Genomic DNA, 57,671 nt, shown 5'->3' with positions numbered 1-57,671 from the left:
AGATGTTAAACAAGGGCTTATCGCTTATAAAATTGCAGCTCATGCTGCCGATGTGGCTAAAGGTCACCCTGGTGCGCAAATTCGTGATAATGCCTTATCAAAAGCAAGGTTCGAATTTCGCTGGGAAGATCAATATAACTTAGGCTTAGACCCAGATACCGCTCGTGCTTATCACGATGAATCGCTCCCCCAAGAGTCTGCCAAAGTTGCGCATTTTTGTTCTATGTGTGGGCCAAAGTTTTGCTCAATGAAAATCACTCAAGAAGTGCGTGAATACGCTGCAAAGCAAGCGCGTGATCAGTTACAAAAGTTGAACGTGCTTGACGCTAGCGAATTTAAACACCTGCAGGCACACTCTAATCACAATGTTAATTCCGTAGACGCAAGTGCAGATATAAGCGTTAGTAGCGGTGTAGATATTCAATCAGCCATGGCACAAAAGTCAGCTGAATTTAAAGCCACAGGCTATGCAATTTATCATCCGTTACCTTCTAAGCCAGACACAGCAACAAGCGCAGATTTAGCTGTTAAGACCACTGCTGAATTAGAGGCTTAACCATGAATGTTTCACAACCACATAGCTTAGAAACCATGTCGCCCATTGTCTGGACTATTGCCGGTTCAGATAGTGGTGGCGGCGCCGGCATACAGGCAGATTTAGCAACTATAAATGACTTACAGTGTTTTGGCTGCAGCACAATTACCACTGTTACTGCGCAAAATTCGGTGGCTGTAACACTAGTCGAGGCTGTGTCAGAATCCATCTTATTGGCTCAGCTAAATACACTTGCTAGCGATTTAGCGCCAGCAGCCATAAAAATTGGCTTAATTGCCAATCAACAACAATTGGTACTCATTGCTCATTGGTTAAAGACATTTAAAAGTCAGAGTTTAGCTAACCAGCTGATCCCGATTATTTTAGATCCTGTCATGGTTGCCAGTAGTGGTGATAGCTTAAATGAGCGCGCAAAAAAGCCGTTAGATTTTAGCCCTTTTAAAGGTCTAATTAGCTTAATTACCCCTAATGTTAGGGAGTTACACACGCTGACTGATACTAACAGCGTGGAATTTGAACCTCAGTGCACAATTAAAAGCCAAAGCCTAGACTCAAGTGATGGTTTTTATAGTGCGGCAGCGCAACTGGTTAAACAGCTTCATTGTCATGTACTCGCCAAAGGCGGTGATGCAGTGTGGCAACAAACCAATGCCAATGATTTGTTCATTTGCCGCAAAGTTCACGGTGTGAGTGACGCTCATCAATATCAAGCTTATTGGCTTAATAGCGAGCGAGTTAATACTGGTAATAATCATGGCACAGGTTGCACCTTATCCACTGCGATCGCGTGTTTTTTAGCACATGAATACGTACTCCATGATGCCGTTGTGATGGCTAAAGCTTATGTATTAAAGGGACTAGTGTGCAGTGAATCTTTTGGTAAAGGCGCAGGGCCTGTGGCAAAAACTGCTTGGCCTGATGAAATACAATACTATCCTGAAATTAGTGCAGTTAGTGGCGCTAAAATTAACAATCTAGGCAAAACACAGCCAGAATCAGCTGCTGGTGGAAAGTTTAACGATGGGTTAATAAATACAGCACAGGGCTACCTAGATTGCCGCTTTCCTGCGCTGCATAAGGGCATTGGTGTTTATCCGGTTGTGGATGACGTGACTATGCTGCAAAGTTTGTTAGAAGCCAATTGCACCACAGTGCAGTTGCGGATTAAAAATAAAGGTTTTAATCAGGTCTCCAATGATGCTCATCAAACCACGTTAGTACAAGATATTAGCCGCGCCATAGCTCTGGGTAAGCAATATAACGCCCAAGTGTTTATTAACGATCATTGGCAATTGGCAATACAACTTGGCGCATTCGGGGTTCATTTAGGTCAAGAAGACCTTGAGTTAGCCGACTTAAATGAAATTTCAGCGGCAGGGTTAGCCCTAGGGTTATCTAGCCATAGCGTATTTGAAATTCTATTAGCTCATCAACTAAGCCCATCCTATATCGCTTTAGGGCATATATTTCCAACGACTACTAAGGTGATGCCGTCAAAGCCTCAAGGCTTAGCAAAATTAGCACGCTACAGTGCATTACTTAACAACGTATGCCCAACCGTGGCCATCGGTGGTATTGATGCAAGTGTTATAACGGATATCAAAGCCACTGGGGTTGATAGTGTTGCCGTGGTAAGAGCCATTACTGAAGCAGAAAACCCTGCCAAGGCTTATTCATTGTTAGAGCAGCAATGGCATCTAGCGGCTGCACAACAACCTCAGCAACAACCTCAGCAACAACCTCAGCAACAGCCAAGGCAATCACATGTAAAATCCCACAAGCCATCAGTGAAACAGCTGCAGTGTGAGCCAGTGTCATGACGATTACACAACAGCGTCAAGCTAATAAGAGTGGGCTCACTTCCAAGCAGTTTATCAAGTATGCCAGTCATATTTTACTGACTGATATGGGTGAGCTTGGTCAGCTTAAATTACTTAATAGCCGGCTACTGATCATCGGAATCGGTGGTTTAGGTCACAGTGTTGCCCAGCAATTGGCCGCCGCGGGAGTTGGAGAACTGATATTGATGGATCATGACAAGGTAGAGCTTTCAAATCTGTCGCGGCAATTACTTTTTAACGAACAAGATATTGGTTTAAGCAAAGCGCTACTTGCCAAAGATAAGTTAGCAGCAGCCTATGAAGACGTAAATATCATGGCAATTGAGCAGGCCTTTGGCGCTGATACAGATGGTGCAAAATTAGTTGAATCTGTCGATCTGGTGTTTGATTGCACTGACAACTTTACTAGCCGCTTAATGATTAATGAAGTTTGTGTTCGTCACGCTACAGGGCTAATTAGCGCAGCGATTTCCGCTAATGATGGGCAATTATTTTGCAGCTCAACTGACTATCCGCAAAGGGGCTGTTATCAATGCCTGTACCCACAAGATACTCATGTTTCACAAACATGTGTATCAATGGGGGTTAACACTGCTGCTGTTCAAACGGTTGCATCAATGCAAAGTTTATTGGGGCTAAATTGGTTAACAGCCGATGACTTAGGCAAAGGCCTGCTAGCGGGTAAGTTACATGTGTTTAATGCTAAAAGCTTGCAATGGCAGATTATACAAATGAATCAAGACCCTAAATGTAGTTGTTGTAGCGCAGCTATTACAGCGTCAACAAATGACGTCAACTCATGCAGATAACTTTACCGCAAAAGGATTAAACATGATTGAAATTGAATTTAATGGCCAACCAGAGCAGTTGCAACAAGCGCCAAGCTTATTAGCGCTAATAGAGTCTAAACAACTTAATCCCAAAGCACTGGCATTAGTGCTCAATCAACAAGTTGTACCAAGAAGTCGCTGGCAGGCCATTCAATGCCAGCCTAATGATAAAGTAGACGTCTTTTCAGCTGTAGCAGGGGGGTGATTATGTTAACCATAGCCGGACATCAATTTGAGTCTCGTTTATTTACAGGTACAGGAAAGTTTAGCGATGCTAACACTATGCTAGCTGCCATTGAGGCCTCTAACTCACAATTAGTGACCCTCGCAATGAAGCGTATTGATCATACTAAAGACTATGATGACTTGTTGACGCCATTACAGCAAATGGGAGTTAAGTTATTACCCAATACTGCAGGGGCAAGAACCGCTAAAGAAGCTATTTTTGCAGCAGAACTTGCCAGTGAAATGCTTGGCACAAAGTGGATCAAACTTGAAATCCATCCAGATCCGAAATACTTGATGCCAGATGCTATTGAAACCCTTAAAGCTGCCGAAGTCTTGTGTAAAAAAGGCTTTATTGTGTTGCCTTATGTTCATGCAGATCCTGTGCTGTGTTACCGGCTAGAGGAAGTGGGCTGCGCCGCTGTGATGCCGTTAGGCAGTCCTATCGGCAGTAATCAAGGTTTAGCCACTGAGCCTTTTTTAGAGATGATCATTGAGCAAGCTAATGTGCCGGTGGTTGTTGATGCTGGGATTGGCGCACCTTCGCAAGCTAGCCGAGCAATGGAGCTGGGCGCAGATGCCGTGCTAGTCAATACTGCGATTGCCAGTAGTCAATCTCCCATAGTGATGGCGCGGTGTTTTGATTTTGCGGTTAGAACCGGTCGTGATGCCTATACCGCCGGACTTGGCAGTGTTACCAAACAGGCAGAACATACTAGCCCGCTGACGCAATTTTTACATCTGTAAGCCAGATTATTCCCTTACAGGTGAATGATTTGGTTTGAGTAATTTAACTTTGAATGCGGTTGGTTCAACAAATTAAGTTAATAGAGTGGCGCACCATGAGTTTTGTCGAGCAATTTAAACAGCTAGATTTAATCGATTTATCAATGCGGATTAATAGCAGCACTGAAGCTGATGTGCAACAAGCATTACAGCGCCCCCAAGGTCATATTGACAGTTTAATCGCGCTTTTATCGCCTGCTGCATTACCTTTTTTAGAAACGATGGCGCAGCGGGCATATCAGATAACCCGGCAACGCTTTGGGGCTAATATTGGTTTATACCTGCCATTGTATTTATCTAACTTGTGCGCAAATGAGTGTGACTATTGCGGTTTTTCTATGAGTAATAAACTCAAACGAAAAACCTTAACAGAGACCGAATTATTAGCTGAAATTCAAATCATTAAACAGCGAGGTTTTGATTCAATATTACTGGTTTCTGGAGAACATGAAACCAAAGTAGGCATTGAATACTTTAAAACCATCTTGCCACTGGTAAAACAGCATTTCAGTTATGTAGCAATCGAAGTACAGCCTTTGGCGCAAGATGAATACGCCCAGCTGGTGGGGTTAGGGCTCGATGCTGTGATGGTATATCAAGAAACTTATCATCGCCAAACCTATGCCAAGCATCATACCAGAGGTAAAAAACAAGACTTTACTTATCGGCTCACTACACCAGAAAGGGTCGCGGCGGCTGGGGTTGATAAAGTGGGATTAGGGGTATTGCTCGGATTAGACAGTTGGCGCGTAGATGCGTTATTAATGGGCTATCATTTGGCCTATTTAGAAAAACATCACTGGCGCAGTCGTTACAGTATTTCTTTACCGAGATTAAGACCGTGTACCGGTGGAATTAGTCCTAAAGTCGAATTAACTGATGTGGGCTTAGTGCAATTGATCTGTGCGTTTCGATTGTTTAACCCCCAGCTTGAAATTAGTTTATCTACCAGAGAAACCCAGCAGTTACGTAACAACTTATTGCCTTTAGGGGTGACTCATATCAGCGCTGGGAGCTCAACCCAACCTGGTGGTTATCAAAATCCCAACACCCAGTTGGATCAATTTGAAATCTCAGATGAGCGCAGCGCGGTGCAAATGGTGCAGCAAATACAAAAGTCAGGGCTTAACCCAGTATGGAAAGATTGGGAGACAAACTGGTATTAGTTTTTAAATTGGTATGCATTTTATCACGACTATTCAATGTGATATAACTTGCTATTAGGTTGTTTCAAAAGGAGTTGTATCATGGAAATAGCATCAAGTTTTACCCTCGGTGTTCAAGGACTGCAACAGGCGCACAATGATTTAGCGCAGGCGACCACGGCGGTAGCCATCCCAGAAACGCTAAGTTCTGCCTCAGTACTAATAACTGCAGATAGCGTCACGCTTAGCTCGCAAACAGCGGCCCTGATTGATGCTCAGCAAGCTATTTCTCACGCCGAGGTTGCAGTAGATGTGATAAATGTCTGGTCTGAAAACATTGGCACCATAATCGATGTCTCAGTGTAGAACTCAATGTAACTTGAGCTGGCATTAATGACTTTGAGTATCATTAAAGCTAAATAAATCAGATATCTATCAAGGCTTGTTTTGGTCAATATCGTGCTGTAATAAAATTAAAGATTCTAACAATTTACTGGCAGGCCCCTGATTATCTCGGTTAGGGATAACCAAAGTTAATGCAATTTTACGACTTTTACTGCCTTTAAGAATAAGCCTGGCGAGCTTACCTTGGCGAATATCATCCTCGACCAAATAAGCGGGCGCCCAACAAAAGCCAATGCCACTTTGTAACACGTTTCTTGCTTCGTGAAAGTTTGATACTGTCCAGCGCTGCTCTGACTTTAACCAACCAGTATCTACTGATTTTTCAGTTGCAGTGTCTTTAATGACCACTTGTAAGTGCTGCGCCAGCTCTGTTTCATCGGCAACAATACCGCACTGGGTTAATGGATGAGTCGGACTGCATACAAGGTATAAGTCTGACTCACACAGGAACTCGGCAATATGGCCTTTTGCAGGAATACCGCAAATAGCGATATCGGCGATGTTATTGTCAATTAATTCTTGTGTGCCTGTGATCACCGAGTCAATGACAGTCACTCGGGTCCCACGGCTATCGGGCCAAAAGGCTTTTAAGGCGTCCACAAGAAATTGCATTGGATAGATGATTTCGCGGGCAATGGTCAAGTTGGGCTCCCAGCCTTGTCCTAAATTGCTCGCAAGTTGCTCAAGTTCATCAACGGTTTGGGTTAAGTGACGTGAGCGCCTGAGTAGTACTTCACCTTGCTGCGTTAGGTAAGCTTTGCGTCCCTTTACTTCAAGTAATTGAATCCCAAGTTGGTTTTGTAGTTTAGCCACAGCGTGATTGAGCGAAGATTGGCTTTTATTCAGCTTTTCTGCTGCTTGGGCGTAACCACCAAAGTCCACTACAGATTGAATAATTCGCCATTGCTCAAGTGTGGATTTTGCTCTATTCATACAAAACTCATTAGTTTACAGGTCAATATTAAAAAGAGCGTATCACACAGTGATACGCTCTTGAAGGCAATCGAGAACGCGCTTAATTACTTAGCGCTAGGTTTCTCTTTTGTATTGCTGTTAGTTTTAGTGAGATCTTTAGGCGTCACTTGCACCGGCAAATACTTCTTCGTCGCTTTTATTTCAGCAAGGTAAGGGCCTTTATGCAGCTTCTCTGGCCAATCAAGAAGCATCATCGCCAATACATTGCGGTGTTCGCCTGACACCATATTGGGATTACCACGAGGTGACGGGATCAGTTGATACTCAGGGATAAATGACGCCGCAATATGGTTTTGAGTCTTTTTAACCACAGGATGGTTTGGCTGACCCGCTAATAAAAAGCTAATGCCGACTTCTGAAATAATGTCATCGGTTGCATCAGTTAAGATCCGATCAATGTTGTTATTAAAGTAATCTAAAATCCATTGATAATCTTTGGCGTTAACTTGCTCTTGATAATAACCACTAGAGGCAAAAATAAAGTGTGTCATACCATATAGCTTGTTTCGGTACTGCTTTTTATCAAGATTGTTGTCTTTATCGTCAGGATAAGTCTCGATGAACGCTTGTTTATATACCTCGACATAATCCCCCACATTTAGCTGTTTAGCCCAGTAAACATAATTCACTAACTGCGCGGCCCATGATGTGATCATTTTAGGATCAGTCAAAGCTGGGGTTAAATCATAGGCTTTTAAGCCTTTAATCATTTGCTCATGACATGGCCCCATGAAACCCAGTTCATCGGTGCGACTGGCATAGCGCAATAAAATATCGCTATAGAAAATAAACTCTGGAAACGGCTTAAGGGCTTTTTTACGCGCTTTAGCACGAGGACCTTTACCTAACACGCTAATAGCTTGTTCGGCTTCATCTTCAATAAAATTAGGTTTATCCATATTACAGGCAAAGTAGTTTTGTCTTTCTGTAATGGTGATCAAATCAATTAAAGCGGCATTAGCGTACTTTTCATCACCAGTCATGCGATACATACGTAAACCATAATGCCCTTGAATTCGAGGTGGCAAGGAATACATATTTTGTTCAAGGTTAAGCTGAATTGCGCTTCGAACTTGCTGGTGAGTTAATTGATGGTTATCTCTGGTTTCAGCAAAGCTGCTGGCACAAGTAAGTAGCAACGAAAAGCTGATTAAACTGGTTAAGGATTTAAATTTTCGAATTGCCAACATTAAAGGCTCTCCTGATGATTGATGATGGATCAGTCGGTGGATTAAGTATAATGCTCATTTGTTGGATTAGGGATAAATTATCTTCATTAACTACCAAAATATCAAAAACTTGGCGATTTGTTATTGAAGCGTTAGTGTCTGTATTAATCAAATTAACTAAATTTTGTTGCCAAAGTGGGTGATAGTAATCGAGCCCTTCATTAGCTATGCCGTTAAAGCTATAGGCCATATTTTTTGCATCCGGCCATTGTTGATTAAAACTCGCCTGAAAAGCCTGATTGATGGCGCTATTTAGTTGTTGATTATTTATATCATCCCCTTGCTGCTCAGAGTTTAAATAATACCAAGCGACTTTGCTGCGAAATACCCTAAGTTGCTGTCGATAAGACTCAGCAAATTGCTCTCTCGCTGAAGGGGTTAAATAGGCTAATTGGTGTTGTAGATGACTGCTTAACCAATAATAACCTAATAAATAATTATCTGTTGATACTCCAAGCTTATTTACCAAATAGAATTGGCTGCCTCGAGTCATAGCAGTAATGGCCTCGCTGAGGCTTTTCACCAGTTGCATTGCTTGGCGCCGATTAGATAAATATTTTGGAAAAACCACGCTCGCTTGGGCAAATTGCTGACCGATCACCGGATACCTAATGATATTCGCCATCGAATGCTTACTTGTATGGATATAGAGTTCACCAACTAAACGCTGCTGATGCCACAAGCGATAAGTTGTAATTGGTTCTGATGGTTCATTGACCGTTGCAGTGCCATTGCCAGTACTCGCGGTGGTATTGGTTTCATTAGTGGACGACATATCAGCTTGCACTTGGAGGGGAATCGCTTCGAATTCAAGCCCCAGAGGCGTTAATACATCGACAACTTGCTGAAATAAATCACTACTGTTTTTGGGGCCAAGATAAGGGGTATTTTTTATCTGACTAAGGGTTTTACCGATATTCCAAGGCGCTGTATTAATATTATTGGTTTGGCTTTCTAAGAAGGATAATAACAGCTGATTTGTTAATAACGGCTTTGTTGATAATGATTGGGTTGCCTGTAATGGCGCGCTTTGGGCTTCAGCTGAAGCAATGCTGGGCTCAGGCGCTGAAACTTGCTGCTTAATGGTTTTAATTGTCGCTAATAACTGCTTATTTTTACTTTTTGCCCGTGCTTGATAGGCCTGCCAAGTGGTTTTTCGGCATTGCTCATCTGGTTGTAAAAGTAAGTATTTGGCTAAACTGATCTCAAAAGCAGAGTTTGTATCATCGCGGTTGGTATCTAACTGGCATTGTGCGTTATTAAATACCAATTTCAAATTACTATTACTAAGGTTTCGTCTTATCGTTGCCTGTGCATTGTGTAACTGTGATTTGGTATCGATATCAAGTTGGGCTAGTGTAATCGCGTTAATTTTATTGGCTAATAAAGAGTAGGGCATGTGGCTATCTTCAAGCTCAGCGATAAAACTGGATAATTGAGGCGCTGTTAACAATGCTGATAATTCATCAGCTAAATGTAATTGGCACATTAATAGCCCTTCACGCTGGTTATGAGTGGCTAAGTGGCGGTAGTAATTTAAACGGTCGTTAAAATTGTTAAAGCCTAAGGTTAATTGCTCAAACTGTAATGTTTGGTAAGGGGTTGTTTGCTTTAAATCTAGGGATGCTAAAGACGGTTTGTATTGCAAACATTGTTGCACAAACAGCTGAAGAGGATTGGCAACTGCTTGCGCAGTTGCCAATAAACTAAAAGTTAGGATTACTACAGAAATGCTTTTTGGCATAAGCCACACGTTCTTCCACTGAAACGGCAGGGCCTTTGATAGACTCAACATGTTGCAAGCGTTGTAAAATCCCTCTACCGTTTGCGGTTTGAATTGCAAGTCCTGGTCGAGCATTTAGCTCCAGTAGTAATGGACCTCGCTGCTTATCCAAAACCATATCGGTTCCTAAATAACCCAGTTCACACATTTCATAGGCACTGGATGCGGTATGAAGCAGGGTGTCCCAGTTTGGGACTTGAATTTGTGACAATTCAAATTGAGTATCAGGATGCTTTAAAACAGGTTCATCAAATTGAACAGCAAACAAACTTTTGCCTGTAGCAATATCTAAACCGACACCGACAGCGCCTTGGTGCAAATTAGCTTTGCCATCTGAAGCAGCTGTTGAGCAGCGTAGCATGCCCATTACTGGATAGCCTTTAAACACGATTAAGCGGATATCAGGCACGCCTTCGTAACTAAAACCATCAAAAACCGGATCGAACTCAATCAAGCCTTCAACAATGGCGACATCAGGGGTGCCGCCTAAAGAAAACAACCCACTTAAGATGTTGGAGACATGGCGATAAACTTCAGTCGGCGTCACTTCATCGCCATTAGGTTTATAATAGCGACCGCCTTCCACTTTAGTGATCACCAAAATCCCTTTACCGCCAGAACCTTTTGCTGGCTTTATCACAAAGCCAGTACGGTCGATGACCATTTGCGGAATATCATTGATTTTGTGCTGCTCTTCAACAACACCAATCAAGTCAGGTACGGCAATACCATTGGCTAAAGCTAATTGCTTGGTAATCAGCTTGTCATCCACGCGTTTGTAATATTTACGAGGATTATATTTTCCAATGTAATCGATATTACGCTTATTCATATTTAATACGCCTTTGCGGCGCAGCTCCCAAGGCCAGGCAAAGTTCATTACTGATCTCCAGCCAAAGGTTTAAAGCGTTTAAGCTCTGTGAGACGGTAGCCAGTGTATTGGCCCATCACTAACACCATTGCTAAAATCACTAAGTGAATACCTAAGAAGTTAAATACCCAATATTGGATCCAACTGTTACTCATAGCAAGGTAGGCTAAGGTGGCGACAAACAAGCTACCACCGCCGGCCATCACTACCGCTTTAGGGCCTTCTTCTTCCCATAAAATTGACATACGTTCAATGGTCCATGCCAAAATGATCATCGGGAAGAAGGTAATGGTTAAGCCTTCACTTAATCCCACTTTATAGGAAATAAGCGTAAACAAGCCAATAATAAATATCACTACAATAATGACCGCGGATATTCGGGATATGAGCAATAAGTTAAGTTGTGATAAATAGGAGCGGATCATCAAACCAAAGGCGACAATTAACAAGAAGCCAATTAAGCCGGTCAATAATGTGGTTTGAATAAAGGCTAATGCAATCAGTACCGGCATAAAGGTACCTGATGTCTTGATACCGATAATCACTCTTAAGAACACCACCACAAGCACGCCAATTGGGATCAATAAAATCCCTTTGAAGGTACTTTGTTCTTCTAGTGGTAATTGGTACAAAGAAAAATCCAGTGCATCTGAGTTTTTCATCATATCGATAGAGGTTGCCAGTGCTGAGCGTGTTTCTTGCAACATTGAAAAGTTAACTTGCGAGTTACTGCCACCAACAACATCTAACACCGATTGGTTATTGTGTTGCCATAAAACCAAGTTATCAGGACGGCCTTGTTTGTTGCCTTCAACATCAAATAAAACCCATTCACCATTATGATAAACCTGCACATAAGGATTGAGTTGCTGACGACGACGTTGGTCTTCTAGCATTAGACCACTCACTTGTTTTGCAGGAACGCCTTTAGAGTGCAGCATTTGCAAAAACAACTGGGTACGAGTGTTAACTGATAATAACAGTGCTAAATTCTGCGATTGATTAGTGTCGTTAATCACTGACATTAACTGCTGTGCGTAAGAAAGGTTATTAGCACTGCGCTGCCATACATCGTTCATGATTTGGTCAGCGGCGCCTTTTTCAGTGACTTGCCATAAAAAGGGTTCTGGTGTTTCAGGTACTTCATCTTGGGTGACGTCAAGTTGACCTGTCGGTACCAGTGTTACACGGTAATATAAGGATTGACGTCCAGAGGATTCACGAATTGACCAAACTGCTCTTCTGTCAGCCCCTTCTGAGATATTTAGACCATATCCCGGTGAGGTAGCATTTTCTGAAAGTACATCAAATGCAGGATCTTGTGGCAAAGAGAGTGATACTTCGGTTGGGTTATTATTACCATTAAACATCACTTTTGCTTCCACTGACCAGCTTTGAACCTGCTGACCAGGAAGGAAAGGGACGTTGTGTTCAACGCTGCGATAAATACTGGCTGCAGTACCGAATATAAATAATAACGCGACGAAGATAAAAAACGGTTTACGTGAATGCATTAGAAGTCCTATTTAACTTTTGTCGTTATTTGTTTGTCTTTTTTTCCATGAATATAGCTCTGGCCGACATCGACTACAGCAATATCTTTCATAAATTTACGACCAAGTAGTAAGGGATAATCTAAATGGCTACGATCGGTTAAGTTTAAGTCAGTTTCAGCGGCGTATTTACCAATTTGCAGGTGGGCATGAATAACGGGGCGGCGATCATCAGGTTGTTCTGCATCTTGTTTAATGCGCACAAAACGTTCAACTTTATGTTCAAAAGTATCCCCAGGTTGATCCTCTCCATTGATCATTACATCGAAGCGAACCCATTGAACGCCATTACGTTCAAATAACACAATATTGCGGGCATCTAATGATGACGATTCAGCGCCAGTATCAATACGCGTTGCAAAAGCGGCTTTTAATTCGTCAATAAAAACACTTTCTACTTCACCCAGAACAAACTTATCGGTTATTGCTGACTCAGGACACTGAGGTGGTTCATTTAATTGCGCTAATGCAACGGCATCAGCATCCATTTTTTCAGATTGTTTGGTAAGAGTATCGGTGATTTGTAACCTTAATTGTTGTACTTCTTCGTTTAAGGCAACAATTTCAGGTGTGGCGCTAATACATTGGCTATTAATCGCTTCAATAATAGCGGCCTGAGAACTGGCTAAATTTGAAGTAAACTCTTCACTACCAACCGGAGTTACTTTTTCTGTTGAAGCACAGCCGGTGATTAACGCGGCTGTACAAGATAAAATAAATACCTGCTTTAACATGATAATTCCTGTTATTTTAATAATCTAGGTTAAATTAAGTCGTGATTAGGTTGGTTCTTTATTGCAATAATCGTTGCACGTTTGGGTGCAGGGTAACCTTCTACCGTTAAACTAACATCATTTGGATCAAGATAATCCACTAACGACTCGTTTTTCATCCATTTAGTTGAGCGCTGTTCTGCCATAGAGGTGACATCAACATCGACACAACGGATATCGGTAAAATCGCATTTTTTAAGCCATAACATTAACGCATCAACGGAGGGTAAAAACCATACGTTGTTCATTTTGCCGTATCTGTCTTCTGGCACTAAAACCGCATTTTCAGCACCATCGATAACTAAAGTTTCTAATACCAATTCGCCGCCCATACGCAGTTGATCACGTAACTGCATTAGATGGTCGATAGGTGAGCGGCGGTGATATAACACTCCCATAGAAAACACTGTATCAAACGCATCAAGTGCTGGCAGTTCTTCAATTCCTAATGGCAATAAATGAACAGGATGCTGATTACCCGCTAAACGCTTAACGGCTTCAAATTGGCATAAAAATAACGGCGAAGGGTCAATACCCACGACACGTTTTGCGCCAGCCCCTAGCATGCGCCACATGTGGTAGCCGCTACCACAACCTACATCTAGCACGGTGCGATTCTCTAACGGTGAAATATGTGGTTTTACTCGATCCCATTTCCAGTCACTGCGCCATTCGGTATCGATATCAATACCATGAATATTAAAAGGACCTTTACGCCAAGGTTGAAACAAGCCTAAAAGGTTTTCAAGTTTTTCAGTTTGACCTGCAGTAAATTGGCTGCCATCGCCAATTTTGACACCATTGAATAAATCGATGCTTGTTGGAGTAGGGTAATTAAGTTTGTTAAGGACTTTTTCCCATTTAGGTAAATTGCCGTGTTTATGTTCACGTTGCCACTTTCCTAAAATAGCCGGTAATTCTTCCAACCAGTGTTGTAACGATGAGTCGGCAATTTGTTGATAAAAAGAGCTGAAACTAATCACTTGATAGCCACCATAGATGCGAAATTAAAACATTGGAACCATACAGTTGAATGACTAAAGCCATTATCAGTAAAGCGTTGTTGGTGGATTGTTAAACTGTCTGGGCGCATCACATTTTCAAGTGCGCTGCGTTTTTGGCTGATTTCTAACTCACTGTAGCCATTAGCACGTTTAAAATCGAGGTGTTGTTCATACAGCAATGATTGAATCACATCATCTTCAAAGCAGAGCTTTTCTGAGATCACTAAAATGCCGCCAGGCAATAAGCCTTGAAATATTTTTTTGATCAGGCTATCTCTATCTTGCACCGGTAAAAACTGTAAGGTGAAATTTAACACCACCATCGATGCATTGGTGATTTCTACATCTCTAATGTCACCACAAATTAACTCAACCTCAGTATCACTGACATAAGCCGCGAGATTTTCCTGACATCGAGAAACCATAGACTCGCTATTATCTACTGCGATAATACGGCATTGGCGTTGTTCAATTTGACGACGAATACTTAAGGTAGCAGAGCCTAAGGAGCTGCCTAAATCATAAATATTAGAATTTGGCGTTACATACCTATCAGCAAAATCACCTATCGTATTAATGATTTGTGCATAACCAGGTACAGAACGTCTGATCATATCGTTGAACACACCAGCGACGCGATTATCAAATTGAAAATCTGATATTTTGTCAGTTGCTGTGGCGTAAATTGTGTCTTGTTGAGAGTTCATCTGCAGTAACTTAGGAGTATTATATTGTCATTCTAGCTAATCCTAACAAATAGCAGCAAGTATCCCATTGGAATTTTTGTAAATTATTTTGTTTATTGGCTATTTTCTCGGTAAATTATTCATCTTGTTAGACAATTAGTCGATATAAAACGGTATGATGTACAGTAATTAAAAATAACCAACAAACACATAACCTTTTTCTTCAGAGAAAATACATCTTGCACAAGGGATAGCGCTTGAAGTTCACTCAATTTATATTTGTCATCATAGTCAGTTTAGTGCTCACCACTGCTACTTGGGCTAATACCTCCTCAGATGAGATACTAGTAAGCTCACTACCGAAAACAATATCTATTTCAATGAGTGAAGACGCTTACCCTTATCAATTTGTTGATCAAAATGGTAACCCTTCGGGTTTGATGGTCGATTTATGGCACGAATGGTCAGTTAAGAGTGGCATTAAAGTGATTTTTAAGCCCATGCCATGGAAGGAGTCACTCTCTGCTGTTGAAGAAGGTAAGGTCGATGCCCATATAGGAATGGTAGTAAACGCGAAAAGAAAGACAAAATTTGCTTATGCCAATCAAATAACAACATTAAATAATTACGTTTACCTTCATAATGATATCGCCACTAAGAAAAGCATCACAGATTTAAAACCTTTTAAAATAGGGGTTATCGAAGGCACATCTCATCTCGATGATTTATTAGCCATTGAACCTAGTCTCACATTTAAAACCTTCAAAACTAAACGTGAACTCGTGGACGCGGTAATTGATGGCGAGCTATATGCTTTTGCTGCTATTCAAGGTTATTATCAAGGGATTCCGGTTAATTTTGATTTGGCCAATAAGTATCAAACTTCCGCTAGGATCTCAGTTAATACAGTTAATTTAGCGCCAGCGGTTGCCAAACGGCACAGTTATTGGGTTGCTGAAATTAACCAAGGTTTTGCGCAAATATCAGCGAAGGTGGTTGATGATATTGAGAAACGCTGGTTTGGCCTGAGACGTGAATCAGGCGGCTTAATGATCGCTATGCAAGTTGAAATTGAGCCGTTTGTTGATATTAACCCTGAAGGTCAACCCCATGGTTTGTTTGTTGATATTTGGCAGCTATGGTCAGAAAAAACGGGCATCAATATTAATTTCATTTCTAGCGATATGAACGGTAGCATTAACATGGTTAAGAAAGGGCTTGCCGATGTTCATATTGGTTATCCTGAAAGTGACACGATGAACACTGGGTTAAATCGAGCAAATCATTTATACACGGTTAAAAGTCGTTTTTTTAGTTACCAAAAAGAATTAACCAATATTAGTCAAGTTGATGGTAAACGCATTGGTATTTTTGCCACATCTCCTTATATTGTTGAACTGAGAACATTATTGCCTAATGCGCAGCTGCGGTATTACGATTCTATGGCTCAAATGGTCAAAGCGAGCCAAGACGGCGATATTGTCGGCTTTGTTGCATCGAGTGCGACTACGTCACATTACTTACTTAATAATAAAAAATGGGCAGATTTCAATCAGCTCACTTCAACTGAATTTAGCACCCAGATTTATAACCTCACCAATGTTGAAAACACAGAGCTTGCTGAGCGTATCACCAATGGTTTCAAGCTGATTAGTTTGCATGAACTAAATAAAATAGAGCGTAAATGGCTGGTTAATAATGACGACCGCACTTTTATTAGCCGTGATAAGCAAATATTTTTAAGTCATAACGAGCAAAAATATTTGGACTCCTTAGGTGCATTAAAATTGGGCTATTTAGACGACTGGGCACCAATGGAATATCAAAATGAACAGGGTGAGTTTTCTGGCGTTAACAGTGACGTCACTGACATTATCTCTAATCAATTAGGAATCGATATTATTCCAGTTGCTTATCAAGATTGGGATAGCCTTAACAATGATATTAAATCAGGAACCATACACATGGTCGCTAGTATGGCCAAGAGTAAATTGCAGCAGCCTACGCTCGAATTTACCGATGGTTACTGGCCATCTCCTTGGGCCATTGCCACCTCACTCACTGAGCAACCACTATTTAATTTAAGTCAATACACAAGTAAACGGATTGCTGTGGTCAAAGGGTACAGCATCAATAATCAATTAAGGCAACAATTTCCAGGCTTAAAGATCATGCCTGTGGCAGATGTCAAAAGTGGTTTAAAAGCCGTATCTACAGGTCAAGCTGATTTATTTATTGAGCAAGTGGTTACCTTGGCTTATGCACTTAATGAAGGTGGTTTCCCTGATTTAAAAATAGCACTGGTAGCGGATTTAGCAGAGCAAAAAAGTCATATTGGCGTCTATTCAGAACTTAAAAATCTCATCCCACTAATTAATCGTGCCTTAGAAACTATTGATGAAACAAAGCAGCAGCAAATGTATCAGCAATGGGTGGCCATTGACTTAAGTAGCGAAGCGGATAAATATCAACATTGGTTTAAGATGCTGTTGATAGGGTTAGTTATTGTTAGCGCTATTACATTGTTGGTTATTTGGGGTAACAGGCGGCTGAAGGCAGAAGTGGAGCTTCGTAAACAAGCACAATTAGAAAGTAAATTTGCAGCTGAGCATGATCTTGTGACTCATTTACCTAATCGGTGTTTACTTGATGATAGATTAGCTTGCGCCGTCACTGCTCATCTAAGAGAACAACATAAATTTGCCATTTTATTTATTGATATCGATAAGTTTAAAGCAGTTAATGACACCTATGGCCATCATGTTGGTGATCAAGCATTAGTTGCTATAGCAAATAGCTTGAAAAAAGCGGTTAGAAAATCAGATACAGTTTCTCGATTTGGTGGTGATGAATTTGTCATACTACTGAATAATATCGATAACGCAGAAAGTGCAATTAAGGTGGCTGAAACCATTACTGCTAACCTAACAGAGCCTTTGAGGATTGATGGTATCAGTCTAACGCTTACTGCCAGTATCGGTATGGCGATTTATCCTGATGATGGTGATAACGCCATTGCATTGTTAAAGTGTGCTGATAAAAATATGTACCGCAACAAGAAAAGCGCTAACAACTTAGGTTACCAATAAGCTGAATAGTCTTGATTAATTTCTAACAAATAAACTTAAGGCTTGGCAGCGGTTAACCAAAAATGCAGCAGATCCACAAAAAAAGCATTGGATGATGCTTTTTTGCACGTTTATTGTGCTAACTTTTTCCTAAAGCCGCGTTAATTGCAGTAAACTATTTCAAAGCTTGTAGTAAAATAATGTTCGGATTTATTTATCACGTCATTGACGTTGTTTAAGTACTATAGTTGCTAGCATTATTTATCTAATGTTTAACAGAATTATTTTTTAGAACCTATTACCGAATTAAGGGTAGAGTTAAATGCGCAGTCAATATTGTGGAGACGTCAATAAGTCTCATCTTGGTCAAGAAGTCACCTTAGTAGGTTGGGTAAACCGTAGCCGTGATTTAGGTGGCGTGATTTTTTTAGATCTTCGTGACAGAGAAGGGATTGTACAAGTTGTTTATGATCCGGATTTAGAAGATGTTTTCAAGGTTGCCAGTAGTTTACGTGGTGAATTTTGTGTACAAGTAAAAGGCGTGGTGCGTGCAAGACCAGAAAGCCAAATTAATGCACAAATGAAAACCGGTGAAATTGAAGTATTAGGTAAAGACTTAGTTATTATCAATGCTTCTGCGCCGTTACCACTAAGCATGGATAACTACCAAAACAATAGTGAAGAGCAGCGTTTAAAATACCGCTACTTAGATTTACGTCGCCCAGAAATGGCTGACAGAATCGTATTTCGCTCTAAAGTGACTAGTGCTGTGCGTCGTTTCCTTGATGACAGCGGTTTTTTAGATATTGAAACGCCAATCTTAACCAAAGCTACACCAGAAGGCGCTCGTGATTATCTAGTTCCAAGCCGGACCTATAAAGGTCAATTCTTTGCCTTACCTCAGTCACCACAGTTGTTTAAGCAATTGTTAATGATGTCTGGTTTTGACCGTTATTACCAGATCGTAAAGTGTTTCCGTGATGAAGATTTACGTGCAGATCGCCAACCAGAATTTACTCAAATAGATATCGAAACTTCTTTCATGTCGTCAGATCAAGTGATGGCGAAAACTGAAGAAATGGTTCGTGGTTTATTTAACGACTTATTAAATGTCGATTTAGGTGAATTTCCACGTATGCCATATGCAGAAGCCATGGCACGTTTTGGTTCAGACAAGCCTGATTTACGTAACCCACTAGAGTTAGTGGACATCGCTGATTTGGTTAAAGACGTAGAATTTGCAGTATTCAGTGGTCCAGCTAACGATGTCGAAGGTCGTGTTGCGGCATTACGCATTCCAGCAGGCGCATCTTTGTCTCGCAAACAAATTGACAACTACACTAAGTACGCTGGCATCTATGGTGCTAAAGGCCTAGCGTGGATGAAGATTAACGACTTATCTGCTGGCATTGAAGGTATTCAATCACCAGTACTTAAATTCTTAAACGAAGAAATCGTTAACGAAATTATCAGTCGCACAGGTGCGCAAACTGGTGACATCGTGTTATTTGGCGCTGATAAAGCCAATGTTGTTGCTGAAGCAATGGGAGCACTACGTCTTAAAGCCGGTGAAGATTTTGACCTACTTGAAGGTGAATGGCGTCCATTGTGGGTTGTTGACTTCCCAATGTTTGAGAAAATTAATGGTGGTTTCCACGCTGTTCACCATCCGTTTACCGCAGCATGTGATGTTACCCCGGAGCAATTAGAAGCGGATCCAGCCGCTGCGATTTCAGATGCATACGATATGGTATTAAATGGCTGTGAATTAGGCGGCGGTTCAGTGCGTATTCATAATGCAGAGATGCAAAGCGCGGTATTCCGTATCTTAGGTATTTCAGATGAAGAAGCCAACGAGAAGTTTGGCTTCTTACTTGAAGCATTACGTTATGGTACACCACCTCATGCAGGTTTAGCCTTTGGTTTAGATCGCATTATCATGTTAATGACAGGTGCAAGCTCAATACGTGATGTAATGGCATTCCCTAAAACAACCACTGCGGCATGTCCGTTAACTAATGCCCCAGGTTTTGCTAACCCGCAGCAGTTAGTTGAATTAGGTATCAATGTTATTCCGCAAGAGAAGCCCGCTACTGAAGAGTAATCTAAAGTTTGGCTACATTGATAAAATAACAAACCGAGGCATATGCCTCGGTCTGTTTTTATAATACCTAAGTGTGTAATCTAACAGGTATTGAGACCGGAAATTTAAAGGACTTACCATGGCTGGACACAGTAAATGGGACAATATTAAGCATCGTAAAGCGGCCCAAGATGCCAAGCGTGGCAAATTATTCAGTAAATTTATTCGTGAGTTAACCGTTTCAGCACGAGAAGGCGGATCAGATCCAGATGCTAACCCGCGTCTACGCGCCGCAATAGACAAAGCTTTATCAAATAATATGACCCGAGACACGGTAGAGCGCGCAGTAAAACGTGGTGCCGGCGAGCTTGATGGTCAGCAGCTTGATACCATTATTTATGAAGGGTACGGCCCAGGTGGCACCGCAGTGATGGTTGAAACCATGACCGACAATAAAAACCGAACTGTCTCTGGCGTACGCAATGCATTCAGTAAGTCAGGTGGTAACCTAGGCACCGATGGTTCTGTCGCTTATATGTTTACAAAATCTGGGGTCATTTCATATCCAAATACTGTCGATGAAGATCTACTGATGGACGCTGCCTTAGAAGCGGGTGCAGATGATGTGGTTTCCCATGATAATGGTGCATTTGATGTACTCACCACGCCTGATGCATTTGGCAGTGTTAAAGATGCCCTAGATGCTGCTGGTTTTGAAGCAGTAAATGCCGAAGTCACCATGATTGCCGGTACTAAAGCCGATTTAGATGCTGATACCGCAGCTAAATTTATGCGCTTGATCGATAATTTAGAAGATCATGATGATGTTCAAGAGGTTTATCATAACGCTGAAATATCAGACGAAGTAATGGAAAGTCTAGGTTAAGGAAACCTTAAAACCGTGACAACAATATTAGGCATTGATCCTGGTTCACGAATTACCGGATACGGCGTCATCAAGTGCCAAGGCAGACAACAACTGTATTTAGGCAGTGGCTGTATTCGAACCTCAGCAGATGATTTGCCGACTCGATTAAAACAAGTTTTTGATGGCATTACAGAAATCATCAAGCAATACCAGCCGGATCAATTTGCCATTGAACGGGTTTTTATGGCAAAAAATGCCGATTCGGCTCTAAAGCTTGGGCAAGCACGCGGCGCCGCCATTGTGGCGGCCATGAATGCTAATTTGCCGGTTGCTGAATACAGTGCAACCCAAATTAAAAGTGCTGTTGTGGGGACGGGGCGCGCGCAAAAAGCGCAAGTTCAGCATATGATCCAGCAAATTTTTAAATTGCCTGCTGCGCCTCAAGCTGATGCTGCTGATGCACTTGGCGTTGCTATTTGTCACTACCACACTTATCAAAGTTTAATTGCGCTGGGTGGAAAAGCTCAAAGCCGCACATATGGAAGATACAAATGATTGGAAGATTATGCGGATTGGTGGTTGAGAAACAGGCCCCAGAAATTGTACTTGATGTTAATGGCGTTGGTTACGAGTTACAGGTACCAATGACCAGTTTTTACGAGTTACCGGAATTAAACCATACCGCAATGCTATACACCCACTTTGTGGTACGTGAGGATGCGCAATTACTTTATGGTTTTATTACTAAGCAAGAGCGGGCGTTATTTCGCTTATTAATAAAAACCAATGGTGTCGGCCCTAAACTGGCGCTTACCATTTTGTCAGGTATGACCGCTGGCGAGTTTGTTAATTGTGTTGAGCGTGATGATATCGTGACCTTAGTAAAACTTCCCGGTGTCGGTAAAAAAACTGCAGAACGCTTAGTTATTGAAATGCGCGATAAACTGAAAAGTTTACTCGAAGCTTCCGTTGGCTCCGAGCGTGAGTTTGCATTGCAAACTAACTATCAACCTGCAGTGGTTGAAAACAATGCCGAAGAAGATGCTATTGCCGCACTAGTATCATTAGGCTACAAACCCGCGCAAGCGAGTAAAGCGGTTATAACAGCTTATTCAGACGGCATGACCAGCGAAGTATTAATTAAAGCCGCGCTAAAATCGATGCTTTAACTCCGGTATTTAATTGCTTAATTAAAGAGATATAAATGATAGAAGCAGATCGCTTAATACAACCACAAGAATTTGAGCAAGAAGTACATATTGATAGGGCGATGCGCCCTAAAATGCTTGAAGACTATACAGGTCAAGATGATACTCGCGCCCAGCTTAAAGTGTTTATAGAGGCAGCGCTTAAACGTGAAGAGGCCTTAGATCATATGTTGATTTTTGGCCCTCCAGGTTTAGGTAAAACTACGCTGGCGATGATTGTTGCCAATGAAATGGGTGTAAATATTAAGTCTACTTCAGGACCTGTACTTGAAAAAGCGGGCGATCTCGCTGCACTACTGACAAACCTTGAACATGGTGATGTGCTATTTATCGATGAAATACACCGCTTAAGCCCAGTAGTGGAAGAAATTCTCTATCCTGCAATGGAAGATTATCAATTAGATATTATGATTGGTGAAGGACCTGCAGCACGTTCCATTAAACTGGATTTACCACCCTTTACTCTAATTGGCGCCACCACCCGAGCAGGGGCGTTAACGTCGCCTTTGCGCGCCCGTTTTGGTATTCCACTGCGTCTTGAGTTTTATAACGTAAAAGATCTTTGTACCATTGTGACTCGCTCAGCCAAAGTCATGGAATTACCCATCGATGAGCAGGGCGCCTTTGAAATTGCAAAACGCTCAAGGGGAACACCTCGTATCGCTAATCGTTTGTTAAGACGTGTTCGCGATTACGCTGAAGTAAAGCATGATGGCTTTGTAACTGCAGAGGTCGCACAAAAAGCGCTGGATTTACTTGATGTTGATTTAGAAGGCTTTGATTATCTAGACAGAAAATTATTATTAGCCATCATTGATAAGTTCATGGGCGGGCCAGTGGGTTTAGATAACCTTGCCGCAGCTATTGGTGAGGACAGAGAAACCATTGAGGATGTATTAGAGCCATTTTTAATCCAACAAGGCTTTATACAAAGAACACCACGTGGCCGAATTGCAACAGATAGAGCATATCTGCACTTTGATATCATAAAACCAGCAGTTTAGTTTGTTGTAATAAAAAATGGAAAGCTAAGGCTTTCCTTTTTTTTTACTTATAAATAATGGTGCAGTATTGAATAAATATTCATTATTAACTTATCGACGAATTGTAACATTTATAAATGATTAAAAATAAAACATACCGGATGGCATAATACTCAATTGTTAAATTGTAATAACCTAACACCTGCTTGTGTTGTACTTGTTAAAACCTAATGCTATTTAATTGAGCCATACAAACAATCCTACAGATAAAATTACCTTTCATTGTTATAAATATACTTGTTTAAATAATAACCACAGTTAATAATTCTATAAAGACCCAGTACTGGTGCGGGTTACAGTGTTTTAGATCCTAAACAGATCTTAAACTGAATAAAAACTGACTAAATAAATTTTATATGGCGCAAGCTTCAATAATATTGTGTGATCATTGTCACATATATTCGTTTTGATAAGTATTAAAAATGTTATTTTTGCACTAGATGATAACACTTTATTTGATGGTTATTGGCAGTGTTATTCACTGCTAAGTAAAATAAATTCTATTTTAGCGCGATAGCCACTTATTAGTGTTAACACTTGCACTTGTAAGTTATTAACAAGATAACGGTCAAAAGTTAAAGGTTAGTGGTTTGACGAAATATCTCTGGTTATACAGTATCTAGTTCAACGCAAATTTAAATACTTATTTAATTGCGTACATAGAATAAGAAAAGATATCACCAGGGAGCTACAAATGCTTAAAAGATCTAAATTATCAAACAGCGTAAACGTCGCGTTATTAGCGTCAGTTTCAGCTGCTTCAGCCGTTTCGGTAAGTGCTTACGCAGCAGAAGAATCTGCTAACGTAGAAAGAATTGCAGTAACGGGCTCCCGTATTCAACGTCAAGATATGGAAACAGCATCGCCTGTCACCACGATTGACGCCAGTGCTATCAAAGCGGAAGGTTATAACTCTGTAGATGAAATTCTACAATCTCAACCTGCTATGGCCGGTATGGCTGCAGGTGCGACCACCAACAACGGATCTGATGGTGTAGCGCAAGTTGATTTACGTGGTATGGGTTCAAACAGAACATTAGTACTGTTAAATGGTCGTCGTATGGTGAACTCAGGATCTGGCGCAGACAGTGCAGTCGATTTGAACACTATTCCAGTTGCAATGATTGCTCGTGTTGAAATCTTAAAAGATGGCGCATCAGCAGTATATGGTTCAGATGCTATTGCTGGTGTTGTTAACATCATTACTAAAAAAGACTTTGAAGGTTTCCAGTTTGATATCAATGGCGGTGCAACTGACAAAGGTGATGGCGAGAACCTAGAGCTAAGTGCATTATATGGTTTTGATACCGGCAAAGGTAACGTGACTTTTGGTTTAGCTTACTCAGAGCGTAAAGGTGTAATGCAGGGCGATCGTGATTGGGTTGCTAAGGGTGATAGCTCTTTTATTCCTGAAGGCACTTTAGGTGGCAAACAAATTAACCCTGAGACTGGCGAATGGGGCGATCGTGAATACGGATACGATTTCACCCAAGATAGCTGGTTACAAACGCCAAATAAACGTTACAGTTTTTTTGCTAATGGTAATCACGAATTCTCAAATGACATGATTTTAAGCGGTGATATCCTCTACACTAAACGTAAATCTAATCAAATGATGGCAGCTCAACCAGCTAACTTAGATTTAAAAGTTTGTGAAGGCAATATTAAGCAAGATGACTGTATTACATTAGACGATGCAATGATTGCTGGTGGCGTTGCTGCTGATGAAGACGGCATGATCAACTACCGTAAACGTATGAATGATGTTGGTAATCGTGTTTATGAACAAGAAACAGATACCCTACGTGTATCTGCTGGTCTAGCCGGTTATTTAGATATTAATACCGGTATGGACTGGGATGTGTCTTATACCTACGGCAGTAACAAAGCTGATACTTGGGTACATAATTCAATTCACCAAGGCAACATGATAAAATCAATCAATGCGAATCAAGATGCATGGTTTGGTGGCGATCCTATGAGCCAAGAGATGATTGATGCCGTTAGCTACACAGAGCAAACTGATGGCGGTAACGATCAACATGTTATTGCTGGTGTGATCAGCGGTGAAGCATTTGATTTAGATGCTGGTGCAGTGGCTTTCGCAATCGGTGTAGAGTACCGTCATGAAAGTGGTTATTACAATCCAGATCCAGTAATTATTGCTGGTGAAGGTACTGCAGCGCAGCAAGATCCAACTGATGGCAGCTTTGATGTATTCTCTGTTTACCAAGAAGTCAGTGTTCCTTTCACTGAAAAATTAACTGGTGAGTTTGCACTTCGTTATGATGATTACTCTACTTTTGGTAGTGCTGCAACTTGGAAAGTGGGCTTAACTTATGAGGCGACCGATGATTTAATGCTTCGTACAGTAGCTGCTACTGGTTTCCGTGCGCCAAGTGTCAGCGAATTATTTGGTGGTAACTCAGGTTCATTCGACTACCTAGATGATCCTTGGGGTAATGAGTTAGATGACCAAATTTTAGTTAACTACACCTCAGATGAAAACTTAGATGCTGAGTCGTCAGAATCCTATACTGCTGGTTTAGTTTACTCACCAAGCTATGTTGATGGTCTATCTATCACACTTGACTGGTGGAGATTTAAGATTGATAACGCGATTTCTCGTTTAGACGTTCAAGCAGGTCTAAATAACTGTTTTGCTGGTGATGTAAGTGCTTGTGAAACTTTTAATATTGGCGCTAATGGTGATTTATCTGACCTAAGTAACCCACTAACGAACGTTGGTTATCAAGATACATCAGGTATTGATTTTAACTTAGCATACAGCTTTGAAGCATTTGGTTTGGATTGGAAAATCAATAACGATCTGACTCACTTGATTAAGTTTGAGCAAGATGGCCAAAATTACACTGGTACAATTGGTGGTATGTTCGGTGGTTACGCTGAATACAAAAACAACTTCAACATAAGTGCTAGACAAGGTGATTGGAGTGTAATGTATTCGAACCGTTATATTGGCGAAATGAATGACATCAACACGGATGCTCCGATTGATTCAATTCTTTACCACAATGTTTCGGCAACGTATTTCTTCAGCGACGCAGTCTCAGCTAACATTGGTGTGAAAAACTTAACCGATGAAGAGCCACTGATGATCCCAAGTGAAAACGATGCAGGTACAGTTCCTGAAGTGTATGACACCATTGGTCGTCAAATCTACGCAGGTGTATCATTTAAGTTCTAAGCAATTAAAACTTATATGAATCCAATAAAAAGCCAGCTAACGCTGGCTTTTTTGTATTGTCACCAAGTGACAATCTTAGTTAGATAGTTATTCTAACCATTAAGCTAATTTTTTGCTGATTTTTAACCTAAGCCCTGAGTCGCTGACTTCATTTGGATGAGTTCTATTTTGTAACCATCTGGGTCTTCTACAAAGGCAATTTCGGTGCTTCCACCTGCAACAGGGCCTGGTGCGCGAGTGATATTGGCGCCAGCAGCTGCAATGGCTTCACAGCGGGCGTATATGTCTTCTTCGCCAATAGCTAAATGCCCAAAACCTGTACCCAAATCGTAGCTCTCAGTACCCCAGTTATAAGTTAATTCAACTACAGCTTGTCCAGTTGACTCATCCCCATAACCGACAAAGGCGAGGGTATATTGATATTGCTTGTTTTCTGATTTTCGTAATAATTTCATCCCCATAACTTGGGTATAAAACTCAATGCTACGGTCAAGGTTGCCGACACGGATCATGGTATGAAGAAGTTGTGACATAATATTCTCTATAATTGAATGTATGTAAGTAACTGTTCAAGCATAACAAATTTTCATCTGAGATATAAAATTGATTTCAGGTTAAAATTTACGTTTTAGTTCACAGTTTTGTTGTTAAACAATAGGAAAATAATTATTAAAAGCTAAAATTAACTTATATTCATTTGGAGACAAGATAATGACAACAGAACTAAAAATGGCTCTTGGTACCTCAGTAGTAATCGCAGTATGTTTCAGCGCATTTTTTGTATCAATGTTTTAAAACTTGCTGAAAATATTCACAAAAAACCGCTTATAGCGGTTTTTTTGTGCCTTAAATTTGACTTGGTCAAACTAAGTACCTGTTTGCTTCTTTTTATGGGTAAATTTTGCAGCTTTAGCAAATATGTTAGCTAAGCAAGAACACAATGGTGCTGAAAACATATAAGGTATTTTTAGTTTATTAATCAGCACTAAAACAGCCAGCGGTGCTAACAGGGCAAAGATAAAACCGATAACAAGCTGTTCGATAAAAGAGTGTATGCCTAGTTGACTTAGTAGTGCTCTAGCGGCTCCGCCCGCAACAACATGCATTAGATATATTGCCATTGAACAGCGACCTAAATAAGCAAAAAAACTTAGGTTAAATTTTGCCAGATGAATAGATAAAGAAACGATAAAACCAATTGAAATTATAGCCAGTAACAAAGACTGTATACCTCTATCACGATATTCTAATGACAGATAACCGTGAAATATCCATTGCCCTAATATGAAAGCCAAAAATAATCCGACAAGGGCTAATTTGCTATCAAGCCACTGCGTTTTTATATGCAGTAAAAAAATAATTCCTAGAGCGAAAAAAGCTGTGTTTTCAGTAATATAATTGATTATTTTATCATCTGAAATCATCGAGCTAGTTAAGTACATTATAATGCTGAAAATGCCAAATACAGCGCTGAAGCGTTGTGGTAATAAACGATATGCTAGCGTCGATAATGCAAAGATTAACAATAAAGCATATAAGAACCAAAAATGTGCTCTAGGGGCCCACAACAGTGAAAGGACGTCAGTAAAAGTGGGACTTCCATTGGTGTAGCTAGGTAAAAGTACTTCTAATGAACCTTGTAACATTGACCACAATAAGTAGGGGTAAAAGATAGTATCAATTTTACTGAAAACTAATTTTTTCGGTCCTCTTTTTTGTAATGATGTAACAAAGAATAACCCTGATAAAAAGAAAAAAAGCGGCATGTGAAAACTATAAACTAGGCTATCAGCAAGTTTGTAAAAAGGAACGGGTAAGTCTATGCCCGAATGATAAATGCCACGGGCTACATGTCCATACACCACTAACATAATGCCTATTGCTTTAGCGTATTCAACCCAAGCTGTGTCTTTCTGTGTCACGAAATGTCCTTTTCTAAATGTTGTGCTTTAAACCACAAATAATTCTTGCTACGCATTGAGTATTTAGATGAATTAGCTGTAAAGGTTATGACGGATAGCTGCAAGTATCATTAGTTTATAATGATAGCAAAATAGATCACAGTATTAACATTTTATTAATACAAAAGTATTAACTGATTTGGGCGCGGGATTGTATTTACAGGATGGTATTTAACAGTTTAACCATTGCCAATTGGAAGGCAATGGTTCGTAGAGATGCTCTAATAAAAAGTACTAAAAAGATAACATTAAATGATTAATCTTCTGGGTAAACCTTATCTTTGTACTCATATTATATTTACCAAAAATAAATTCAACTCAGTGGGTGAGTGAGTGCAATTGACCGCAGGCCGTGGTTTACAACGCTTTATCTTCCAAATTTTACTTTACGAAAAGAGTAAGATTTGTAAACTTAGTGCTTTGTTAGCTGAAATTCATATAAATTAACACCAGTTATCCTTTACAAAATAGTATCAAATTTAAAATGACTGCTATATCAAATTTCTTTTCTGTAGGCTTGGTAAGGCGATGGCCTCAATGCGTGAAACCATCACTTTGCCAAAGTATCCTGAGTAATGATGGTAAGGTAAAAGTACCTTAGTAACTCGTTTTTGGACAAAAGTTTGTCAGTGATTTTACTAAATTAGGAAAACAAGGATTAGCTAAGGTATGGTAAATTTCTTATTAACAAGTCTAAATCATCATGCTTGTACAATTTTATAGAACATGAAAAATGATGTGGCAGCGTTTATGCGTGATCACAACTTAGAAAGGCCCAGAATGCTAACGGTGATCTATCACCAATTTAATATGTACAAAATCCTTAAGAAAAATGTTCTGATTTAATTCTGCAGAACAGTTAATGCCAAGCGTTTTTTGTGAACATAAAAGCTCGATGTCGATAATTTTTGTTTACGGCAATAGGTGCTGATATTTAACCCGCTTTGTAGCAGTGCAAGAATGAGACTTGCCACTGCTGCGGATTATAAAGGTTTTCATTATATTGTTCCCAATAAAAATATGGAAACAACATAAATCAACGGCATACAAAGATATGTGTCTTTGCCTAGACAATTACATTCGTCATCACTAACACCTCATTAGCAACCTTGGCACCAAACCAAAGGGCATTAACAGCAGAACATTTTTATGGATGAATTTGAGGCAAAAGAAAAGCCTGCATTGCTGGTTTGAACAATTTCTTGCAGATTCGAATACAAGCCCCGACTAGCGGGACTTCGGATTCAATGAAACCCTTTACTTTTTTGGATCTCGGTTTGGTTTCTTTTGATAGTCACTTTTACTGAAGGCTTTGATAAACTTGTCGTAAAATACACTTATAATTAAAACATAAGCCACCATAAAAGCATAATATAGCCATTCTGGAAGTTGTTTATTCTGCTCTTCAAAATAGTTTACTATCCAACCACTTAAGTAAACAAAAAATAAAGTAATAGCGATCAAAGCTATCGATGACGTAACTTTATTTACTGCACGTTTCGTCACAGTCTTGTGCCTCCATTAAACCTTCATAAACAGCATCTTGAACAAGCCCGCCAACCATACCAGCCCATCCCCCTTTTACCATATTTCCAGCAACATTACCGGATTGAATAAAGAGCCCCCCAGCAAGGCCACCGAAGAACCCCCCCATAGCATTACTACCTGATGATGAAGCACCTATACCAGTCAATCCACCAGTAATGGCTCCATACTTTCCTCCACTAATTCCCCCAGCAATGAGTCCAATCCCTGCTCCAGCGTTAACACTATTAAAGTTTGCACCTATCGCCGCGGCTCCTGCGCCAACTACAGCACCTCCTGCGATTGACACAGGATTAGCACCTAATAGTGCCCCTGTTGCAGCACCACCTAGACCACCTGCGATTGCAGCGGTGGCTGTCGAGCCTATACACCATAATCCATAAGGATCGAAATTACTTACAGGATTCCCCCCAACATAAGCATAGGTATTAATCCCTCCGGCTAGCCCAATCGGGTCACTCTGAATATATCTGCCAAGTTGTGCATCATAGTAACGATTCCAGTTGTACCACAGGCCCGATTCACTGTCATAATATTGACCAGGGAAGCCGATGTTGAATGCGCCAATGCTAGTGCTATTGACTGTCCTATCAAATGCTTTGAGGTTTGCTTTCCAAACAACAGAACCACTACTGTTTGTTACAAGCTCCGGGCGAGACAAATGGTCTGTATGCACATAATAAAGCACATTATTCAACACATAAGCCACTGGCGTGCCATTAACGTAGATGTATTCTTTATTAGCATTAGGCTCAGCTAATAGCAAACCTGAAGCATCATATATATAGCGTGAAGTGCCTGCTGTAGATTGTTTATAGGCTCTTAGATTCGAGTAGTTATAACCGTAAACTGTTTTGAGCCCGTTGTTAAGACTCGACGTTAACTGATTCGAACTGTTGTAGGAGTATAGATTTCCACGCCCAGTATCTTGAGTAATGTTACCATTATCATCCGTTGTGAAGGCACGTGTGCTACCCGATTTCGTCACTTTATTAAGCTGATTAGAGCCTAAATTGAGGGCATAGGTATAATTTACTCCATTATCCGTATTCGTCTCACGGTTACCCACACCATCATATGACCAAGATTGATTATCTGCACTGCTCGATACTGATGTTAATCGATAAGTATCATCATAACCAAAGGTCTGCGAATAAGCACTGTTGTATGTATTGATGATACTTTCAATATTATTAGTGTTTGATTCAAAGGTATAATCTAACTTTTGTTTACCTGAGATATATCTTAAATCTAAGCGATAATCAGTATCATAGGTGTCAACTTGCGCTAAGCCATTGCCGTATGTCCAGTTTGAAGCGGGACCGAAAGGTTTGTAAGTAATGCTTGTTAACACATTCTTAGTTTGGCCACCAATAGTCGCTGTTACCTTATTAATTTTGCCTATGTTGTTATAGGCATAAGTCACCTTGTTGCCACTAGGGTAAGTAATATCTTTTATACGACCAAAGCTATCAGGCGTGTAACTGACGATATAGGTTTGATTTAAAATATCGCTGGTTTTGGAAGATAACTCTCCATAGGCATTGTAATTGAAGTTGGTGCATTCACCATTGGTAGCGACTTGGGTTAAGGCGTTGGCATTGTAATTTTTATTACTATCAGCATCTTTGTCCTCATCATAACTGAACCCTTGCATCTGGTAGCCCGACACCATCATGGTGATGCGGTTCATGTCATCATAACGATAGCGGGAGACGTTGCCATTAGCATCGGTCTTTTTAATCAAATTACTCGCTTCATCATATTCAAAGTCAGTAATCCCCGTATCAGGACTGTTGAGCTTAGTTAGGTCACCAAATCCGTTGTAAGTATAAATGGTTTTATTACCGTTATCGTCTGTGACAGTCGCAATTTTACCTTGGCTATTATAGGTATAGGATGTTACGGCTAACTCCGCATCGGTACTGGTTTTAAGGCGCCCTAACGCATCATAAGTGAAAGAACGTTCATTACCCAATGCATCTGTAATGGTTTTGATATTACCGTCTTTATAATAAGTAATGGTATCTTGTTGGCCATTCTGGCCTTGTTTGAGTCGAACTCGACCGAGTTCATCATAATAGACATTTGATTGAAAATGCATGGTTGAGCCAACTTTGAACGCCATTGACTCCACTTGGCTCATGTTATTGTAAGTAAAGTGCGTTTTATTCCCTGTATTGTCCTCTAAATAATCAATGCGATAACCATCATCGAATTCATTATCTGTATATGAACCATCAGGCAGAGTCGTTTTATCTACTTGACCCAATGCATTGTAAGTATAAGTCGCTGTAGGGCGAGAGCCATTTTTAACAGTCTCTAATTGATTGTTAGCATTATAGGTATAGGTAACATCCAGGCCATTGGGTAAGGTTTCATTGAGCAAGTTGGCATTACCATCATAGATATTAAACTTATGCTCACTTCCATTGGCATATTCAACACTAGTCAACAAACCATTCGTACTATAGTGAGAAATAGTGATATCACTTACATCAAGTCTAGGCCCATCGACGGTCATTGTTTGCACTTTACCATCAGCGTAATAGGTGTAGTCTGTATTCGTAATTCGCTGCTTACCTGTAGCTAAATCAGTCTGGGTGACTTTGGTAATATTTTGTTTGTCATCATATTCATATTCAATCGAATACTGTGGGTAGGTGATTTTCTCTACTAAATGTTGATAGGTTGGATGCCAAATGTAGGTAACAGTCCTTGCATCGGAACTACCGTACCCCTGGGTTTCTGACGCTAAACGCCCTGACGTATCGTAATCATAATCGGTAACATTGCCTTCCCAATCTGTCACCTTATCTTTGAGCCCTAAAGTATCATAGATATAATCTGAATTGGCCGCTTCACAAAAATCGCCTGCTTCACTACTAACCGTTTTAACACGCTTTTTATTGTTAACAGTCTCATACGTGTATGTGGTGTCTAAACCCAATGGATTGGTTACCACTGTCTGATTAGTTTGATAAGCAAATGTATATTTTTCTAGATTGGCCGAGGTGCCATGCGCACTTGAAGTCGCTTTACCTGTTGTCGGGTCATAAGTAAATGTTGCATATACCTGACCGTTAACTTTGATTTGTGTCAGTGCATCAGTCCAAGTCGTATCCGTATAAAAGAACTCCTTGTAACTATTATCAGGCATGGTTTGCTTAGAGAGTTTGCCGTTAGTGTATTCGTAACGATAAATATTTCCTTCGCCATCAGTAATGGATTGAACGCGCCCACTAGTATATGTCAGGGTTAAGCTTTCGCCTGTAGAAGCAGTAACAGAGTTAAGGTTACCATTAGAGTATGAATAAGTGTGTTTATCGCCTCGCGAATTGGTGCGACTAAGGATTTTACCATTAGCATCATAAACCTCAACAACACCATTTACTTCATAAAATGTGAATTTGTTATTGCTGTACACGATTTTTGCGGCATCACCGAAATCATTATCATACCAAACGTTATTAGTGCCGCTTGGCTCAAATACCCGTTTACCGCCATCTGGCTTTAACACTGTTATAATATCATTAGAGTTAGGTTCAGCGGGGAACCATTCATTACAACCTAGGGTCGGCACACCTTCCCTGTCTAACTCACAGGTTTTTAAGTCAGTGTATAACAATTGATAATCAAAGCTACTTAACCACATTTTGCCAAACACACCTGTACGTCGCGCAAAGTGGTTATAGTTTTTTTCAATAGCAAGTGGAAATGTCGTTGTAGATAGGTAATCTAGCTCAGGTTGAATTTTGTTCCCTGTTGCTATAATGATTGGGTTGCCCTCAGAATCGCCACATTCACCTTTACCATCACCTTCACCCTCGTCATCATCAGATGAATCATTTGAGCGACCACCTCCGCCACCTTCTCCACCGCCAGAGGGACTGTAACCAGTTCCTCCAGAAAATGCCAATCCAATACCACCACTAAAATCAGCCATTTTGCGACCTACAATTTCAATTCGCTCAATATCAGCATTTGCGTATTCAATAAACTTTAACTGCATGTCATCATTAATATTGATTGCCATCAATGGCGCTGCAATGATTAAATTTTTAAATAATGTATTAAATTTCATAAGATTCCCTTACTCCTTGGGTATTAAATCGAACACTGCTGAGTCGCTGAGCTAACTGTTACTGATTTTGTAGCGCTCCAGTTTGAGCACCCTTTGGTATTACATGCTCTCACCCGATAGGAATATACGCCTGGAAATTGAGACAACACTTCCAAGCTAGTATCGCCATACACGCGCTCAATAGCACCCCATCCCGCGCCATCATCAAGCTGCACTTCAAAATACGACGCCATTCCCGTGCCGGGTTGAGGGGTATAAGCGGTTTGTGAAAATGAAATGTTGTATCCCGCATTACCAGCTTGATAGCTGATAAATGTTACTGGTTGTGGTGGTGCGGTAGTGTCAGAGTTAACCCAAATAAGGGGCCGACCATTTGCACTTGAAGCATTACTCAAAAACTCATTACGAGTTAACCCAATTGATAAATAACCAGCTAAGGCTCCTGCCGCATAAGCGGCCGCTTGCGAGGTGCCTGACATGGTTTTTGTACTGTTATCATCTGGAAGATATGTTGAAGTGATCCCTTCACCAGGAGCATAAATATTCACTGATGCCCCCCAGTTATTAAAAGCAGATGGACTATCATTAGAACCTATTGAGGCTACGGTTATCGCACTTGATGCCCTAGCTGGTGAATAATTGCTGGCATTAGCATTGCTGTTTCCCGCAGGCACCACAACAGAATAGCCTGACGCACTCAAATTATTTACAGCCGAGTCCAGAGAAGTATTAGCGCCAGTGACACCACCGATATAAACCACTGATGGCGCGTTACCTGTACTACCAATAATATTCAGTGCATTAATAATATTGCTAACAGATGCGCTGCCATGACAGTCGAATACCCTCAGGGCTTTTAATTGAGCAAATGGCACTGTTCTACGAATAATATCTGCGGTATGAGTGCCATGCCCATAACAATCTTGGGCTTGATTACCAGATGTTATGTCCCATAAATAACTCGTCACTTTATTTAGCTCGTAGTTATTAAAGTTAACTCCTGAGTCTACCATAAAGACTGTTTGACCTGACCCCGGCCAAGCATGGCTACTCGAGCCATCCAATGGTAAGGTTCTTTGGTTTATTCGATCACCTCCCCAATAACTCGATGATTCAACGATAAAGTTTCCTTCAATATATTCAATTCGATCATCTTCTGCTAGTTTAGGAAGCTTGTCTTCTGATACGGTAAGCACGACCGCATTAATAATCGGTAAACTATGTTTAAACTTCCCTTTAACTAACTTCGCCAACTTTTTGCCAACATTGTCTAATTCCCCCTTGGTCATAGAACTGTTTTTCAAAACAACAATAAATTCTTCATTAATCCGTTTCTCATTCAGCTTCTTGATTTTATTATTATCAGCAAAGGCAACATTTGAATGTGTTAGTGCGGCTAGAGGTATGAGTAATAATTGAGCATAAAACAAAAGAGAGGTCGTGCGAGTTAATTTAGTACGAGGTTTAAACATGTTACATTTTCCTTGTTAACATAAAAAAGCTTAAACAACATACTGAACTGTTAACTTTCCAGCAACAATTGGGCAACTTTATTTTTTTGGTTGATGATAAAATAAGCAAGATAGATTGCTTGTGAGGATGTGTTTGTTTACATTAGTCAAAAAAACAACGATTGATATAATATTGACGGCGCAAGATATGTTTGTGTAATTAAATCTTAAAGAGTGAGCAGCTATAAATTAAGGGGGCAGTAAATGCTTTGTTGGAACAATGAACAACTAATAAAATTAGTAAAAGTAAGTCAAAGATCGACCTGAATTATATACAGAAAAATTAACGTAAAACAGAATGGGGCAACTATGTCTTTGAATGTCGGGGTGGGAACCCTAAGGAATAGGGCTCCTTTCAACTAACAATCAATGCTTTCAGAAAGTAACAGTGCATCTTCTAATTCAACACCAAGATAGCGGATCGTGTTATCTACCTTTGTATGCCCGAGTAAAAGCTGCACTGCTCTGATATTCTTAGTTTTTGCATAGACTAATGTCGCTTTGGTTCGCCTCATTGAGTGCGTACCATACAAATTTGAGTCTAATCCAAGATTTGATGCCCATTTTCTGACAAGGCATCGATAGTATGAATAGCTAATAGGTTGCTGCTTTCGTCTTTGGCTTGGGAAAAGAAAATCGTTAGGATTTAGCGAAGCAATCAACATCCATTTCATTAGACTTTGTTGAGTTCTTGTCGTTATTTCAAATTGGACTTCAATGTCTGTTTTTCGCTGAATATGCTTAACACGGTTAAATATTCTATCTTGCGAAGATACATCGCAAACTCTGAGTGGCAGCAAGTCACTAGATCTAAGTTTACTATCAATAGCTAAATTAAGTAGCGCAAGTTGCATCAAACTATTTTCAATCTCTAGTCTGGTTCTGATACGCCATATCTCTTCAAGCCGAAAAGGCTTTTTGACGCCACTACGTTTCGCTTTACTAAAACACATCATGATGACCTCCTTTTATTTTGGTCATCACGATTGTAGTTAGAAAGAAATGGACAGAAACAAGTTAGAGCAGGCTTATAAACGTTAAGGCTGAGTTAATTGTAAGATGCCCTCTGTCTTCTTACAATCAAGGTGAATGAGCTTTAATATTCAGCCATTACTAGCCAACAATAATGTACAATCAATTTAATGCGGCCCTTTGGTCGTTCCATATGCAATGCAGAATAGCTTACAGTGTATGTTGAAGGAAAAGTCGCAAGGAGCATAGTTTGAAAATCGAAAAAGTAAATCTCGTTGGTTTTAGAAATTTTAAAGACGCATCAGTGAGTTTTAATGATAGAACTTTAATGATTGGTAGTAACGACGTTGGTAAAACAAACTTACTCTATGCTTTACGCTTGTTGCTAGATAAGTCTCTATCAGACCGTGATATAGAACCAGAACTCACTGATTTTTATATCGATCGTGATGGTGAACAACCTGATACCTTTACAATAAATATATATTTTTCAGAAGTTACAGAGGATGCTGTTTTATCTATTTTAAAAGGGCATGTGAGTGACGAAGGAAAATGTGTAATTTCGATGGTTGCTGATAGAGCAACACTTGATTACCAAATATTCATAGGCTGTTCAGAAGACGAGTTAGAATTAGTCCAATCCCGATTTTATTTAAAGCGTTTAAATCTAAGATATGTTCGCTCTAGAAGAGACCTCGAAAAATTCATTAATATAGAAAAGAAAATGCTTCTAAAGCAATCTCTAGATAATCTTGAAGCGGCTGACCTTGCTGCCGATAAAGCAGAAATGAATGTAATTTCTGGGCAGTTAAATCAAGTCAACGAAAAAGTAGCTGGGTTAAATTATGTTAAAGACGCAACATCTGTAGTTAATGAAGAGTTAAAAAAGTTATCATATACAAATGGCGATTATAGTGTCCACTTAGATACAGGAGCCATTAAAGTTAATCAGTTCATTGATAATTTGGAGCTTGGAGCTTCAACTTCAGGCTCTAAAATAATGCTAGGAGGCGATGGGAGAAATAATCAGATATTGCTAGCATTATGGAAGGCAAAAAGTCAAAGAGAATTTGACCCTGAACATGAAGTAACATTTTATTGTGTAGAAGAACCTGAAGCTCACCTACACCCGCATCAACAACGTAAACTGGCTGACTACTTAATACATGAATTGCCGGGCCAGACAATTATCACCAGTCATTCTCCACAAATAACTGAGCGTTATAAACCTAACTCCATTATACGGCTCTTCTCAACAGCTGAAGGCTCTAAAGCAGCAAAAGATGGCTGCTCCAACTGTATTTCAGATGCATGGGATGAGTTGGGCTATAGAATGAGCATACTTCCGGCAGAAGCTTTTTTTGCTAGTTGCGTATTTCTGGTAGAAGGCCCTTCTGAAAAATTGTTTTATGAAGAGCTAGCGAGCCAATTGGATTTTGATTTAGATTTTTACAACATAACCATCTTATGTGTTGATGGTATTCAATTTAAAGTTTATTGCCAGATACTCGATGCAATGGAAATCCCTTGGGTACTGAGAACGGACAATGATGTCTCTGGAACGAGGGGGCGAATAGATAAAAGAGCTGTAGGGTTTAATCGTTGTTTTTCGCTAATGGGTTTACCAAATGCTCCTTATTATCCGCCTAATACCATATCACAAGATCTTGTTGATAATGGTGCTTGGCAGAATGCTTCTAACCAAGTAAATCCAAATGGTATGTTCTTATCAAAAATCGATCTTGAGAACGATATTGCACTTGAGTTGGAAGCCGAGCTTTTAGCTTTTGCAGATGAAGAGGACGTTGTAGATGCCATTGAGTATCTGCAAGGTAAAAAAGCAATTAGAATGCGAGAGTTTATTTCACAAAATAGAGGTGTGTTTGCTAAGTTGGTCAATGGTGAACTAGCAAAACCCTTAGCATTCGCAGTAGCTAGGGCAATAGCTTAGTATGGCTGATTTTAAATTTACCCCAGATCAAGAAGCTGCTATAGCTTCAAGTGCGAATATGGTGATTACTGCTTGCCCAGGAAGCGGTAAAACAACTGTTGTCGTAGAGAAAATAAGAAATGAAGTCCAATCGCTTCCTGACTATATGGGCGTGATTGGCATTACGTTTACGGTAAAGGCCAGCAAAGAATTAAAACAACGGTGTAAAAAAGATGCGTGCGATTTAAAGGCTAGCTTTTTCGGGACTATTGATCATTTTTGTTTAAGTGAAATAATTTACCCATTTGGTTCACGGTTGATTGGTCACTCTTCTTCGGCTGTAGAGTGCAAATTATTCGATGAAATCCCTCAAAATTTAAAAGATCAAATACCTACGATTTCTGGATTCTCTGGGGACATCAAAACTGACATTTATCCAACATTTGAACAAGACATTAAGACTTTGTATGAAAATGGGTATGTTTTACTTGAGCTGTTAGGCGTAATGGCTAACCATATTCTAAATAACTCATTAGCCTGCCAAAATTACTTTCGAGCAAAGTATTCTTCACTTTATGTTGATGAATACCAGGATTCATCTGAACCTCAACATATGCTATTTTTAAAGTTAATTGAACTAGGTTTAACAGGTGTTGCAGTTGGGGATACACAGCAATCAATTTATGCATGGCGAGGAAGTAATCCCGAATACATTACAAGTTTAACTGCGCAGCCTGATGTCTTTGAACACCACATAGTCAATATAAACCACAGGTGCCACCCTTCTATTACCAACTATTCAAAAAGATTGTTTAATCCAACTTGTGATTTAATTCCCACTGATGAAATAAGAGTTCATAGATGGAGTTATCAAGGTACTCAGCTTGATGTGTCTGAACAAGTTAGTGACTCTATTCAAGATATTATCAAAAAAGGTATAACGGACTCTTATTCTAAAATAGGTATTCTAGTTAGAAACAATATATCTCTGGAATTTCTAGAGCAAAAGCTAAAAGTCCCTTTTAGAATTTTTGATGAAGATCCATTGGCTGTCAGAAATACTCGCATCACTAACTTGTTTGCAAGCTTATTGCGGTATCGCCTTAATGAAGATTACAGAATTAACGATGTAATCGAAACGGTTGAACGGTACATAAGAGTTCAAGAGCAACAAGTCCTTAATCTTCGGAGATTGATTGTTGATGTAAGAGGTAGAGAATATGAAGATCTGGCAGAGTCGATTATTAAGATTTCTGAAAGTATTTTTGATTGTGTTGTTTCAGATTCAGATAAAGAGCTAATTCATAATATTTGTGTTGATATCAAGCTACTAAAACATTACATGCCTATTAACGAAAATGAAGTACAAGTAATGACTCTTCATAAATCCAAAGGACTAGAATTTGATGTGGTTTATCATTTTGATCTTTATGACTGGGTTCACCCCAAAAGGCTTGTTGTTCAAGGCTCATGGGATGTTCATTACGATAACTGGGAGCAAGAGCTGAATCTACATTTTGTTGGTATTACTAGAGCAAAAAAGCACTGTATATTAGTTACCAGCAGCAATCGTCTAAACTATCAACATCAAGTTAAAAACGGCAACCCCTCTCAGTTTTTTGATTTACCTGGATTAGAGGGGTTATATACACAATGATTACAGTTTTAAGTTCTGTATTTAGCAGGAATACACCATCATCATTGTTGCGAGGCGCTTGTACAAACATAAGGGACCGTTTGGTGAAGTGTTGCACAGAGTGGTAAAACTAACTCGAAATGGGGCAGAAACGGGTCAGCTTTGATACTAGAACCTGACACACTTCTGGGCAGAAGTGATTTGTAAGATTAGTCGCTCAACTACAGGCACATCTAGCTTCGCAAGAGCGCAGAATAAACTATGGATAATGCTTCGCATTAACACACAGCTTATTTCCGCTTGCACCCGTAGTCACTCCTTAATCATAAGTTTTATTATTGTTTTGTTAAAAGCTCAACAAGATAACTATTGCGTTTGTGAGAATGACTAGGGGCTTCGGTTACAAGTCTAAATTCAGCACTTGAGCCGACAATATGTATTTCATGTTCCGCCCTCGTGATTGCGGTATAGAGCCAAGCCCTATCTACGATTCTGCCTTTTTTCAGGGCGATAATGATACGTGGGAACTGGGAGCCTTGCGCTTTGTGAAGGGTTATTGCATAACCCAGTTCCATACAATCCAATACAGTTTGTGTGATTTCAATCTTATCTCCAGTATCAAGGGTCACTTCACCATAACTATCACCACTAGCCGTAGCGCTTGTGAGAACACCAAGAGAGCCATTCTGTATGCCTTTATCGTAATGATTACGGGTAAACAAAATCGTGTCATTTAAACGGATATTTTGAAAAAACTTCTCACCATTAATTTCAAATTCAAGCCTACTACCATTGGGATTTATGGCCTCCTGGGTCAGCATATTGATTTCAGCAACTAGGGCTTTTGTAGGAGCCATAATACGGCTATTTTCGGGAGACTTTTGATACAACTGACAGCAGACTTGAGCAATGTTTTCTTGACTGGTTTCGTGAAAGTGTATTGCATCTGTGCTTAAGTGATCTGGCATCACGCCCTGATTAATGAGCTTTGAGTATTCAGGGATGCCCGTTGAGCCTTCTTGCCTTTTGACAACATCCAGCATGGTGTTAGCAACCGTTTTTGCTTGAACAATATCAGCCAGTACTTTACCGCATCCTATTGGTGGAAGTTGGTCTGGGTCGCCAGTAAATATTAATCGTGTAGAAGGATGAATGTGATTTACAAGGCGATACATGGTCGGCAAATCAATCATGCTCGCTTCATCAATAACTAAGAGGTGATTGGTTTGTTTATCGCTGGGTTCAATAGGCTCTTCACGGAGAAACTTAGCAATGGTTGAAGTGACAAAGCCAATCGACTCATGCAGTCTCATCGCTGCGCGACCACTCAGCGCAACGGCATGGACTTCAAAGCCCTGTTGATGATAAGCCTTAAGTGCGGTTCTTAGTACCGTTGTCTTGCCTGTGCCTGCTCCGCCTGTAATGCAACTTACCGAGCTATCTAAGCACGTTATTACGGCTTCGGTTTGCTTGCTGGTTAAGTCGTAAGGCAGCTCGGCAACCGCAGTACAATATGCAGCATTAGCCTGTTCATCCAACAAATCATTGCATTTGACTAATGCGTTAAGTCTTTTAGCAACGACACTCTCCATCAAGAGTTGTGCGGTTGGGTGATAAGTTCCCTTGTCAGGATTTAAAATGTACTGCGCCTTATTATGGCCCGATTGAAATGCCTGCGTTATCAGTATTTTGTCTTTAAGGAGTTTGTAGAGGTAAGGGCGCACGTTAGTGTGAGTGGTATAGGTATGACCCTTTTCAATTTCTTTTCGAATAGCCATTTCAAGTGCTGCACTAAGTCTTCTTGGATCATCCTTTGCAACATCGGTCTTAAAATCCGTTACCTTGATAATATCTTCAATGTCGCTGAACGAAAGACCAAAACCAATAAGTGCATAGGGATTGCCCTTGATAACATCGATAGAGACTTCACCATGATGCTTAAGGAGCCGTTGCTGCACACTGGCAGGGATTTTGTGCTCACTCATCCAGTTGCAATACGCTAAATTTTTGTATTTGGCATAGCCTTTGTAAAGTGATTCCACAGAATCGTCATTCACAATCGATTTCAGGCGCTTTCTGGATTCAGGTGTGTCATTTCTTAATGTGGCATGAAAGTCTTTACCTAAGAGCTGCCAAAGCGCTCTGGCTTTGCTTTCCCCAATCCCTTTGAATATGCTTTCTCTGGCGATAAAGCGTATTAGTTGCTCACCTGTTTCGGGCAAAGAGCACTCAACATACTCTGGTGATTCATAGGTGTGCTGCTGCATCACATAATCGCCTGTCTCGATGTTTTTTAATTGTCGATGACCTTTGACTGACCAATGCTGACCCAGTTCAGGTTGTATGGGGATGCTCTCAGGGTCGACTTTGATGGTGACGTAATACTTGCCACTATTGGTTTTGTAAGAGCCTTTTGCCAGCGGCACACCGCTGAATATCACCATGTTGGTCGAGCGGAAAGGGACACTAGTTACACGCATCTGGTCTTCATGCAAAGCGGCATTCATCGTGGCATTAACCCCATTTCAGATAAGGTTTCAGACAGTTCACCGAAACGTTCAAGTCGCTTTTCAAGCTCTTTGACCTTAGCTTTTAATTCAATATTCTCAGACTCTAATAAAGACACTCGCTTTGAATCAAGCAGTTTACGATTCGCTGTATTGTCGTAGGCTTTGGGTTTATCCGCATTCTTCTTTGCAGCGTTAGTTAAAGGTGGCAGGACGCCTTTACCACGCAGTTCATCTTCTAAAGCTTTAAGTGCCGTTTTGAGGGCAGGGTTTTGATTTAAAGCAGATTTACCACAGCCAATCCCTTTTGCCACTTCAATGCGATTAAGCTGACCTCTGAACACTATTTGTTTAAAGTCATCGTCCGTCTGTGTGGCTTTCCAAACCTCAAATGCCTCAAGGTTTTGCTGCGCCTTTTGCTGACCACCTGCCATTTTACCCCTCGCTATATTTTGATTGAAGGCTGAGTGCGTTAGACATTGTTGGGTGTTTACGAATTGCTGCGCTCAATGTCTTGCAGAGTTTTTTGAAATACATCCATGACGCTTGGGTTCGTCTTGCCAATGCTGGATAACTTTTGAATGAAAGCCTGAAGTTTGCCTATTTCTGACTGTGCTACCGCAAGTTGCGCCTCCAGTTGTATCACCTTTTGTGCTAAATCCACGTCTTGTTGCAAGTAAGCAATTAATTCCTTGTTTTCAGACGAAACAGGCTTGCCCCTTAATACTTGCTTTTTCTGCTTGTACTCGTGCTTGATATTGGCGTACTTGTCGAGCGTTTGTCTCGTTGTAGCGATACCTAAGCTGGATTCTATTTTTGTGACTAGTAAATCCCATGTCAACTTGCCTTCCCAGCTTCGGATGAGGGCTTGAATGGAGATTTGCTGTTCAGTTTCTAGTGATTTAATTGCCATATTTATTGCCCTAGAGTGAGCCCAAGAAACCCAAGAATTTATCTGTGGCTTCATCTTTGTTATTGTCGTTTTTTGCCTCAATAGCAGCTTGCAGGGCTTGCTCGGCATCAGGTAGCGCTAACTCTGTATCTTCCACTGTTTGGGTCTCTAAATTGGTGATTCTTATGCTGTTTGAACCAGCTAGCAATCGCACCATACGACCTTCTTCTATCGCCTCATCGGACAGCACTTCAATGAGTTTTTTTAGCATACAAGTATTGCGATAATGGGTTCTGTACCACTTGTGCTGCGCTTCACTTGTTTCAAAGTTGATAGCTTCCTTAACCCTCTCCAAGTTGTGCGTTTGCACTTTCAAATCCTTCTGGAGTAAGTCGATTGCCTCACTATCATGGGTCACATGGCAAGAAGATGAGCATAACGCACATTGCGTTTCAAACTCCGACATATAAGTGCAGGGTGAGAGGGCGAGGTTTTGATCGCAAAACCCTGTCTCATGAACAAAAGTCGGTGTTTCATTGTCGATAGCCTTATTAAATTGTTCCATGGTCGCAATACGAAGCTTTATCTTATTTTCGACATCGCTTTCTAGTTCATTAGCGTAAGAGATATCCCCAATGACAGAAGCGTTTTGAGCGTCAGTGGTATGGATATAGGTCAGTGTTTGCTCGGCGCTCTTTCGGCCTGACAACATAGAAATAAGGTGGTGAGGCAGTCCTTTTTTCGACAGAAGATCATTTTGCCAATGACGCAGTTGGTGCGGCTTGAGCAAAAAGCTGGATGAGAACCCGTGTCGCTCAAAGAGCGTGAGCCTATTTCTAGCGCGTTTTATTAGTTCGTCAGAAAAGAAACCACTTAGCGAACTGATAGGCACTAAAAAGAAGGGGTGTATCACTCTGCCACCCAATTGCTTTTGTGTGTAGGCAAATAATGCTTTCTCAAAATCGACATGCTTAGTTTTACTTTTATTGTAACCTTTGAGCTGAGATTGATTCATCTCGATGGTGTGATTCTGAAACTCTGCCACGGTGAGTTCTGCCTTGCCTGCTGTATAGTTATCGTATTGATACTGCTGTGTGAGTGAACATCCTGTAAGTGCAAAAGCGTAAGGGCAGTGACGCTTAAACACCAGGGTGTCGAAGGGTTCAAGCTGTGCAATGGGTTTGATGAACTTTGGCTGATGCGGGTTTCGTACGTCTGTTTTGTCGGTTGCCCTTTTTGTGTCAGGTGTAACTCGCACACATTTGTCACTACCATCAAAAAAGCCCAGTAGCAAACCAAGATGTAATAGGTTGGTTGATTTACTCATGGAAGGCTTAAGCAGGGCAATATTCTCATCGCTGGGCGTAAATTCACCGAGCACCTCTTTGAGAGGGCGGTTCGGCTTTTGATAGAATCGAGCCAGCGCTCTTGCAGGCTCTGTAGCGAGAATGGTGTAGTGCAACGCTCTGTCTAAGCTATCGACCATTTCGGCATTAATGTGGTTTGCGTAATCCTTGTACCCCTTCGAGCCTCGCCAGTGGAGGTAATGCACCGTTTTTTTCTTGCCATTGACAACTTGTGTATGAGCCTTTATGCGTTGCACTGTTAAAAGCACTTGCTCTGCGCCAATTCGATTGGGTGCAGCCATGCCAAGTGCTGCCATTGTGCAACTAAAGCTGTCTCCTTGCTCTTGCGTCGGTAATAAAAGGGGTTGCCAAGCATCAACATCTTCCTTGTCACCATCCTGATAGGCTGGAATAACATCATAGAAGATAGCCCCGAGCGCCAGTAGTGCGTTTTCGGAGGGGAGCTTGTTTTGTTCTGCTTGTAGCGCATCATCGCCACTTTTAGTGCGAACTGATTCAACTGTAGTATTAATGTAGGGCTGACAGCTCTTCGCCAGCATTTTATGTTGATGCAGCCAGTTGATAAAAGATGTTAAGTTAGTGATGTATGTCATCAGGTTGATGGCAGATTGAATCCTTTCAAGGGTGGCGGTCGCGACATTCTCATTTAGGTGACAAAGGAAGATTCTTGCGGCTGTGATTTTGGCTCCTTTATTGCCTATAGATGAGTTTTCTTTCAATATATCAAGTGTATAGGCAAATAATAACTCATGCACCTCAGGTGCTAAACGATCTTCGTCCGTAAAGCTCGTACCTATATTGGGTCGATTTCTATTTAGATTACAAAAGAGAATATTCTGGGTTCTGTTGTCACTGTTGGTAAATGTGACAGCAATATCTTCCCAAGATGCCTGCTCACCTTGAGCGTTGGTAAATCCAATCAGAGGCTGTGCTTTCTTTTTGGCGACATAAGCGCGTTGATTATCAATGTAGCGGTTAATCTGACTCATTTTTTCGCCCCCACTTTCATGGTTTGTCGTTCTTCGCACAGCATCATTGTCACTTTGATATAGAGAATAATGGTTTGCAGTCGTTTAACCGTAGCGGGGTGGCCTGATTGACTATTAATCGCCAGCTTACGCTCTGCCTTATCTAAATATTGCTGATGGTTTGCGGTTTCCAAAGGTCGAAAGTTATCACAGGGATAGCACCCCATTGGAGCGGCTCCCTTTGATTGACAGCTTGAGCAGTTGGCTGGGTTAAGCTTGTGCCCTATCTCTTCATCAAATGGGCTTTTCACTTTAAAGTCAGCGTGTTGCTGTAATTCTTTCGAAGATACGCTATCAAAACGTTGTATGACACTGTTACCCGCATAGGCTTCGTCTATTTTGACTCGCTCAGGCGCTTTTAAATCAAGGTAATCTTGTATTGCCTCTACCGTAACACCTGTAATGGCGGCAATTTGCGCAGGGCTTAACCCCATCCAAGCTGCGAGGGTTAACTGGGTATGACGCCAGCGATTATTTTTAAATGCAAGAGGCTTGTGCGCTATCCGGTCACTCTTGATACTTAATTTTTTTTCGAAGAGGTAAGCAATACGTTTGGCAAGACTTGTCGAAGAGAGGTGGAAAGCCTCTGATGTGTCGCTTACTGATTGAAAGAGACTCTCTTTTGTATCAAATTTTACGGAGAATAAACTTTGGTCTGGAAACAAGGGGAGTCGTTGCATTAGCTCTTTTGTTTCACTCTCAGAGAGGATAACGCCACTCTTGCTCAATGACGCGCAAAGGAAAGTTTCGTACACTTGGTAATACTGAAGCAACAATTCAGACAGATTTGGCTCCAAGCGATGTGAACGTGACTCGGCATCGACTCTAAACGCTCCATTTTTACCTTTGAAGGTTCGTAGGTGCAACTGCTCTACATCAGAAAAATGATGCTGAGTTAAAGGCTGCCAATCACGGTTACTTTCTTTGTGTGAGTTAAATGTTTGACCCACCCGCAAAAGGTCACACCATTTAATTTTAACCAGTTGCGTAGGCCTTCTTACGATGGCCACCATCAACTGACAAGCCAGAACGGTTCTAAGGCGAGTGAAAGGTTGTGCTGTTGCAATCTCACTGCTGAGTGCATGGAGGGTTTCAATTCTTAGTGCTTCAAGAAGGTTATCACGCTCGATTTCACTGTAAGCCCCCGTTGTTTCATCAAGGATACTTTGTGGGCCAGTATTTCTGCCTAAATTCTCATCCTTAACGATGTCATAGAGCGCAGTAAGAAGACTGCTGCGGTACTCATGACTTCGTTTGTTAAATGCGTATAGGGCATCTTTTACATTCTTTTTATAGTCCGTGAGCGTTAACCACCACGCCTCAAAAGTCGTTGGCTCTAAGTAACCGCAAATGGTTTTTAAGATGCTGACATGGCCAATTATGGTTGAATAAGCATAATGTTTAGCAACGTGCGCGATAGTCAGTCGTAGGTCGAGAAAGGTTTCGCTATCTAGCTCATTCATCCAGTTAAGGTAAAGGGTTTTCTTGTAGCCAAGCAACCATTCATCAGAAAAGAGATCGAACTCGTAACCTGTTTCTTTTGATTGAAAGGTTCGTTTTCCTTGATAGCTATTTTTTAAGCTTTTAAGTTCAATGCTGTTCATTTGCTATCTCTCAGGTTGGGTACGGATTGGCTCTGGTTCTTGGATGAAATTTCACCTACCGTCACGGCTAATTGGAACTCGTTGTAAACTGATGCCATTTTTGAGTCTTCTACCCAGCCCATTGCATATTTGCGAAGGTCTTCGATTTTATCTGGTGAGAACCCTTTGGCTTTGGCTTTGTTTTCAAAGATTTCATTCCATTTATGGCGAAGTAAATGTGGGTGCAGAGCTATGCCAATAGAGTCGCCAAACGTTTTAACTACCTTGTGGATTGCGTTGTAAGACATTGGCTGTCCGATGGTTTTTCCTTTTTCTGAGATGAATACAAAATCATGTTCATGAGCGTTTGGTGTACTTTTACGCACGGTTTCAATATAGAGCTTAATAAGCTTCATTAAATCACGAGAGATTGGGACAGAAAGTGCTTTTGTTTTATTCGCAGCGGGAAGGCGTCTTGTGTCCGTTGGGTCGTTGGGCGTTCGGGTGAGTAGGAATCTAGGATTGCCCCAATCATCTATTAAATCACTTACCTTTAATTTCAATACCGCACCCACGCGTACCCCTGAATCAATCAATATTTGGGCGATTATTTGATTTCGAAGTTTACTCGATTTGAATGGATTATCAGGAGAGCATTCTTGAATAACATCCAACAAATTAAAGAATTTATCGGATGGGATAGCAGATTCAAAAGCATCTTTAGTAATAGTATTGTCCTTTCGGGAGCTAGATATTACGGTGCTTATGTAGAGTTTAAATTTATTAAATTGGTCATCGGTGCTGATTTGCTGCTTAGTTTCAGCTTTATCGTAGTGATGGCACACGTATAAAAACTCAATGTAGGCTTTCAGGCGATTGAGGCGTTGATTAAAAGTATGCGCTGACACTTCTGATTGACTGTTGGATGTCGCATGGATTGCATCCCTGATTCTTTTATCGGTAAGGCTAACTACTGTGCTGTCTTCGCTATCAGATTCTGTGCCCACATAAAATTTACAAGTACGAATATAACTGTCAATTTCTTCAATAGATAGAAAAGTGCCACTCGCAACACGCTCAACGAGATCAATACCTTTATCAATGAAGAAGCAATATAGAAACTTCAATTCGTAGGCATATTTTTTTATGGTATAGAATGACGGTGACTGTTTTGACTTTGACTTTGAAAGTGGAGAATTATGATTGCCATTAAGATAAGCATTCAAGTACAAGCAGCAAGGTAAGCCATCCCTAATAACAGCGGGAAATGAATAACCATTTATATCCTTGTATATTTTTACTTGAACATTAACACTCAAAGCATTCATTGCAAAGTCAACCATTAATTATACATAAATACACCTTAATTGGCCTTTTTGCTTTTGTAAAGGTAAAAAAATAGATTCCCTTGGGAATCTATTACTTCGCATGAGTATAATCCTTTACTTTTTCTTTGGTGGAGAGTATTCGCAAAGGTCTTCTATCATACAGCTACCACAGCGAGGCTTGCGGGCGATGCAGGTATAGCGTCCATGTAAAATAAACCAGTGATGTACATCGACTTTAAATTCGGCAGGGGTGACTTTCAGCATTTTTTCTTCTACTTGGTCGACATTTTTACCCATGGCAAATTTAGTGCGATTTGCCATACGAAAAATATGGGTATCAACAGCGATGGTCGGCCAGCCAAATGCAGTGTTGAGTACCACGTTGGCAGTTTTACGGCCAACGCCAGGGAGTGCTTCTAATGCCTCTCGATTTTCAGGTACTTCGCCGCCATGTTGATCAATTAGCATTTTACAGGCTTTAATAACATTTATCGCTTTGTTGTTATAAAGCCCAATGGTTTTAATGTAAGTTTTTAAGCCATCAACGCCAAGATCGTAAATTCCTTGAGCTGTGTTGGCGACAGGGAATAATTTGTCAGTGGCTTTATTGACGCTGACATCGGTTGCTTGCGCCGACAGGGTGACGGCAACCAGCAGTTCAAACGGCGATGAAAAGTTTAATTCAGTTTCAGGTTTAGGGTTATTGTCCCGAAGACGGGTTAACATTTCATAACGTTTTTGTTTGTTCATCTATTAGCTAACCTTGGTAATTCTGGCGCGCGCTATGGCTTCGCTTTGTTGTTTTGGTTGTCGGCTTTCGAGTTTTGCATCAATAACATTTTTAAGGGCAATTAACAGTCCCATGGCGATAAACGCCCCCGGCGGTAACATTGCAATTAAAAAATGGCTATCGAGTTGAAATACTTGAATCGTCAGTGCGCTTGCCCAGTCACCTAACAGCAGCTCAGCACCATCAAATAAAGTGCCTTGACCAAGAACTTCACGTACTCCGCCAAGCACCACTAAAATGGCGGTAAACCCAAGTCCCATCATGAGCCCATCAAAAGCAGCGCTGCTAACATTGTTGCGTGATGCAAAGGCTTCTGCTCGGCCAATGATCACACAGTTGGTGACAATCAAGGGCAAGAAAATGCCTAAAGAAAGGTATAAGCCATAGGCATAAGCATTTATTAACAGCTGAACACAGGTTACTAGTGCGGCAATGATCATCACAAACACTGGAATACGGATTTCTTTTGGAACAAAGTTGCGCACCAATGATACCAGTACATTAGAACCAACCAGCACTAGTAGTGTGGCAACACCTAAGCCTAAAGCATTAGTTACCGTAGCTGTTACAGCTAATAACGGACATAAGCCTAATAACTGAACCAATCCGGGATTGTTTTTCCATAATCCTTGCCAAGCTATTTCGCGGTAATTAGTCATGATCTCGTCCACATTGGTTTACGGTGCTATAAAGCATTTGCCTGTTGTTTTTAACATAGGTTAGGGCATTATTAATCGCTTTGACATAAGCTCTTGGGGTAATGGTAGCCCCTGTAAATTGGTCGATGTTACCACCATCTTTTTTAACGCCTAATGGTTTATCGTTTGAATTAAAAACTAACCCAGCAAAGGCTAAAACCCAGTCAGACTTTCTTAAATCAATTTTGTCACCTAAGCCAGGTGTTTCCTGATGTGCTAATGTTCTTACGCCTAGTAGGGTGTTGTCGTTATCGACACCGATAATAAGCTTGATATCACCGTTATAACCGTCAGGGGCAATGGCTTCAATGGCCATTGCAACAGGTAAATCGCCCTGTTTAGCAATATAGGCTGATAACGATTGATCGCTGCCCAAATATGCTTCATCAATCACGGCAATACAATCGTCAGTTAATGCATTGTCATGCATTGCTTGAGGTATGATTTGTTGCAGCACGCGTGTAAGTTGCTTGCGTTGCTGGTCAATAATCCTGTCTGCAGTTAAATAGTTCACGCTTGCTACTAAACCAGTGCAACACAAAGCAAATATCGCAAGTATCAGGCCATTTCGTGTAATAATATTAGACATAATAAATCCTGTTTAATTTCCTGCTCTATGGCCGTATGAGCGCGGACGAATGTAGTAATCAATAAATGGGGCACACATATTGGCAAGTAAAACTGCAAAGGCGACCGCATCAGGGTAACCACCATAGGTTCTAATCACAAAAATAAGCACGCCTATGATAGCGCCAAATAACAATCTGCCCCGGGGACTGGTTGCAGCGGTAACAGGATCGGTCGCAATAAAGAAAGCACATAACATGGTGCCACCAGAAAACAGATGCAGTAATGGGCTAGCATGAGTACTTGGATTCAATAAAAATCCCACACCTGCACAGATAAATATCGCTAATAATATGCCAGTACTGATCTGCCAGCGGATCACCTTGAGCTTTAACATCACAAGGCCACCAAGTAAATACGCAATATTGACCCAAAGCCAGCCAACACCTGCTATGCCGTCAAAAACATTCTTCTGTAAACTTTCGGCACTAGTTAACCCCATAGATAAATCAGTTTTGAATGTGTCTAACGGTGTCGCCATAGTATGACCGTCGATGCCAAGGCGATATAAATGAATATCCACATTGGATAATTCAAATATTGAATTTAATGCTGCAATAATGCCCACATGATTGCTAGCAAGTTCTGCAGGTGCAACCCATGAGGTCATTTGCACTGGAAACGAAACCAGTAACAGAACATATGCAGCCATGGCAGGATTAAAGATATTATTACCTAGCCCGCCATATAAATGCTTTACGATCACGATAGCAAAAAGACAGCCTATAACCGTCATCCACCAAGGTGTTAAGGGCGGTATGGCAACGGCAATCAATAAAGCTGTAACTAAGGCACTATTATCTGCTAAGGCTGTTTTAATTGATTTATTACGTAACTTCATTATGCAAGCTTCAGCGCTTAAGGCTGTTACTACGGCAATAATGATTTGTACCAAAGTCCCCATACCAAAGAAGTAGGTTTGGGCTAAAATACCCGGAATTAAACAGTAGGCAACACGCAGCATGACTTTATTGGTCTGCAGTGTGGTACTGACATGTGGAGATGAAGCTATTTTAAATGCCATGTTTATTCCTTTTCACTCAGCTTACGCTGATTTTCAAGCTTCTTCGCTTTTGCTTTAGCAACTGCAGCTGCAATTCGTGCTTTTTTGTCGTCAGTAGCTTCTGTTGGAGCAGGCTCTTCTTTAAGCTTTGCTGGCGCTGATACAGTTTCATTTTCAGCGTCATGTTTAGGCGCAAGTTTTTTCGCTTTGGCCTTAGCAACAGCGGCTGCAATTTTCGCTTTTTTGTCGTCAACGGGTTCTGACTGTACTTTTGTCACTTCGCTAACAACTTGCTCGTTAGCAGCTTGTTCGTTAGTAGCTTGAACAGAGGCAGAGACATCATCAGTTGCATTTGTTGCAGCGAGCTTTTTCGCTTTAGCTCGTGCAACGGCAGCCGCAATTTTCGCTTTTTTGTCGTCAATTGGTTTTGACGTTACTTCTGTTACTTCGCTAACAACTTGCTCGTTAGCTACTTGAACAGAGGCAGATATATCATCAGTTGCACTTGTTGCAGCTGTTGCAGCGAGCTTTTTGGCTTTAGCTCGTGCAACGGCAGCCGCAATTTTCGCTTTTCTGTCGTCAATTGGTTCTGAGGTTACTTCTGTTACTTCGCTAACAACTTGCTCGCTAACAACTTGCTCGTTAGCTACTTGAACAGAGGCAGAGATATCATCAGTTGCACTTGTTGCAGCTGTTGCTGCGAGCTTTTTGGCTTTAGCTCGTGCAACGGTAGCCGCAATTTTCGCTTTTCTGTCGTCAACTGCTTCTGACGTTACTTCTGTTACTTCGCTAACAACTTGCTCGTTAGCGGCTTGAACAGAGGCTGAGACATCATCAGTTGCACTTGTTGCAGCGAGCTTTTTGGCTTTTGCACGTGCAACTGCTGCGGCGATTTGTGATTTTTTGTCTGTAGCTGTGTTGCTAGGTTCACTGCTAGTAGTAACAGTGCTAGTAGTTACAGGCGTGTCATTAGCATCAGCTGGAACTGCACTGGCGAGTTTCTTGGCTTTTGCTCGGGCAATAGCGGCTTTAACTGCTGCACTTTTATCTGTAGTGGCACTATTGTTATTGGTTTCTGCAGCGGGTGTTGCCGTCGCTTGCTTTTTGGCTGCAATACGCGCCATTGCTTCTGCAACAGCATCTTTTTTACTGCTATCCATAGCAGCTTTACGTTTTTCTGCTGCGAGTCTTGATTTTTCTTCGCGGGCACGCTTTTCATCTTCAAGGCGTTGCAAGCGGGCTTCAAAACGTATTTTAGCCTGTTCAGCTTGGAATTTTTCTTCCGCTTCATTTTTAAGCGCTGATTTGGCAATGCGATAATACTCAACAAGTGGAATATCACTGGGGCAAACATAACTGCAACAGCCGCATTCAATGCAATCTTTTAAATTAAAGCTAGCGGCCTTATCGTACTCCTGGGCTTTTGCATGCCAGAATAATTGTTGCGGTAACAACAGAGCTGGGCAGACAACAGCACATTCTCCGCAGCGGATACAGGCTTTTTCATCGACATCAGGGGCGATTTCATCACTGCTTGGTACCAATATGCAGTTTGTTCCTTTTAATACTGGAACATCAGTATTGGGCAGTGCATAACCCATCATAGGACCACCGATGATGACTTTAGCACTTATGTTATTAGTGTCTTTGACTGGCGTTTGTGTTTGCTTGAGTGCATGGGTGATCGGTGTACCGATAGGTAACCAATAGTTGCCTGGTTGTGATACTTGATTACCCGTGATGGTCACTAATCTCTCAATCAGAGGTTTACCATTTAACACAGCATCTTGAATCGCAAAGGCGGTGCCGACATTGTGCACCACAATACCTTGCTGGGCCGGAATGCTACCTGTGTGTATTTCTTTACCGGTCACAATTTGAATCAACTGCTTTTCGCCACCGGAGGGGTACTTAGTTGGAATGATGGTGATACGAGTCATTTTTGCTAAGGATTCAAAGCCTGCTAACGCCGTCTTCATCGTTGCAGCAGCTTGTGATTTGTTATCTTCGATAGCGATAATTATCCGTTGAGGTTTCAACAAATAATCGATGACTTCGATGCCTTTGATGATGTCAGTTGCGTATTCACGCATTAACACATCATCAGAGGTGATATAAGGTTCACACTCAACACCGTTAATGATCACAAGATCAATTTCACTGGCTGGATTAAGTTTTATATGACTTGGAAACGTTGCGCCGCCCATACCCGCGATGCCAGCTTGCTTAATTTTCTCAATAACTTGTTGGTTACTCAGTTCTGTCAATGTCGCAGGCAAAAATACCGCAGCAGTATCTTGACCATCAGCGGCAATGGTGCAAGTTAAACAAGGTAAACCAGAGGCATGATTACTTGCATGCTGTTCAATACTGATAATTTGACCAGATGTAGGCGCATGTACAGGAAGGTACATAAAGCCTTCACCATCAGTGAGCATTTGCCCTTTGAGTACCTGCTCGCCGACTTTTACTGTTAAACGAGCGCAATCACCGACTTGAGGCAGCGGTACTCTATATTGAGCTGCTAAGGGTAATTGGCGTACAGCTTGAGTATTAGACAGAGTCTTAAGTTGTGGAGGGTGTATTCCACCTGGAGAATGCCATAAAGTCCCTTTATCAATTTGTTCTAATAAAGTTAGCACTGAGATTCCTCGTTTACATCGTTTACTTTAGCTGCTTTTGAGCTTTTAACATGATCAATATCAATAAGCATGACTGGGATAGAAGATAATTTCCAATCCCAGTTCTTTAGGTTTTGTTCAACTGGGATCATATCAATACAGTCAACTGGACAAGGCTCTACACACAAATCACAGCCGGTACAATCTTTAGTAATAACCGTGTGCATCAGTTTACCCGCGCCTAAAATGGCATCTACTGGGCAGGCTTGAATACATTTAGTACAACCAATACATTCATCTTCTCTGATGTAGGCGACTTTTTTAACCGTTTCCTGAGCTACTTCGTTTAATGGCTCTGGATCAACTCCCATTAATGACGCAAGTTTCTCCATAGTCGCAGTGCCACCAGGCGGGCACTTATTGATGTTATCACCATTGGCAATAGCTTCAGCATATGGTCGGCAGCCTGGATAGCCACATTGACCGCATTGGGTTTGCGGCAACAGGGCTTCTACTTGATCGACAATAGGGTTTCCTTCGACTTTAAATTTAATTGAAGCGTAACCAAGAATTAAGCCAAATATTAAGGCTAAGATGGTTAGCACAATGACAGCGATTGCAATACTAGACATGATTATTTAACTAGCCCCGCAAATCCCATAAAGGCAAGCGACATTATGCCTGCGGTAATCATGGCAATAGCACCACCTTTAAAAGGTAAAGGCACGTCAGCCGCCGCCAAACGTTCGCGCATGGCTGAAAACAATACTAGTACTAAAGAAAATCCAACCGCTGCACCAAAACCATATACTGCAGATTGAATAAAGTTATGATCTTCATTGACGTTAAGTAGGGCGACACCGAGTACTGCGCAGTTGGTAGTGATGAGCGGGAGATAAATCCCTAATGCTCTATGTAAAGAGGCACTGGTTTTTTGTACTAACATTTCAGTAAATTGCACCACAACAGCAATGACCAAAATAAAGCTCATTGTTTTTAGATAGGTGATACCAAAAGGCTCAAGTAAAAATTCGTTGGTTAAGTAGCTAAGTATAGATGCTAATGTGAGTACAAAAGTTGTTGCCATGGACATACCGATGGCAGAAGCTAACTTGCTAGATACCCCCATAAAAGGGCATAGTCCAAGGAATTTTACTAATACAAAATTATTAACTAGCACTGTGCCAATTAACAGTAAGAGATAGTCTGTCATTACTACACTTTTCTATATGAGAGTTCTTTAAGAGATTAGCAGTATTATCTAAGGTTTAGGCTGGTTTAACAACGGATAAAAAAAAGGGTTATGTAAATAATAACCCTTTTTTTGAATAAAGGTCTTACATTGGTTATTTATTTATCTGTTTTCGCGATAATTTCTGGTCTGGCAATGTAATAACCTTGTAAGCCATCAACGAGTAATTTTTCAAGTGTTAGTTTCTCTTCTTGCTTTTCTACGCCTGTAGCGACCACTTTTATGCCAATTCTTTTGGAGATATCAACAATCATTCTTATGAAGAATTTATTGTTGTTGTTTTGATCAATCTTATCGCTATAACTGCTGTCAAGCTTGATAAAATCGGGTTTTACTTCCCTAAAGAATTTGAAAGATGAAAAACCTAATCCAAATTGTTGAATGGCAACCTTAACGCCAACTTTGTGCATCTCATTAACGAAGCGTTGGCTTGCATTTAAGTTCTTCTGCATACCTGATTCATTGACTTCAAAGATTAATCTTGCAGCAACACTGCGGTGGCTAGATAAAATATCTGTTAACCAAGACACAAAGACTTCATGGGTAGCAGATGAGGCACTAATATTGACGCCAAAATTACCCTTAAGGCTTGGATTGGTGCTGAGTAATTGTATGCAATGAACGATGAGCATTTTATCCAAATCGATATTTAATCGATGACGTTCAGCCATTGCGACCACACTGGCTGTGGGTAAATTGGAGCCTTCATTATTAAAGAAACGGGCAAATAACTCACGATAAACATCGACTTGATTATTACAAGGTAAGATTGGTTGTTGAAAAAACTTAACCCCTTTGCGGTTAATGAGGTCATTGATGGTTACTTTCCAGTGGTTATCGCCTAATTGTTCGTTACCATTGAATTTTTCAAGAATATGGTATCTGTTAAGGCCAGATGTTTGCGCGATGCTGACTGCGGTATCCGCGAACACCAATAGCGCGTGAGGGTCAAACTGGTTTTCAAAAGGGACTAAACCGGCATTGGCAATATTATCGGGTTCAATGGTTTGGGCATATTCATCAAAGCTTCTTTTTAGGTTATCTAAAAATCGCTCAGACTCTTTTGTCGTAATACCATGAATAAATAATGCAAAATCACTGCTTGATACCCGGTAAAATTCATTGACTCCCATCTTAGAGCCAGCTGTTCTGATGCAAGTCGCAATTTTATTTAAATAATCATCGCCAGCTTCACGTCCTTGCAACTGGTTTATACTGGCAAGTTCAGCAGCTTTAACAATACAAAGCACGCCAAATTGCTGCTTATCTGATTTCGAAATAGATTTTATTTGATCGTCAAAGCGTCTTCGGGTTGAAAAGCCGGTGACAGCATCCTGATAAGCGGCTTTGGTAAGGGTATCATTTTTGTTATGAAAACTGTCGATGCTGGCTTTTAATTCGCCTCGGCTCTTTTCAAGAGCAATACCTATCGGTTTAAGCGAGCCTTTTAATCTTGAGGTTTCTACAGCTTGAAATGACAGACTAGAAATATTACTGATGTAATCAGATGCATACTTTATCCCTCTGCGGTGCACATGCATTAACAGCGCAAAACTCAGCATAATAACTAAATACGCTAAAATGGTCAGACTCGCTGCTTTTTCAAGGTTAACAAAGCTTGTGGTGATAACTGAACTCGTGTTTAACCGGACTTGCAGGCGAGCGTCAGCAAACGTATTAATATGACCTAATTCGATAGAAAAAATTTTATCTTCAAAGTCGGCGTCAGTTTTAGCTAACGTTCCATAGGTAAAGTTATTATCACTGTCAGTACTGTGGATGTATTGGAAAAATTGGAAGCTAAAATTTTCGCTTAATTGCTGAAAGAGTGCCTGTCCATCACTATTCCATTCTGTAATTGAATTGATTTGGTGCTTGTAATTTTCAATTGCAATATGGCCTTGGCGTTGCATTTCTTTATTTTCAAGGTCATAAATACGAAATAATAACAGACCAAAAATAACAAAAAGTACTAACTGGAAAGATTTTGATAAGCCCATGAATGATCCGTTTCCTGTCTTAAATGCTTGAGTTTAATGAGAATAATGTACTCAAGGTATTATAAACTTAAAAAAGAAATATAACTGTATTAAATTGTAATAGAAAAAGACATAAAAGGAGAGGGTTTTAAACTAAAAACGTGAGATATAACATGATGATATGCTAGAGGTAAATCTTGGCTCCCCGGACTGGACT

At 40.8% G+C, this 57,671-nt stretch carries 45 protein-coding genes (1 of these 45 running past the window's edge); 16 read left to right on the top strand and 29 right to left on the bottom strand.

What is annotated here, in order from left to right; translation table 11 throughout:
- The 7 genes from thiC to AB4160_RS07220 form a co-directional block, all read left to right on the top strand.
- Positions 1–556, top strand: partial view of a phosphomethylpyrimidine synthase ThiC gene (thiC, locus tag AB4160_RS07250; RefSeq protein ID WP_372004077.1) — the 3' portion only. Its footprint begins 1,511 nt before the window's first position; only the last 556 of its 2,067 coding nucleotides appear in the window; its start codon lies off the left edge, out of view; it ends in the stop codon at positions 554–556.
- A gap of 2 nt (positions 557–558) precedes the next feature.
- A complete protein-coding gene (gene thiE / locus AB4160_RS07245) occupies positions 559–2,376 on the top strand; it encodes a thiamine phosphate synthase (RefSeq protein ID WP_372004075.1) in 1,818 nt (605 codons plus the stop codon).
- On the top strand, positions 2,373–3,206 hold the full coding sequence (locus AB4160_RS07240; protein ID WP_372004073.1) for a ThiF family adenylyltransferase: 834 nt from the start codon (positions 2,373–2,375) through the stop codon (positions 3,204–3,206). Before thiE ends, AB4160_RS07240 begins: the two co-directional genes overlap by 4 nt.
- Before the next feature lie 22 nt (positions 3,207–3,228).
- A complete protein-coding gene (gene thiS, locus AB4160_RS07235) occupies positions 3,229–3,432 on the top strand; it encodes a sulfur carrier protein ThiS (RefSeq protein ID WP_102437188.1) in 204 nt (67 codons plus the stop codon).
- Positions 3,433–3,434: 2 nt separating this feature from the next.
- A complete protein-coding gene (locus tag AB4160_RS07230) occupies positions 3,435–4,199 on the top strand; it encodes a thiazole synthase (protein WP_372004071.1) in 765 nt (254 codons plus the stop codon).
- A 95-nt stretch (positions 4,200–4,294) separates the two neighbouring features.
- Positions 4,295–5,404, top strand: a complete 1,110-nt coding sequence (gene thiH / locus AB4160_RS07225) for a 2-iminoacetate synthase ThiH (protein ID WP_102475530.1) — start codon at positions 4,295–4,297, stop codon at positions 5,402–5,404.
- Between the two features lie 81 nt (positions 5,405–5,485).
- Positions 5,486–5,749, top strand: coding sequence for a chemotaxis protein (locus tag AB4160_RS07220; protein WP_102437192.1), 264 nt, complete (start codon positions 5,486–5,488; stop codon positions 5,747–5,749).
- A 69-nt stretch (positions 5,750–5,818) separates the two neighbouring features.
- Here the strand turns inward: AB4160_RS07220 and AB4160_RS07215 are convergent, their stop codons facing one another.
- From AB4160_RS07215 to cmoA, 8 genes are all read right to left on the bottom strand, one after another.
- A complete protein-coding gene (locus AB4160_RS07215) occupies positions 5,819–6,721 on the bottom strand; it encodes a LysR family transcriptional regulator (RefSeq protein ID WP_372004069.1) in 903 nt (300 codons plus the stop codon).
- A gap of 86 nt (positions 6,722–6,807) precedes the next feature.
- Positions 6,808–7,953, bottom strand: coding sequence for a DUF3541 domain-containing protein (locus AB4160_RS07210; RefSeq protein WP_102437196.1), 1,146 nt, complete (start codon positions 7,951–7,953; stop codon positions 6,808–6,810).
- Complete coding sequence (locus tag AB4160_RS07205; protein WP_102531835.1) at positions 7,931–9,736, bottom strand: hypothetical protein; 1,806 nt, start codon at positions 9,734–9,736, stop codon at positions 7,931–7,933. Before AB4160_RS07205 ends, AB4160_RS07210 begins: the two co-directional genes overlap by 23 nt.
- Positions 9,699–10,655: an alpha-L-glutamate ligase-like protein gene (locus AB4160_RS07200; protein WP_076536381.1), complete on the bottom strand. Its 957-nt coding sequence runs from the start codon at positions 10,653–10,655 to the stop codon at positions 9,699–9,701. Before AB4160_RS07200 ends, AB4160_RS07205 begins: the two co-directional genes overlap by 38 nt.
- Complete coding sequence (locus tag AB4160_RS07195; protein ID WP_102437200.1) at positions 10,655–12,160, bottom strand: inactive transglutaminase family protein; 1,506 nt, start codon at positions 12,158–12,160, stop codon at positions 10,655–10,657. Before AB4160_RS07195 ends, AB4160_RS07200 begins: the two co-directional genes overlap by 1 nt.
- Before the next feature lie 8 nt (positions 12,161–12,168).
- Positions 12,169–12,933 (bottom strand): ATP-dependent zinc protease, encoded by a 765-nt coding sequence (locus AB4160_RS07190; RefSeq protein ID WP_102437202.1) that lies wholly within the window; start codon positions 12,931–12,933, stop codon positions 12,169–12,171.
- A gap of 29 nt (positions 12,934–12,962) precedes the next feature.
- The gene (gene cmoB / locus AB4160_RS07185; protein ID WP_372004067.1) at positions 12,963–13,955 is read right to left on the bottom strand and encodes a tRNA 5-methoxyuridine(34)/uridine 5-oxyacetic acid(34) synthase CmoB; all 993 of its coding nucleotides are present in this window, start codon (positions 13,953–13,955) and stop codon (positions 12,963–12,965) included.
- Entirely contained in the window at positions 13,952–14,683 is a 732-nt protein-coding gene (cmoA, locus tag AB4160_RS07180) for a carboxy-S-adenosyl-L-methionine synthase CmoA (RefSeq protein ID WP_102437206.1), read from the bottom strand. The genes cmoB and cmoA overlap by 4 nt, the downstream gene beginning before the upstream one ends.
- Before the next feature lie 236 nt (positions 14,684–14,919).
- On the opposite strand from cmoA, the gene AB4160_RS07175 reads away from it, so the two are divergent.
- The 7 genes from AB4160_RS07175 to AB4160_RS07145 all read left to right on the top strand — a co-directional run bounded on the left by AB4160_RS07175 (position 14,920) and on the right by AB4160_RS07145 (position 26,140).
- A complete protein-coding gene (locus AB4160_RS07175) occupies positions 14,920–17,751 on the top strand; it encodes a diguanylate cyclase domain-containing protein (protein ID WP_372004065.1) in 2,832 nt (943 codons plus the stop codon).
- Positions 17,752–18,052: 301 nt separating this feature from the next.
- The gene (gene aspS, locus AB4160_RS07170) at positions 18,053–19,834 is read left to right on the top strand and encodes an aspartate--tRNA ligase (RefSeq protein WP_102475518.1); all 1,782 of its coding nucleotides are present in this window, start codon (positions 18,053–18,055) and stop codon (positions 19,832–19,834) included.
- A 118-nt stretch (positions 19,835–19,952) separates the two neighbouring features.
- Positions 19,953–20,699 carry a YebC/PmpR family DNA-binding transcriptional regulator gene (locus tag AB4160_RS07165; RefSeq protein WP_102437211.1) on the top strand — a complete coding sequence of 249 codons (747 nt, stop codon included), beginning with the start codon at positions 19,953–19,955 and terminating at the stop codon, positions 20,697–20,699.
- A 15-nt stretch (positions 20,700–20,714) separates the two neighbouring features.
- Positions 20,715–21,236 (top strand): crossover junction endodeoxyribonuclease RuvC, encoded by a 522-nt coding sequence (gene ruvC / locus AB4160_RS07160; protein WP_102475520.1) that lies wholly within the window; start codon positions 20,715–20,717, stop codon positions 21,234–21,236.
- Positions 21,233–21,850, top strand: coding sequence for a Holliday junction branch migration protein RuvA (gene ruvA, locus AB4160_RS07155; protein ID WP_102437215.1), 618 nt, complete (start codon positions 21,233–21,235; stop codon positions 21,848–21,850). The genes ruvC and ruvA overlap by 4 nt, the downstream gene beginning before the upstream one ends.
- A gap of 35 nt (positions 21,851–21,885) precedes the next feature.
- Positions 21,886–22,893 carry a Holliday junction branch migration DNA helicase RuvB gene (gene ruvB, locus AB4160_RS07150; protein ID WP_076536398.1) on the top strand — a complete coding sequence of 336 codons (1,008 nt, stop codon included), beginning with the start codon at positions 21,886–21,888 and terminating at the stop codon, positions 22,891–22,893.
- A 733-nt stretch (positions 22,894–23,626) separates the two neighbouring features.
- Entirely contained in the window at positions 23,627–26,140 is a 2,514-nt protein-coding gene (locus AB4160_RS07145; RefSeq protein ID WP_102437217.1) for a TonB-dependent siderophore receptor, read from the top strand.
- A gap of 122 nt (positions 26,141–26,262) precedes the next feature.
- On the opposite strand, the gene gloA is transcribed toward AB4160_RS07145, so the two are convergent.
- The 7 genes from gloA to AB4160_RS07115 form a co-directional block, all read right to left on the bottom strand.
- Positions 26,263–26,673, bottom strand: a complete 411-nt coding sequence (gene gloA, locus AB4160_RS07140) for a lactoylglutathione lyase (protein WP_102437219.1) — start codon at positions 26,671–26,673, stop codon at positions 26,263–26,265.
- A gap of 333 nt (positions 26,674–27,006) precedes the next feature.
- Positions 27,007–28,062, bottom strand: coding sequence for an acyltransferase family protein (locus AB4160_RS07135; RefSeq protein WP_372004063.1), 1,056 nt, complete (start codon positions 28,060–28,062; stop codon positions 27,007–27,009).
- Positions 28,063–28,943: 881 nt separating this feature from the next.
- On the bottom strand, positions 28,944–29,075 hold the full coding sequence (gene tnpA, locus AB4160_RS19515) for an IS66 family insertion sequence element accessory protein TnpA (RefSeq protein WP_408019742.1): 132 nt from the start codon (positions 29,073–29,075) through the stop codon (positions 28,944–28,946).
- A gap of 283 nt (positions 29,076–29,358) precedes the next feature.
- Entirely contained in the window at positions 29,359–29,607 is a 249-nt protein-coding gene (locus AB4160_RS07130; RefSeq protein WP_303414877.1) for a hypothetical protein, read from the bottom strand.
- Complete coding sequence (locus AB4160_RS07125; protein ID WP_372001616.1) at positions 29,585–33,730, bottom strand: RHS repeat-associated core domain-containing protein; 4,146 nt, start codon at positions 33,728–33,730, stop codon at positions 29,585–29,587. Before AB4160_RS07125 ends, AB4160_RS07130 begins: the two co-directional genes overlap by 23 nt.
- A gap of 23 nt (positions 33,731–33,753) precedes the next feature.
- Positions 33,754–35,202 carry a S8 family serine peptidase gene (locus AB4160_RS07120; RefSeq protein ID WP_372001618.1) on the bottom strand — a complete coding sequence of 483 codons (1,449 nt, stop codon included), beginning with the start codon at positions 35,200–35,202 and terminating at the stop codon, positions 33,754–33,756.
- Between the two features lie 398 nt (positions 35,203–35,600).
- On the bottom strand, positions 35,601–36,194 hold the full coding sequence (locus AB4160_RS07115) for a tyrosine-type recombinase/integrase (protein ID WP_368501206.1): 594 nt from the start codon (positions 36,192–36,194) through the stop codon (positions 35,601–35,603).
- 269 nt (positions 36,195–36,463) lie between these two features.
- Here AB4160_RS07115 and AB4160_RS07110 point away from each other — a divergent pair, with 269 nt between their 5' ends.
- Both AB4160_RS07110 and AB4160_RS07105 read left to right on the top strand, forming a co-directional pair.
- Entirely contained in the window at positions 36,464–38,164 is a 1,701-nt protein-coding gene (locus AB4160_RS07110; protein ID WP_372004061.1) for an ATP-dependent endonuclease, read from the top strand.
- Between the two features lies 1 nt (position 38,165).
- Complete coding sequence (locus AB4160_RS07105; RefSeq protein WP_372004059.1) at positions 38,166–39,800, top strand: UvrD-helicase domain-containing protein; 1,635 nt, start codon at positions 38,166–38,168, stop codon at positions 39,798–39,800.
- A gap of 314 nt (positions 39,801–40,114) precedes the next feature.
- Here the strand turns inward: AB4160_RS07105 and AB4160_RS07100 are convergent, their stop codons facing one another.
- The 14 genes from AB4160_RS07100 to AB4160_RS07035 all read right to left on the bottom strand — a co-directional run bounded on the left by AB4160_RS07100 (position 40,115) and on the right by AB4160_RS07035 (position 57,475).
- Entirely contained in the window at positions 40,115–42,286 is a 2,172-nt protein-coding gene (locus AB4160_RS07100; RefSeq protein ID WP_372004057.1) for an AAA family ATPase, read from the bottom strand.
- Positions 42,283–42,720: a VPA1267 family protein gene (locus AB4160_RS07095; RefSeq protein ID WP_303414789.1), complete on the bottom strand. Its 438-nt coding sequence runs from the start codon at positions 42,718–42,720 to the stop codon at positions 42,283–42,285. Before AB4160_RS07095 ends, AB4160_RS07100 begins: the two co-directional genes overlap by 4 nt.
- A 56-nt stretch (positions 42,721–42,776) precedes the next feature.
- Positions 42,777–43,199 carry a hypothetical protein gene (locus tag AB4160_RS07090; protein WP_372001838.1) on the bottom strand — a complete coding sequence of 141 codons (423 nt, stop codon included), beginning with the start codon at positions 43,197–43,199 and terminating at the stop codon, positions 42,777–42,779.
- 10 nt (positions 43,200–43,209) lie between these two features.
- The gene (locus AB4160_RS07085) at positions 43,210–45,534 is read right to left on the bottom strand and encodes a hypothetical protein (protein ID WP_372004055.1); all 2,325 of its coding nucleotides are present in this window, start codon (positions 45,532–45,534) and stop codon (positions 43,210–43,212) included.
- Positions 45,531–47,177 (bottom strand): hypothetical protein, encoded by a 1,647-nt coding sequence (locus AB4160_RS07080; RefSeq protein ID WP_372004053.1) that lies wholly within the window; start codon positions 47,175–47,177, stop codon positions 45,531–45,533. Before AB4160_RS07080 ends, AB4160_RS07085 begins: the two co-directional genes overlap by 4 nt.
- A complete protein-coding gene (locus tag AB4160_RS07075; RefSeq protein WP_372004051.1) occupies positions 47,174–48,499 on the bottom strand; it encodes a tyrosine-type recombinase/integrase in 1,326 nt (441 codons plus the stop codon). Before AB4160_RS07075 ends, AB4160_RS07080 begins: the two co-directional genes overlap by 4 nt.
- A 99-nt stretch (positions 48,500–48,598) precedes the next feature.
- Positions 48,599–49,234 (bottom strand): endonuclease III, encoded by a 636-nt coding sequence (gene nth, locus AB4160_RS07070; protein WP_303414803.1) that lies wholly within the window; start codon positions 49,232–49,234, stop codon positions 48,599–48,601.
- 3 nt (positions 49,235–49,237) lie between these two features.
- A complete protein-coding gene (locus AB4160_RS07065; RefSeq protein WP_076536406.1) occupies positions 49,238–49,933 on the bottom strand; it encodes an electron transport complex subunit E in 696 nt (231 codons plus the stop codon).
- Complete coding sequence (rsxG, locus tag AB4160_RS07060) at positions 49,926–50,561, bottom strand: electron transport complex subunit RsxG (protein WP_102437228.1); 636 nt, start codon at positions 50,559–50,561, stop codon at positions 49,926–49,928. The genes AB4160_RS07065 and rsxG overlap by 8 nt, the downstream gene beginning before the upstream one ends.
- 12 nt (positions 50,562–50,573) lie before the next feature.
- The gene (rsxD, locus tag AB4160_RS07055; RefSeq protein WP_102437230.1) at positions 50,574–51,623 is read right to left on the bottom strand and encodes an electron transport complex subunit RsxD; all 1,050 of its coding nucleotides are present in this window, start codon (positions 51,621–51,623) and stop codon (positions 50,574–50,576) included.
- A gap of 2 nt (positions 51,624–51,625) precedes the next feature.
- Positions 51,626–54,244 (bottom strand): electron transport complex subunit RsxC, encoded by a 2,619-nt coding sequence (gene rsxC / locus AB4160_RS07050; RefSeq protein WP_372004049.1) that lies wholly within the window; start codon positions 54,242–54,244, stop codon positions 51,626–51,628.
- Positions 54,238–54,855 carry an electron transport complex subunit RsxB gene (rsxB, locus tag AB4160_RS07045; RefSeq protein ID WP_372004047.1) on the bottom strand — a complete coding sequence of 206 codons (618 nt, stop codon included), beginning with the start codon at positions 54,853–54,855 and terminating at the stop codon, positions 54,238–54,240. Before rsxB ends, rsxC begins: the two co-directional genes overlap by 7 nt.
- A 2-nt stretch (positions 54,856–54,857) precedes the next feature.
- Entirely contained in the window at positions 54,858–55,436 is a 579-nt protein-coding gene (gene rsxA, locus AB4160_RS07040) for an electron transport complex subunit RsxA (protein ID WP_076536414.1), read from the bottom strand.
- A 137-nt stretch (positions 55,437–55,573) separates the two neighbouring features.
- The gene (locus tag AB4160_RS07035) at positions 55,574–57,475 is read right to left on the bottom strand and encodes a GGDEF domain-containing protein (protein ID WP_102437236.1); all 1,902 of its coding nucleotides are present in this window, start codon (positions 57,473–57,475) and stop codon (positions 55,574–55,576) included.
- Positions 57,476–57,671: the final 196 nt, after the last annotated feature.

This window comes from Shewanella sp. 10N.286.51.B8 (assembly GCF_041469325.1).
GTDB lineage: Bacteria > Pseudomonadota > Gammaproteobacteria > Enterobacterales > Shewanellaceae > Shewanella.
Note: the sequence above shows the minus strand (reverse complement) of the source record. Positions and strands in the feature narration are given on the sequence as shown.

What these genes read in the sequence shown, in the direction of transcription:
- AB4160_RS07210 (WP_102437196.1), bottom strand. Translation starts at nt 7,953, where the DNA reads ATGTTGGCAATTCGAAAATTTAAATCCTTAACCAGTTTAATCAGCTTT.
- aspS (WP_102475518.1), top strand. Translation starts at nt 18,053, where the DNA reads ATGCGCAGTCAATATTGTGGAGACGTCAATAAGTCTCATCTTGGTCAA.
- AB4160_RS07120 (WP_372001618.1), bottom strand. Translation starts at nt 35,202, where the DNA reads ATGTTTAAACCTCGTACTAAATTAACTCGCACGACCTCTCTTTTGTTT.
- AB4160_RS07090 (WP_372001838.1), bottom strand. Translation starts at nt 43,199, where the DNA reads ATGGCAATTAAATCACTAGAAACTGAACAGCAAATCTCCATTCAAGCC.
- AB4160_RS07100 (WP_372004057.1), bottom strand. Translation starts at nt 42,286, where the DNA reads ATGAATGCCGCTTTGCATGAAGACCAGATGCGTGTAACTAGTGTCCCT.
- AB4160_RS07205 (WP_102531835.1), bottom strand. Translation starts at nt 9,736, where the DNA reads ATGCCAAAAAGCATTTCTGTAGTAATCCTAACTTTTAGTTTATTGGCA.
- AB4160_RS07200 (WP_076536381.1), bottom strand. Translation starts at nt 10,655, where the DNA reads ATGAACTTTGCCTGGCCTTGGGAGCTGCGCCGCAAAGGCGTATTAAAT.
- thiS (WP_102437188.1), top strand. Translation starts at nt 3,229, where the DNA reads ATGATTGAAATTGAATTTAATGGCCAACCAGAGCAGTTGCAACAAGCG.
- nth (WP_303414803.1), bottom strand. Translation starts at nt 49,234, where the DNA reads ATGAACAAACAAAAACGTTATGAAATGTTAACCCGTCTTCGGGACAAT.
- thiE (WP_372004075.1), top strand. Translation starts at nt 559, where the DNA reads ATGAATGTTTCACAACCACATAGCTTAGAAACCATGTCGCCCATTGTC.
- AB4160_RS07230 (WP_372004071.1), top strand. Translation starts at nt 3,435, where the DNA reads ATGTTAACCATAGCCGGACATCAATTTGAGTCTCGTTTATTTACAGGT.
- AB4160_RS07125 (WP_372001616.1), bottom strand. Translation starts at nt 33,730, where the DNA reads ATGAAATTTAATACATTATTTAAAAATTTAATCATTGCAGCGCCATTG.
- AB4160_RS07085 (WP_372004055.1), bottom strand. Translation starts at nt 45,534, where the DNA reads ATGAGTCAGATTAACCGCTACATTGATAATCAACGCGCTTATGTCGCC.
- rsxG (WP_102437228.1), bottom strand. Translation starts at nt 50,561, where the DNA reads ATGTCTAATATTATTACACGAAATGGCCTGATACTTGCGATATTTGCT.
- gloA (WP_102437219.1), bottom strand. Translation starts at nt 26,673, where the DNA reads ATGTCACAACTTCTTCATACCATGATCCGTGTCGGCAACCTTGACCGT.
- AB4160_RS07165 (WP_102437211.1), top strand. Translation starts at nt 19,953, where the DNA reads ATGGCTGGACACAGTAAATGGGACAATATTAAGCATCGTAAAGCGGCC.
- AB4160_RS07105 (WP_372004059.1), top strand. Translation starts at nt 38,166, where the DNA reads ATGGCTGATTTTAAATTTACCCCAGATCAAGAAGCTGCTATAGCTTCA.
- AB4160_RS07215 (WP_372004069.1), bottom strand. Translation starts at nt 6,721, where the DNA reads ATGAATAGAGCAAAATCCACACTTGAGCAATGGCGAATTATTCAATCT.
- AB4160_RS07095 (WP_303414789.1), bottom strand. Translation starts at nt 42,720, where the DNA reads ATGGCAGGTGGTCAGCAAAAGGCGCAGCAAAACCTTGAGGCATTTGAG.
- AB4160_RS07220 (WP_102437192.1), top strand. Translation starts at nt 5,486, where the DNA reads ATGGAAATAGCATCAAGTTTTACCCTCGGTGTTCAAGGACTGCAACAG.
- AB4160_RS07240 (WP_372004073.1), top strand. Translation starts at nt 2,373, where the DNA reads ATGACGATTACACAACAGCGTCAAGCTAATAAGAGTGGGCTCACTTCC.
- rsxD (WP_102437230.1), bottom strand. Translation starts at nt 51,623, where the DNA reads ATGGCATTTAAAATAGCTTCATCTCCACATGTCAGTACCACACTGCAG.
- cmoA (WP_102437206.1), bottom strand. Translation starts at nt 14,683, where the DNA reads ATGAACTCTCAACAAGACACAATTTACGCCACAGCAACTGACAAAATA.
- AB4160_RS07065 (WP_076536406.1), bottom strand. Translation starts at nt 49,933, where the DNA reads ATGACTAATTACCGCGAAATAGCTTGGCAAGGATTATGGAAAAACAAT.
- thiH (WP_102475530.1), top strand. Translation starts at nt 4,295, where the DNA reads ATGAGTTTTGTCGAGCAATTTAAACAGCTAGATTTAATCGATTTATCA.
- rsxB (WP_372004047.1), bottom strand. Translation starts at nt 54,855, where the DNA reads ATGTCTAGTATTGCAATCGCTGTCATTGTGCTAACCATCTTAGCCTTA.
- AB4160_RS07190 (WP_102437202.1), bottom strand. Translation starts at nt 12,933, where the DNA reads ATGTTAAAGCAGGTATTTATTTTATCTTGTACAGCCGCGTTAATCACC.
- AB4160_RS07145 (WP_102437217.1), top strand. Translation starts at nt 23,627, where the DNA reads ATGCTTAAAAGATCTAAATTATCAAACAGCGTAAACGTCGCGTTATTA.
- ruvB (WP_076536398.1), top strand. Translation starts at nt 21,886, where the DNA reads ATGATAGAAGCAGATCGCTTAATACAACCACAAGAATTTGAGCAAGAA.
- AB4160_RS07115 (WP_368501206.1), bottom strand. Translation starts at nt 36,194, where the DNA reads ATGTGTTTTAGTAAAGCGAAACGTAGTGGCGTCAAAAAGCCTTTTCGG.
- AB4160_RS07075 (WP_372004051.1), bottom strand. Translation starts at nt 48,499, where the DNA reads ATGGTTGACTTTGCAATGAATGCTTTGAGTGTTAATGTTCAAGTAAAA.
- ruvA (WP_102437215.1), top strand. Translation starts at nt 21,233, where the DNA reads ATGATTGGAAGATTATGCGGATTGGTGGTTGAGAAACAGGCCCCAGAA.
- AB4160_RS07035 (WP_102437236.1), bottom strand. Translation starts at nt 57,475, where the DNA reads ATGGGCTTATCAAAATCTTTCCAGTTAGTACTTTTTGTTATTTTTGGT.
- rsxA (WP_076536414.1), bottom strand. Translation starts at nt 55,436, where the DNA reads ATGACAGACTATCTCTTACTGTTAATTGGCACAGTGCTAGTTAATAAT.
- AB4160_RS07080 (WP_372004053.1), bottom strand. Translation starts at nt 47,177, where the DNA reads ATGAACAGCATTGAACTTAAAAGCTTAAAAAATAGCTATCAAGGAAAA.
- AB4160_RS07195 (WP_102437200.1), bottom strand. Translation starts at nt 12,160, where the DNA reads ATGCATTCACGTAAACCGTTTTTTATCTTCGTCGCGTTATTATTTATA.